At 49.8% G+C, this 57,671-nt stretch carries 42 protein-coding genes (2 of these 42 cut by a window edge); 16 read left to right on the top strand and 26 right to left on the bottom strand.

Annotated features, from left to right (window positions below; translation table 11 throughout):
• The 9 genes from GJR95_RS03520 to GJR95_RS03475 all read left to right on the top strand — a co-directional run.
• Nucleotides 1–761, top strand: the end of a protein-coding gene (locus tag GJR95_RS03520) for a SusC/RagA family TonB-linked outer membrane protein (RefSeq protein WP_162384572.1). 2,239 nt of this gene lie to the left of the window's left edge; only the last 761 of its 3,000 coding nucleotides appear in the window; its start codon lies beyond the left edge, outside the window; the stop codon is at nt 759–761.
• A 103-nt stretch (nt 762–864) separates the two neighbouring features.
• Nucleotides 865–2,313: a RagB/SusD family nutrient uptake outer membrane protein gene (locus tag GJR95_RS03515; RefSeq protein WP_162384571.1), complete on the top strand. Its 1,449-nt coding sequence runs from the start codon at nt 865–867 to the stop codon at nt 2,311–2,313.
• 91 nt (nt 2,314–2,404) lie between these two features.
• A complete protein-coding gene (locus GJR95_RS03510; RefSeq protein WP_162384570.1) occupies nt 2,405–3,742 on the top strand; it encodes an endo-1,4-beta-xylanase in 1,338 nt (445 codons plus the stop codon).
• On the top strand, nt 3,742–4,935 hold the full coding sequence (locus tag GJR95_RS03505) for an enolase C-terminal domain-like protein (protein WP_162384569.1): 1,194 nt from the start codon (nt 3,742–3,744) through the stop codon (nt 4,933–4,935). The genes GJR95_RS03510 and GJR95_RS03505 overlap by 1 nt, the downstream gene beginning before the upstream one ends.
• 38 nt (nt 4,936–4,973) lie before the next feature.
• On the top strand, nt 4,974–5,762 hold the full coding sequence (locus tag GJR95_RS03500) for an SDR family NAD(P)-dependent oxidoreductase (protein WP_162384568.1): 789 nt from the start codon (nt 4,974–4,976) through the stop codon (nt 5,760–5,762).
• Between the two features lie 12 nt (nt 5,763–5,774).
• Nucleotides 5,775–8,648, top strand: a complete 2,874-nt coding sequence (locus GJR95_RS03495) for a glycoside hydrolase family 2 protein (RefSeq protein ID WP_162384567.1) — start codon at nt 5,775–5,777, stop codon at nt 8,646–8,648.
• Nucleotides 8,648–9,904 (top strand): MFS transporter, encoded by a 1,257-nt coding sequence (locus GJR95_RS03490; RefSeq protein ID WP_162384566.1) that lies wholly within the window; start codon nt 8,648–8,650, stop codon nt 9,902–9,904. The genes GJR95_RS03495 and GJR95_RS03490 overlap by 1 nt, the downstream gene beginning before the upstream one ends.
• Nucleotides 9,901–11,556, top strand: coding sequence for an SMP-30/gluconolactonase/LRE family protein (locus GJR95_RS41765; protein WP_198424804.1), 1,656 nt, complete (start codon nt 9,901–9,903; stop codon nt 11,554–11,556). Before GJR95_RS03490 ends, GJR95_RS41765 begins: the two co-directional genes overlap by 4 nt.
• A gap of 32 nt (nt 11,557–11,588) precedes the next feature.
• Nucleotides 11,589–12,302 (top strand): RraA family protein, encoded by a 714-nt coding sequence (locus tag GJR95_RS03475; protein WP_162384565.1) that lies wholly within the window; start codon nt 11,589–11,591, stop codon nt 12,300–12,302.
• Nucleotides 12,303–12,411: 109 nt separating this feature from the next.
• On the opposite strand, the gene GJR95_RS03470 is transcribed toward GJR95_RS03475, so the two are convergent.
• The 21 genes from GJR95_RS03470 to GJR95_RS03370 form a co-directional block, all read right to left on the bottom strand.
• Nucleotides 12,412–13,389 (bottom strand): DUF4886 domain-containing protein, encoded by a 978-nt coding sequence (locus tag GJR95_RS03470; RefSeq protein ID WP_162384564.1) that lies wholly within the window; start codon nt 13,387–13,389, stop codon nt 12,412–12,414.
• Nucleotides 13,390–13,576: 187 nt separating this feature from the next.
• Nucleotides 13,577–14,596 carry a zinc-dependent alcohol dehydrogenase gene (locus GJR95_RS03465; RefSeq protein ID WP_162384563.1) on the bottom strand — a complete coding sequence of 340 codons (1,020 nt, stop codon included), beginning with the start codon at nt 14,594–14,596 and terminating at the stop codon, nt 13,577–13,579.
• Nucleotides 14,597–14,607: 11 nt separating this feature from the next.
• A complete protein-coding gene (locus GJR95_RS03460; protein ID WP_162384562.1) occupies nt 14,608–15,009 on the bottom strand; it encodes a VOC family protein in 402 nt (133 codons plus the stop codon).
• Nucleotides 15,006–17,099: a heparinase II/III domain-containing protein gene (locus GJR95_RS03455; protein ID WP_162384561.1), complete on the bottom strand. Its 2,094-nt coding sequence runs from the start codon at nt 17,097–17,099 to the stop codon at nt 15,006–15,008. The genes GJR95_RS03460 and GJR95_RS03455 overlap by 4 nt, the downstream gene beginning before the upstream one ends.
• Nucleotides 17,099–17,806, bottom strand: a complete 708-nt coding sequence (locus GJR95_RS03450) for an RraA family protein (protein ID WP_162384560.1) — start codon at nt 17,804–17,806, stop codon at nt 17,099–17,101. The genes GJR95_RS03455 and GJR95_RS03450 overlap by 1 nt, the downstream gene beginning before the upstream one ends.
• Nucleotides 17,806–18,507, bottom strand: a complete 702-nt coding sequence (locus GJR95_RS03445; protein WP_162384559.1) for an SDR family oxidoreductase — start codon at nt 18,505–18,507, stop codon at nt 17,806–17,808. The genes GJR95_RS03450 and GJR95_RS03445 overlap by 1 nt, the downstream gene beginning before the upstream one ends.
• Before the next feature lie 9 nt (nt 18,508–18,516).
• Entirely contained in the window at nt 18,517–20,220 is a 1,704-nt protein-coding gene (locus GJR95_RS03440) for a sodium:solute symporter family transporter (RefSeq protein WP_162384558.1), read from the bottom strand.
• A gap of 13 nt (nt 20,221–20,233) precedes the next feature.
• A complete protein-coding gene (locus tag GJR95_RS03435) occupies nt 20,234–21,790 on the bottom strand; it encodes a glycoside hydrolase family 28 protein (protein WP_162384557.1) in 1,557 nt (518 codons plus the stop codon).
• Nucleotides 21,791–21,961: 171 nt separating this feature from the next.
• Nucleotides 21,962–23,470, bottom strand: coding sequence for a GH39 family glycosyl hydrolase (locus GJR95_RS03430; protein ID WP_162384556.1), 1,509 nt, complete (start codon nt 23,468–23,470; stop codon nt 21,962–21,964).
• 6 nt (nt 23,471–23,476) lie between these two features.
• On the bottom strand, nt 23,477–24,628 hold the full coding sequence (locus tag GJR95_RS03425) for a hypothetical protein (RefSeq protein WP_162384555.1): 1,152 nt from the start codon (nt 24,626–24,628) through the stop codon (nt 23,477–23,479).
• A 70-nt stretch (nt 24,629–24,698) separates the two neighbouring features.
• Complete coding sequence (locus GJR95_RS03420) at nt 24,699–25,631, bottom strand: alpha/beta hydrolase (protein ID WP_162384554.1); 933 nt, start codon at nt 25,629–25,631, stop codon at nt 24,699–24,701.
• A 9-nt stretch (nt 25,632–25,640) separates the two neighbouring features.
• Nucleotides 25,641–28,439: a GH39 family glycosyl hydrolase gene (locus GJR95_RS03415; protein WP_162384553.1), complete on the bottom strand. Its 2,799-nt coding sequence runs from the start codon at nt 28,437–28,439 to the stop codon at nt 25,641–25,643.
• Nucleotides 28,436–29,137: an SGNH/GDSL hydrolase family protein gene (locus GJR95_RS03410; protein ID WP_162384552.1), complete on the bottom strand. Its 702-nt coding sequence runs from the start codon at nt 29,135–29,137 to the stop codon at nt 28,436–28,438. Before GJR95_RS03410 ends, GJR95_RS03415 begins: the two co-directional genes overlap by 4 nt.
• 5 nt (nt 29,138–29,142) lie before the next feature.
• Complete coding sequence (locus tag GJR95_RS03405; protein WP_162384551.1) at nt 29,143–30,555, bottom strand: RagB/SusD family nutrient uptake outer membrane protein; 1,413 nt, start codon at nt 30,553–30,555, stop codon at nt 29,143–29,145.
• Nucleotides 30,556–30,569: 14 nt separating this feature from the next.
• Complete coding sequence (locus GJR95_RS03400; protein WP_162384550.1) at nt 30,570–33,695, bottom strand: SusC/RagA family TonB-linked outer membrane protein; 3,126 nt, start codon at nt 33,693–33,695, stop codon at nt 30,570–30,572.
• A gap of 625 nt (nt 33,696–34,320) precedes the next feature.
• Entirely contained in the window at nt 34,321–36,093 is a 1,773-nt protein-coding gene (locus GJR95_RS03395; protein ID WP_162384549.1) for a hypothetical protein, read from the bottom strand.
• An 87-nt stretch (nt 36,094–36,180) separates the two neighbouring features.
• On the bottom strand, nt 36,181–37,800 hold the full coding sequence (locus GJR95_RS03390) for a RagB/SusD family nutrient uptake outer membrane protein (protein WP_162384548.1): 1,620 nt from the start codon (nt 37,798–37,800) through the stop codon (nt 36,181–36,183).
• Nucleotides 37,801–37,820: 20 nt separating this feature from the next.
• Nucleotides 37,821–41,234 (bottom strand): SusC/RagA family TonB-linked outer membrane protein, encoded by a 3,414-nt coding sequence (locus GJR95_RS03385; RefSeq protein WP_174260182.1) that lies wholly within the window; start codon nt 41,232–41,234, stop codon nt 37,821–37,823.
• Between the two features lie 11 nt (nt 41,235–41,245).
• Nucleotides 41,246–42,226: a FecR family protein gene (locus GJR95_RS03380; RefSeq protein ID WP_232541066.1), complete on the bottom strand. Its 981-nt coding sequence runs from the start codon at nt 42,224–42,226 to the stop codon at nt 41,246–41,248.
• A 56-nt stretch (nt 42,227–42,282) separates the two neighbouring features.
• On the bottom strand, nt 42,283–42,969 hold the full coding sequence (locus tag GJR95_RS03375; protein ID WP_162384546.1) for an RNA polymerase sigma-70 factor: 687 nt from the start codon (nt 42,967–42,969) through the stop codon (nt 42,283–42,285).
• A gap of 332 nt (nt 42,970–43,301) precedes the next feature.
• Nucleotides 43,302–44,150, bottom strand: a complete 849-nt coding sequence (locus tag GJR95_RS03370; protein WP_162384545.1) for an AraC family transcriptional regulator — start codon at nt 44,148–44,150, stop codon at nt 43,302–43,304.
• A gap of 178 nt (nt 44,151–44,328) precedes the next feature.
• On the opposite strand from GJR95_RS03370, the gene msrA reads away from it, so the two are divergent.
• From msrA to GJR95_RS03350, 4 genes are all read left to right on the top strand, one after another.
• The gene (gene msrA / locus GJR95_RS03365) at nt 44,329–44,988 is read left to right on the top strand and encodes a peptide-methionine (S)-S-oxide reductase MsrA (protein WP_162384544.1); all 660 of its coding nucleotides are present in this window, start codon (nt 44,329–44,331) and stop codon (nt 44,986–44,988) included.
• Nucleotides 44,989–45,076: 88 nt separating this feature from the next.
• Nucleotides 45,077–46,285 (top strand): MFS transporter, encoded by a 1,209-nt coding sequence (locus GJR95_RS03360; protein ID WP_162384543.1) that lies wholly within the window; start codon nt 45,077–45,079, stop codon nt 46,283–46,285.
• Between the two features lie 84 nt (nt 46,286–46,369).
• Entirely contained in the window at nt 46,370–47,032 is a 663-nt protein-coding gene (locus GJR95_RS03355; RefSeq protein WP_162384542.1) for an HAD family hydrolase, read from the top strand.
• A gap of 108 nt (nt 47,033–47,140) precedes the next feature.
• Nucleotides 47,141–47,920, top strand: coding sequence for a peptidase associated/transthyretin-like domain-containing protein (locus GJR95_RS03350; RefSeq protein WP_162384541.1), 780 nt, complete (start codon nt 47,141–47,143; stop codon nt 47,918–47,920).
• Nucleotides 47,921–47,940: 20 nt separating this feature from the next.
• Here GJR95_RS03350 and GJR95_RS03345 read toward each other — a convergent pair whose 3' ends face one another.
• Together GJR95_RS03345 and GJR95_RS03340 are read right to left on the bottom strand one after the other, a co-directional pair.
• Complete coding sequence (locus GJR95_RS03345; protein WP_162384540.1) at nt 47,941–48,426, bottom strand: MOSC domain-containing protein; 486 nt, start codon at nt 48,424–48,426, stop codon at nt 47,941–47,943.
• Between the two features lie 58 nt (nt 48,427–48,484).
• Nucleotides 48,485–49,489 (bottom strand): NAD(P)H-dependent glycerol-3-phosphate dehydrogenase, encoded by a 1,005-nt coding sequence (locus GJR95_RS03340; RefSeq protein ID WP_162384539.1) that lies wholly within the window; start codon nt 49,487–49,489, stop codon nt 48,485–48,487.
• Nucleotides 49,490–49,674: 185 nt separating this feature from the next.
• Between GJR95_RS03340 and GJR95_RS03335 the strand changes: the two genes are divergently transcribed.
• Complete coding sequence (locus tag GJR95_RS03335) at nt 49,675–52,149, top strand: DUF2339 domain-containing protein (protein WP_162384538.1); 2,475 nt, start codon at nt 49,675–49,677, stop codon at nt 52,147–52,149.
• The gene (locus tag GJR95_RS03330; protein WP_162384537.1) at nt 52,146–53,390 is read left to right on the top strand and encodes a hypothetical protein; all 1,245 of its coding nucleotides are present in this window, start codon (nt 52,146–52,148) and stop codon (nt 53,388–53,390) included. Before GJR95_RS03335 ends, GJR95_RS03330 begins: the two co-directional genes overlap by 4 nt.
• Before the next feature lie 51 nt (nt 53,391–53,441).
• Here the strand turns inward: GJR95_RS03330 and GJR95_RS03325 are convergent, their stop codons facing one another.
• The 3 genes from GJR95_RS03325 to GJR95_RS03315 form a co-directional block, all read right to left on the bottom strand.
• Nucleotides 53,442–54,074 carry a hypothetical protein gene (locus tag GJR95_RS03325; RefSeq protein WP_162384536.1) on the bottom strand — a complete coding sequence of 211 codons (633 nt, stop codon included), beginning with the start codon at nt 54,072–54,074 and terminating at the stop codon, nt 53,442–53,444.
• Between the two features lie 96 nt (nt 54,075–54,170).
• Nucleotides 54,171–55,589: an efflux RND transporter periplasmic adaptor subunit gene (locus tag GJR95_RS03320; protein WP_162384535.1), complete on the bottom strand. Its 1,419-nt coding sequence runs from the start codon at nt 55,587–55,589 to the stop codon at nt 54,171–54,173.
• 95 nt (nt 55,590–55,684) lie between these two features.
• Nucleotides 55,685–57,193: a TolC family protein gene (locus tag GJR95_RS03315; RefSeq protein ID WP_162384534.1), complete on the bottom strand. Its 1,509-nt coding sequence runs from the start codon at nt 57,191–57,193 to the stop codon at nt 55,685–55,687.
• Nucleotides 57,194–57,275: 82 nt separating this feature from the next.
• On the opposite strand from GJR95_RS03315, the gene GJR95_RS03310 reads away from it, so the two are divergent.
• Nucleotides 57,276–57,671 carry the 5' portion of an aminotransferase class IV gene (locus GJR95_RS03310; RefSeq protein WP_162384533.1) on the top strand. It continues 402 nt past the right edge of the window, so only the first 396 of its 798 coding nucleotides appear in the window; it begins with the start codon at nt 57,276–57,278; its stop codon lies beyond the right edge, outside the window.

Below are 57,671 nucleotides of genomic sequence, written 5' to 3'. Positions count from 1 at the left end.
GGTCGGTATCGGGCAATATTTCGTTCAACCGCAACAAAGTCGTCAAGCTCTACGGTGGACAGGATATTCTGGGATCGGCGATCAATACCAGCGCGGTCAACGATTATGTCAATATTCTCCGCGAAGGCCAGCCAGTCGGTCAGTTTTATGGCTACATAGAAGATGGGTATGACGATAAAGGCAAGATCAAATACAAAGATCTGGACGGCGATGGCACCATTTCAGCGAAAGACAAAACTTATATAGGCAATCCAAACCCCAAATTTATTTACGGATTCAACTCGACCATGTCGTATAAGAACTTCGATTTCACCTTCTTTTTTCAGGGATCGCAGGGTAACGACATTTTCAACATCAGCTCAATCGGCATGCTCGATTATGGTTTCGGCCTGAACATGACCAAAGATGTGTATAATAACCACTGGTCGACGACGAATCCGAACCCCAGCGCCAAATACCCGATCATTAGCCGAACGACATCGGTCAATATCTCAAACCGGTTCGTCGAAAATGGATCATACCTGCGCCTGCGTACGGTGCAGCTGGCCTACAACATTCCGTTCCAGAAACTCAATGTAAGCTGGATCAGCAACGCCCAGATTTACGTCAGTGGGCAAAACCTGCTCACCTTCACCAAATACTCGTGGTGGGACCCCGAAATTAATTCGTTGGGAGGGTCAAACTCCATTACGCTGGGTATCGATTTCTATAGTTATCCAACAGCTAAAACCGTTACCGTGGGCATTCGGGCCGGATTTTAAACTAAAGAGCGAAAGAATGAATAAGTGAAAGGGCGAAAATAAAAGCCGCTATGATCCACTCTTTCACTCATTCATTCTTTCGTCCGTTAAAACCACTAAACTCATGAAAAAGAGCCTATTCCTTTTCCCATTTCTTTGCCTGTTTGCCTGTCAGGAGGAACTCATCGAACAACCAAAATCGCTGGCCGTCGAGACCTATTACAATACCGCTGCCGAAGTTGAATCAGCCGTGAACGCTATCTATTCACCGCTACGGAACGACAACTGTCTCGGGGGGCTCTATCCAGCCCAGCTCGAAGCCTACACCGATTATAGCTATGGGCGGGGTAGTTATGGACCGCTTAGTGATTTTCAGGGACTTAACTCAACCAACATTACCCGCGTCGGACAAATATGGGATCTGCTGTATCTGGCCATTCGCAACGCCAATCTGGTAATCAGTAATGCGCCAAAGGGAAAAAGCATCAGTGCGGCCGATATTAGCCGCTACGTGGCCGAAGCCAAATTTCTGCGGGCGTTTACGTACTTCACCCTGGTCAGAAACTGGAGTGGCGTACCGATCCGGACGGAAACCAACATGACCGAACAGAACATCAAACGCAACACGGCCGCCGAAGTTTACGCACTCATCCAGACTGACTTAGCCGACGCCGAAACCAACCTGCCCGACAAGCCTGCCCAAACGGGTCGTCCGTCGAAATGGGCGGCCAAGACGTTGCTGGCCGATGTAAATTTCTATCAGGGAAAATACGCTGAAGCACGCGACAAGGCCGATGAAGTAATTAAATCGGGCAAGTATTCTTTAGTATCGGTAACGGTACCCGATGATTTCAACAAGATTTTTGGGCCTGATGTGATCACAACGACCGAGGAAATCTTCTACCTGAAATTTACCCGTCAAAATGGGCAGGGCTTCAACCTGGTGATGTTTGCGCATCATCCGGGCTCGAAGCTGATGGGTGCTGGTGGCTTCTATGCACACTTTACCGATGCGCAAACCAACAACGTGTACAAAAACTGGGATAACGCCGATTTGCGAAAAAAGGCATTCTGGTATAACTGGGATATTGGGCTGGGCGCCAACAGTTATCTCAACAAGAAATTCATCGACCCGCTGGCTCCAGGCGCATCGGGCGCTGGTAACGACGATCCCGTTTATCGCTATGCCGATATTCTGCTCCTTTATGCCGAAGCAGCCAACCGGGCTGGCAATGGGCCAACTGCCGCGGCCGTAGAAGCGCTCAATCAGGTTCACCGCCGGGCTTTTGGTAAAAATCCAACCGTAACCTCGTCGGTCGATTTCAAATTGACAGACTATACGACCCAGACATTTAATGACCTGGTTTTGCAGGAACGGGGTTACGAAACCCAGTATGAGGCCAAACGCTGGTTCGATCTAAAACGGCTGGGAGCCGACAAGCTCAAGGCCGTTATTAAAGCGGGCGTGGGTAAAGACGTGCTCGATAAAATGCTGCTCTGGCCCATTCCGGTATCCGAATTAAACTATAACATAGCGCTGGATGCGGCTAAAGACCAGAATCCCGGCTATTAACAAACTTGTAATCATAGGTTTAAATAAAATCAGTCAGGCAGTTGGCCATGCAGACTGCCTGATTCCAATCTACTCTCAATTTCATCTGATTATGCGTTGTCTCTCTCTTCTCGTTGTACTTGTCACCCTCCAGACTTTTGGGCAATCAGCCCGTTACGATTCGCTGTGGAACGACCCAGCCGTTGAAGCCCGAATTCGCGAAGGCATTGAAACCAACCGAAAAGGCGATTTCACCCTCGTGGTAACCGACCAGCAGGGAAAGCCCATTCGCAATGCCTCGGTCGAAATCCGCCAGGTAAAGCACGCGTTTTTATTTGGTGCCAATATTTTCATGCTCAATGGCTTCATAACCGCCGAGCAGAACCGCCAGTATGAAGCGGCCTTTAAAACGCTCTTCAACAGTGCCGTAATCCCTTATTACTGGAAACCCCTCGAACCACAGGAGGGCAAAATCCGATTTGCCGCGGGTAGCGAAGAAATCTATCGCAGGCCCCCGCCCGACGTGGTTCTGGATTTTTGCCAGAAGAATGGCCTGACGCCTAAAGGGCATACGCTGGTTTGGGATAACCTGACCTGGAGTTATCCAACCTGGTTTCCCAAAGATACCGCTGCGATGCAACCCCTCATTGATCGGCGTATCAGGCAAATTGCCGAACGCTATGGCCAGTCGATCAAGATCTGGGATGTGGTCAATGAGACGATCATCAACAGCCCCAGGGCTCCTTTGCCAGAAGATTATGCGCTGAAAGCGTTTAAAACGGCCGCGTCGGTCTATCCGAACGATACCCGCCTGATTCTGAACGAAGCCACCCACGTCTGGGAAAATTACCATCGGGAATACAGTCCGTTTTATATGCTCATCGAAAACCTCAAAGCCAAAGGAGCTGATATTCGTGGACTAGGGCTTCAGTTTCATTTTTTCAGCGAACCGCTCTTTGCCAAAACCCTGGCGGGTAATGCCATGACACCCGCTGAACTGTTCCGGACACTGGATCTGTATTCGCGCTTTAAGTTGCCGATCCAAATCTCAGAAATTACGATTCCGACCCTTCCCGCTGGCCCACAGGGTGAACAAATTCAGGCCAGATTAACCCGTAATTATTATCGTTTGTGGTTCAGCTACCCATCCGTCGAGGCCATTTACTGGTGGAATCTGGCCGATGGTTCGGCAGCGCCCGGTGAGGATAAGTGGGGTGGTGGCTTTTTGAAAGAAGATCTTAGCCCCAAACCCGCTTATGTTGTACTCAATGACCTCATCAATAAAGAATGGAAAACGTCGGTCAGCACATCTACCAAAGACAGTAACACATTGTCTTTCAGAGGATTTTACGGCGAATACGTCGCTAAAATTACGGTAGGCAAAAAAGTAATCGAAAAAAACTTCAACCTGATTAAGGGACAGACGAACACCCTTAAACTAGAATTGTAATGAAAATCATTGACTTACGAACCCGCTGCGTTGCCATTCCGCTCAACGCCCAATTACGCCATAATACAGGGGTACATCCTGGTTATTTCCTCCGGACGATTCTTGAAGTCATCACTGACGAAGGCATTGTCGGCCTAGGCGAAGTAGGTGGTGGTGATCAGCGGGGTGCTTTGCAAAAACTGAAGCCACGCATCATCGGCGAAGACCCCTTTCACCTGGAAGTCATCAAGATGAAAGTACTGCGTAGCATTTATTACCTCTCGAACGCCCGGCTCTACGCAGCCATCGAAATGGCGTGTCTCGACATTCAGGGTAAGGTGTTAAATCGGCCGCTGAGTGACTTGCTGGGCGGCCGGGTTCGCGATGAGGTTCCGTTTATTGCCTATCTCTTCTGGCGGTATGACCGACCAGGTGATGGAAAACAGGACGAAACCGCCGAAGACCTGGCCGACTTCTGCGAAGAGCTTCATGAAACGCTGGGCGTAAACGCAATGAAGTTGAAAGCGGGCGTCATGAAACCGAAAGAGGAAGTTCGTGTGCTGGAACTCTGCCGCGACCGGCTGGGTGATGATTTCGGCCTTCGGATCGATCCCAATGGTTTATGGTCAGTCACAACGGCAGTGCAGATGGGTCACCGGATGGAGGATCTGAACATCGAATATTTTGAAGACCCATCCTGGGGTCTGGAAGGCAATGCGTCCGTCCGGAAGCAGGTTCGTATTCCGATTGCAACGAATATGTATCCGGCCAAATTCGATGATCTCGGTCCGGCGATTCGGATGGGAGCCGTCGATATTGTGCTGACCGACATCCATTATTGGGAAGGTCCTCGGGGTGTAAAAGACCTTGTGGCTGTTTGCAACACCTTCAATATGGGCGTTGCCATGCACTCCGGGGCCGAATTTGGTATCGAGCTGGCAGCGATGATTCACACCGCTTCGACCATTCCAACTATGACCTTCGCTGGTGATGCTCACTATCATTACCTCACCGACGACATCATTGAAGGGGGCTTGATGAAGTACGAAAATGGCTGCATCAAAGTCCCAACCGGGCCGGGTCTGGGCGTAACACTCGATGAGGACAAGATGAAACATTACGAAAAGTATTACGAAGAAAAAGGGGATTACTACGCCCGCTTCCACCAGGACCCCTATCGCCCGGACTGGTATCCGACGGTTGGGGGCATGTAGGCGCAGTGCATACTGAATCATGTAAATGAGTACATCGGATGCGGTTGACAGGTAAAATAGCATTAGTAACGGGGGCATCCCGTGGAATCGGAAAAGCCATTGCGCTCCGGTTGGCTGACGAAGGCTGTGAGGTGGTTGTTCATTTTCACGAAAACCGCGAAGAAGCAGAGGCCGTCGGTACTGCGATCCGGCAACGGGGTAGTGTGGCGCATCTGCTGCAAGCTGACTTACTGGATAGTAAGCAGGCCATCCGGCTCGGTCAGCAGGCGTGGGATATAGCCGGGCGGATAGACATTCTGGTCAACAACGCGGGTGTGTCTTACAAAAAACACTTTCTGGATGTCACAGAAGCTGATTTCGAGCAATTCAACACCGTCAATTTTAAAAGCACGACGTTCCTGACCCAGGCCATTGCCCGAAACATGGTGATGCATGATCTGGAAGGTAGTATCTGGACCATTACGTCGGTCAATGGCATCCGGCCCGGTCTTGGTCTAAGCCTTTACGGAGCGACCAAAGGTGCGCTGGAAACCCTGATGAAAGGGGTTGCGATGGAGTTGGCTCCCCACCATATCCGGGTAAACACACTGGCCATTGGTGCTATTCAGACCGATATCAACCGCGCCGTGTGGGAAAACCCGGCCTTACTTCAGGACGTGAATCAGGGGATTCCTGCGGGTCGGCTGGGGCAACCTGACGAGATAGCCGCCATTCTGGTCGATCTGATCACCTCTGGCAGCTACATGACCGGCTCAACGATCACCATTGACGGGGGCTTGTTGCTGATGCGCGGCTACGGCAAACCCGGCCGATATGAAGACTCCTAATCAGGACTTACTATGAAAAAAATTACTCTTTGCCTCCTTAATGTATTAGCGTTAATCAATTCGGTTTCAGCCCAATCGGATACTACCGCCCGGAAACTCTGGCAGCCCTATCGGATCAGCCCACGAACGGGTGCACAGCATATTGATTTGTCGGGTAACGGCTGGGAGTTGTCGTATGCTGACCAACCCGTCAAAGATGTAAAGCAAGCCCGTAAGGATGCCTTCCAGACCACGGTGCCCAATTCGGTGCACTGGTCGTATTACAAAGCGGGGAAGCTGCCTCACCCCTACTATCACAAAAACTCGACGCAATACCGATGGATCGAAGAAAAAGCCTGGTATTACAAAAAGTCCGTCACCATACCAGCCTCTGCCCAGGGATCGCTCCTGTTTCTGTGCTTCGATGGGGTCGATTATTTTTCGAAAGTCTGGGTGAACGATAGTCTTGTGGGTGTTCATGAAGGCATGTTTGGCGGGCCTTCGGTAGAAATCAGTCGCTACGTAAAAGCCGGTCAGGCAAACGACATCACGGTTGAAGTGCGAGCCGGAAACTGGGGCAACAAAGCGCCCGATTACGAAAATTTGCCCAGAAATAGCAACGGTGAATTCGTGACATCGAAACGCACTGGTTTTAATCCACGCGCCAGTGGCCGAGTCATTAAGCCCTGGGTTATTTCGGGCGGTTCGGGTGGCGAAGCTTTTTTTACGGTCGGGATGTGGCAGGGCGTTCGTCTGGAAATCGTTCCGGCGTTTCACCTCGAACGACCTTATCTGATTACCCAATCCGTTACCAGTGGAAAGGCCGACCTACACCTTTCGGCTGAGGTATTTGCCAATGCGCATTCGTTGCAGCAACAATTGCACCCCTGGAACAATACCCAGATTAATCACCCGAATGAGAAGGGAACGATTTTCAAGCCTGTCGGCGAAAAACTAAGCGTTTTGGTCGAATTGATATCCGCAAAAAATACGGTTTTCTCAAAAGAATATCCACTGACCATCTACGAAGGGCGTAACTGGTTCGAACAGGATCTGGCACTTCCAAACCCTAAACTCTGGCAACCCAATGGCCTGGGTGAGCCCAATCTATATACGGTCAGGTTAACCCTAAAACGAACAGGAAAACCAACAGATGCCCTCCAGTTCGACTATGGCATTCGATCCATCGAGCGCGTCGCTACCGCCGGGCCGCGCACTGCCGATCGGTGGGAAAACTGGCAGTGCGTCGTCAATGGGCGAAAGATTTTTGTGAAGGGCATGAACTTCACCCCGCAGGATATTTTGCTCGATTTACCCAAAGAGCGCTACCGCTGGACGCTCGAAGCCGCTAAAAAAATGGGCGTACAACTGATCCGAATCTGGGGCGGTGGCCTGCTCGAATCCGATTATCTCTACGAAATCTGCGATGAACTGGGCATTATGGTCTGGCAGGATTTTCCGATTGGCAATCAGGATACGCCTGATTACCCGCAGGACATTTGGGAAGCGCAGGTAGTGCAGAACATTGTCCGATTGCGCAACCATCCATCGCTGGCGATCTGGTGCGGAGGCAATGAGTTCAATCCGTACTCGTCGGGCAACGCCAAATCCATGGGCATCCTGGAGCGTAATCTTGACATTTTTGACAAATCCGTAGCGACGGCCGCCCGGTTATTCGTTCGAACCACGCCCGACGATGGAGCCATGCATGCTTATCCGGATATGGACCCAACCTGGTATAACCGCAGCTATAAGTTTGAGCCCTGGGTATCTGAAACCGGGATGCACAGTATTCCGGAAGCGAGCCTGTTTTACGAAACCGTTGATAACAAAGAATTTACGGGGCTCGGAAAAATGTGGGAGACCAGTTTTGGGCCAGCTCACCCGGAATTTATTCATCACTTTACGGAATACGGCCCCAGTCGGGTGCCGCGTATGCTGAGTCGGGCATCACACATCAGCGACATGGCCGACCCAACCATCGAATCGATTTCGGAAGCCTCTCAGATTGGGGCTGGCGAATTTTATCAGGTTCTTTCCGAGAAGATGCAGGGCAATTATCCGGTTACCTCGGGACTGATGCCGTGGGTATTCAAACGCCACTGGCCCGTCATTGCCATTCAGATGATGGACTGGTTTGGCAATGCCGGAGCACCGTATTACTTCCTCAAACGTACCTACGAACCTACTCACATCGCCATCGACCTGCCGCGTCTGCTCTGGAAACCCGGCGAACGCATCAGCCTGCCCGTGAAGGTAACGCATGCCTTACCACAGGCTATTCCCGGAACCAGGGTGTCGGTACGCATATTCGATGATACCTTCAATCAACTCTGGCAACAGGAGCGCCCCTTGAACGTAACGGCCGGTACATCGGTGAGCGATCTCAAACTGGATGAATACACCATTCCGGCCAATTACCGCGACCGTTTTTTATTCATTCTGGCCGAACTGCGCGACGCATCGGGCAAGTTACTATCCCGCTCGTTTTATTTCCCGCGCAGCCTTTCCATGCTGGAAGACAATGCGTTTTATCAGAAATACATCAGCGAGCCCATTGCCTGGCCCGCGCTGGACAAAGGCCCCTTTCTAAAGTCAGCCGTTGGCCAAACTACCACAACGCTAACGGTAAGCACACTGGCCAACGCATCGACCGCAAAGGATCAGAGCCACCTCCGGGTTAAAGTGACCAATACCGGTAAAGTCCCCGCGTTTATGACCAACGTTGATATTGTCGGGACTAAACGGGCCATTGTTGCGTCGGACAATTACACCTGGCTGGCGCCCGGCGAAAGTCAGGAATTTACCCTCGACGTGATTTGGCGCGAACCCGAAACACGACCCAAAGCCACACTCTCGGTAGGTGCCTGGAATGCCGCTGTCACAACCGCTAAACTCTCTCTCTAATGGTTGACTCTGCCCCTTCTATTACCCGCAAACCAACCGGCTATCGCTGGGAGTTGCTGCTGCTGCTTTGGCTGGCTTTCTTCCTGAATCAGGCCGACCGGCAGATTTTCAGCGTGGTGTTGCCCCTCATCCGGGACGATCTGGGATTGACCGACGCCGAACTGGGCCTTATCGCTTCGGCATTGGTCTGGACGTATGGCTTACTGGTACCCATAGCCGGTTTCATCGGCGACCGGTTTTCGCGCCGGAATATCCTGGGCTTTTGCCTGTTATTCTGGTCATTTGCCACGCTGATGACGGGTTTCTGTTCAACCGTTTTTCAATTCATTCTGCTACGGGGTGTAGCAACCGGTGGTGGCGAAGCCTTTTATGCGCCGTCGGCCAATGCGTTGCTGGGTGAGACCTATCGGGAGAATCGATCCTTTGCCCTTTCGATTCACCAGACCGCCGTCTACTTCGGCATTATTTTAAGCGGTCTAATTGCGGGGTACATTGGGGAGCGATACGGCTGGCAAAACGCGTTCTATTTGTTCGGCAGCCTCGGCATTGTGTTGGCTGTCGTGTTTTTCAGCCGGATTCCGAAGGACATCACGACGCTCGCAACCCATTCACATCAGCCCTTATTGGCAGAGATCGGCGAAACGGCACGCATTGTGATCCGCAAACCAACGGTCATCATGCTGACGCTGGGTTTTGGCTGTATGGTCTTTGTCAATGTTGGCTATCTGACCTGGATGCCTTCATTTCTGGTCGATAAGTTCGGAATGAGCCTGACCGATGCGGGTTTTTCGGCCTTGTTCTATCATCACCTCGGGGCCTTTCTGGGCGTATTGTCAGGAGCTAAAATAGCCGATCATTACGCAAAAACGAATCCCCGCAGCCGTCTGGTCGTGCAGGCACTGGGCTTATTGCTGGGGGCGCCCTTTATCTACTGGATCAGCATGAGTCAGACCCAGATCATGACCTACATAGCCTTATTTCTGTTCGGCATTTTTCGGGGCTGGTACGATTCCAATATTGTCGCTTCGCTCTATGAAGTGGTTTCTCCGAAAATACGGTCGTCGGCTTACGGTTTGGTATTAGCCTGCGCTTTCCTGATTGGAGCCTCAGCCCCATATCTGCTGGGTGTACTGAAACCCACCCTCGGCCTGACAGCGGGTCTGGCGAGTTTATCGGGGGTTTATGTGCTGGGTAGCCTGTTCATCGGTAGCGGGGCAATCTGGTTTTTCGATAAGGACAGAGAACTCAGTATATGAACAGACGGACTTTTTTAACGAATACAACTCTACTCAGCGGTATGATGATGACCAACTCTACTGACGCGTTATCGCTTCAATCAGATCTGCGCTCAATACCCAATCTGTTGTGTCTCTGGGATTTTTCGGGGAAGCAGCCGTTACGTGCCAGCGGGAAATATGCTTATGGGTTGCAGGAGCCAACCGGTCCGGTTCCGGTTATAAAGGGCGGTGTTCTGTCTGGTTATTCGCTCGACATCAAAGAGCATGAATACCTGACCATTCCCCGCGCCGAGTGCCCCGGCCTGAACATTCGCGGCAAAAACGCACAGGTAACCATGCTGGCCTGGGTAAAACGGCAACCCAAAAGTAACGGCAGCTCCGAATGTGAAGCCATTGCTGGCCTCTGGAACGAAACTCAGAAAAAACGCCAGTACTGCCTGTTTTTAAACATTCGCCTTCATGAAAGTGGCGAACAGGTCTGTGGCCATATTTCGGGTGTAGGCGGCCCAACCCCTGGCGAAAAATGGTGCGTCGATGTGGCCATTGGCCAAACACCCGTTCTGTTCGATGAGTGGACATTTGTGGCCCTGACCTATGATGGGCAGCAGATCAAATCGTATCGCAACGGTACGTTCGACGGACGGGCTAATCGAAATCCGTATGCCTATGCCGAAGGAATTTTCGATGGAGGTGATGATGGGGCTGATTTTACCGTGGGCGCTGTTCATCGATTAGGCAGGATAGGCAACGATTTTGTTGGGCAACTCGGTGGTTTAGCCATTTTCGACCGGGCGCTATCCGATCAGGAAATTCAACAGATTCACCAGCAATATCCCCTCAAAAATCCGGGCCGACTAAGCACGCTGGCTACAGGACTAAACTTCCCCGAAGGCCCGGCCTTTGCGCCCGATGGTAGTCTGTGGGCCGTTGAGTTAAAAGGCGAAAGTCTGGTTCAGTATCACCATGGGAAACTGAAGCGCTTTCGGGTGGGTGGTGGCCCCAACGGTATTGCAATTGATAGGCAGGGGAAAATCTGGTTTTGCGATTCTGCTCAGCGAGCCATTCGCCGTTTCGACCCCAACACAGAAAAAACCGAAACCATCCTCGATCAGATCGACGGCGAGCCGCTCAATAAACCCAACGATTTAGCCTTCGATCCGGCAGGTAATCTGGTCTTTACCTGCCCCGGCGAATCGCGGCAGGAACCAACAGGCTACGTCGCTGTTCGGACGCGCGACGGAACGGCCAAAAAGATCACAACGGGCAAATACTTTCCGAATGGGCTGGCATTCAGTGCTGATGGCAAAACGCTGATTCTGGCTGAAACCTACCGACACCGGCTCTGGAAAGGAGCCTGGAAGGCTGAAACCGGCGACTGGACCGATGCAACCGTATGGGCAACCGTACAGGGACCACAGGGACCAGGCGGGCCAGACGGCATGGCCTTCGGCGAAGAGGGTAACCTCTACGTAGCCGTTTACGGGACTGGCAAAATTCATGTCATCAATAAACACGGTGCTGTTGTCCATCAGATTGATCTGCCGGGTCAGAACCCGACCAACTGTGCGTTCGATCCGTCGGGTCGCCTGGGACTGGTCATTACGGAAGCAGAAAAAGGCCAGTTAGTCGCCTATAAAACACCTTTGAAAGGTAGTCTCAAAATTCAATAAATTGATTAAGAACACACTAAACAACTGGTAGTATGGAAGTTATCACGAATTCGTATCCTATTCGGAAAGTAGAGGTAAATTATGATTGGCAAGAAATTCAGACCCGATACCTCCGATTGTATGCGGGACTCGTATCCGACGCACTCGAACATCTTGGTTATCATCAACAATGCATGGCCAGCGGCATTTACCCGCTCACCAGTGTCATGAAAGTTGCTGGTCCGGCTTTTACCGCCCACGGCATTGCCACGCCCAGCCGCGACGAGAAAGTCCATGATATTCGGCTGGGTATGTTCAAAAGTATGACGCCGGGCATTGTGCAGATACGGGATACGCAGGGAGATCTGTCATGTGGGCATTTTGGTGAAATCTCGGCTACGGCCGCGGCCGCTCATGGATGCGTGGGAGCCGTAATAGACGGATCAACCCGCGACTCTAACTACCTGATCGACATGAACTTCCCTACATTCTGCCGGTTTCGCAATCCCGTCGAAGCATTCGGCCGATTCATGGTCGTTGATTACCAGATTCCGATTTTCGTAAAAGGGATGGACGGCTTATTGAAAGTAAATCCGGGCGACTATATTTTCGGTGATAACGATGGGGTTGTCGTGGTACCTCAGGAACTGACGATACAAGTGCTGGAACTGGCCGAAGAATGGTTTGCCAGCGAATCGCAGAGCCGTCAGGCTATGGCCACCGGACGAGATCCATTTGATGTCTATAAAGAGTTTGGCCGTTTTTAACGATAATAGTTTTTCGTTCGGCCCTTGCGACTAAACCCCGTGCCACGGTTTTGAACCGTGGCACGGGGTTTAGTCGCAAGGGCCGAACGACGGGCCAATAGAATTGGCGTTAGTTTTCGACATCCGCCAGCACGTAAGCCGATGTTTTCCGTTCCTTTTTCACCGTTGACCAGGCCGTTTTTCGCAACTGCTTCGCAAAATCGGGCGCAATTCCATCAGGACAAAAGGTCAGTTTAACCGGCGATTCGTCAAATAGGAAACCGTACCAAACCAGGGCGCCCAGATAGCAACCTGCGTCATTGGCATGGTGGGAATCAAAAGCCAGTTTGTCTTTATCCCAGCGGTAGCCCATATGCAAGGAATGAGTCTGATCGGGAAGGGCGGGCGATTGCGGCTGACGATACTTAAACGTATTGTCTTTTTGGTAAGCCCATTTAGCCGTCGAATTGATCCGCCAGAACGCGTCGCCATTCGGAATGATCGGAATGCCTAATTCGTTGGCAATGGTGTGGTAAGCCGCTCTCGACTTCTCCCACATTTGCTCCGCACTCCGGGCAGAATCTCTGGCTGCGATTTGGCTAAAATCTTTTGAATCAGTCCGATACGCCCAGGTCTGATGGAAAACAACAGTAGCATTAGGCTGTAATTTTTTGACGTAATCATACAGCTTTCGCGCGTAGGGCCGATACGTTTCCACATCACCGGAAAGGATGGAAGCCTGCTGAATGGTAACGACATCCCAGACTCCTTCTGACAACAGCATCTTCAGGGATTTTCCTCCATATGGTTTGCCTTTGGGGTCATCCGGATTCTGTTCGGCGGCTTCTACATGATCCCAGTGCCTTTGCAGCGAACTACCCCCAATTTCGGCACGTCCAATGACGAGATCATGCCCCCCCTCTTTGCTTAACTGGGGCAGGTATTTTGTTGCATTCTGCGAAAAACTATTTCCGATAAGAAATAAGCGTACTGGGTGCTTTCCACTGTTGCCAGCCGATGATGTCGGCTGCGAAAAGGCCGCTTCAACCGTAAAAAGCAGGAAGAAAAGTAGTACTCGTTTCTGTCTAACGTATCTGAGATAAATCATTTTTAAAGACGGCTGACGTAAAGTTTCAGTATACCTAAATAAATGCGCAGAAAGCTATTTTCTCCCCATTACAACCAAAAACGTTTTAAAATACTGATTTATGTAGATGTTTCCAGACTTCACTATCGCCGACTAATTGTTAGCCAATAAAGCGGAAAGCAACCGATTACTGATGGACGGGAGTCCACTATAATTCAGCACATTTGAGTAAATATTTCATTCCGGCCGGATTATTGTCGATTGTTTCGAATACGCGCTGAATCTCGTCCAGGGGCGAAATTTGTGTAACAAGCTGATCGAGGGGTAATTTTCCGGATGCAGCCAGCTCAATCGCTTCGTCGAAATCTTCCGGTTCGTAGACGCGTGCTCCGATGAGTTGCAATTCCCGCCAGAAAAAGCGAAACAGATCGATCGTTTTCGGTTCACTATGAATCGCTACCATCACGATTCGCCCGCGCGCCCGAACCAGTTGTGTCATGGTTTGTACGCCAGCGGCCACGCCCGATACCTCAAAGACAACATCAGCCATTGCCCCATTGGTGAACGTTTCTACTTTCTTCGTCAGATCATCGTCCAGCGGATTAACTGCCGGAATAGCCAACGACCGGCACAACGCCAGACGGGTTGGGTTTGGCTCTGAAATCAGGATATTGGCTCCTCTATTTCGGGCCACCAGCGCAATTAGAAGACCAATTGGCCCGCCACCAATAATGATCGCATTTTCGCCGGATTTTAACTGGCTCATCCGAACATCATGACAGGCTACGGCCAGCGGTTCGGCAAGTGCTCCCAGTTGCAGCGATAAATTATCGGGCAACCGGTGAAGTGTATACGCAGGAACATTCCAATATGCCTGCATCCCACCCGACGTATCGATACCAATAAATTTCAGGTTCTTGCCGATGTGTCGCTGCCCATTGTCAGACGGGTCTTCGATGCCCGGCTGCAAAGGCCGAACCGCCACCCGATCACCAACCTTCCAGCCAGTGACCCCCGCTCCGATCTCCGCAATCTCACCCGAAACCTCATGCCCAATAACCTGAGGCATTCGTACCCGCTGGTCCATTTTGCCATGATAGATATGGACATCCGTTCCGCAAACGCCACAGTAAGCGACCTTCAGCCGAACCATACCTGGATAAAGTGGCTCGGGGGTCGTTTCCTTTACGACAAATTGTTGATTTCCGGTGTAATAAGCCGCTTTCATACGAGTAAGAGTTAATAGGATTGAATCGGTAACGGGCGTTCCAGAATTTGAAGCATGTTTCCGTCTGGGTCAAAAAAATTACGAACACGACCTCCGCCAATGGCATTCGTTAGCTCACCACCCCAGACAATGTGATGTTCATTTAAATGGGCAATGGCGCTGTCAATATTGGTTACCCGCAACGCCACATGCGACCAGCCGGGTGTCCAGGTCGTGCGCTCAGGACGGGCCGTTTGGTCTTTGGGCATAATTTCCAGAAGCGTCTGGTCGGGGGCTAAAAGCATCCAGACTGGCTTTTGATGACGAAACCAGCGTTGGTAGCCCAATACACGGCAATACCAATCGGCCAATGCCTCTACATCATTGGCGGCCACGGCAGGATGGTCTACACCCAGGAATAAGGAATCGGTCATAAGTTGGTGGTTAATTCGCAGTCTCTGATTAAATAGGTGGTTCCATTACTTTTCAGGGTGAGCGATAAGGCGTCGTCATACGTACCGGACAGATGAATGGTTAGGCCGGGCTTACTAATTTCTAAGGCTTGTTCCGTTTTCGTCACCGTCCAGTCATCGATAGTGGCCACATCATCTGCCACAATAACATGCAGGCTACTGACAGACGTTGCCTTTTGCGCAGCAGTATGGCGAAACAGCAACCCGCTTCCGGATCGTCCCTCTCCCGGCTGGGCTGGTTCGGGATGGTAGGCATCATGCAGATAGGCATACACGGGGGCCGCCAGAGTTGCTTCGCCCATATGCCACAGCTTCAAACCGGCCTGATGGCGGCCGATCGTCAGGGTATTGCCTTCGATCTGACTGACCGATTGACCATCCCGGTTATTGATCAGCCAGTTCCAGACGGTGCGGACGGGAGTGCTTGCCCGAATTCGGTCAAACACCAGCGTAACGTGTTCGCCCACCTGAATCCAGCTCCTCGTAAACTCCTGAATGGGTTTTCCGTAAGAATCGGCTACTTCCGAGATAACCAGCGATACCTCCCCTTCCCGCTGAACAGTCACCAAACGGCCTCCCCGTTCCACCGGCATGCCCAACGTTCCATCGGCATGAATGACTCGCCGGGACAATACATTTCGTTGTTCCAGCAGTTTGGTTTTTGCCAGATCTTCCTGCAAGCCCAATGTATCCTGTTCGATCAGAAACGTACAGGTGTTATGGGTCTGGCTGGCACTCTCCAGGCCATGAATCAGATTTCGGTAACAGCTATGGCCCGGATCGACCAGCAGACGTTCCTGATTGTAAGTCAGTACAAAGCTGTTTAAATCGCCCTGCAGGTGACCAGGTGCATATACGCCATCGTTATTACCAGCCTGAATGGCCAGCACTGATTTCCCATCCCAGGCATCCCGCACGAAGGTGTTGCCATTTGAATAGCTAACCGTCAGCGGCAACTTAGCCACTGAAGGAGAAAGTGGGGCACAGGCTTTTGCCAGCAAGGGCAGCGTCAGGAAACCCCAGTCGTTGAGCATACCAAATGTTGCCAGATCATGCGGTCCCTGCGTTGGGGCAGGTTCGTAATATTTCCGGAATAACCAGCGGGCAAGTCCAGCTTGTGCCGGCTCGTCATATCGGGCAGCAATATGCAGCAGCAGGTCGCCGGAAGGCCGAAACAAAGCCGCTGAATCATTGAAGTTTACGGCTCTGGCCCTTGGTTCTTCCCCCCAAAAGTATCCTGAAGCGGAGGCTTCGCTCCGGTTAGCCATTGGTTTCCGATACAGCATGCTTTGAGCCGTCCAGGCCATACCCCGCCCGTAGGCATCAATAGTCAGTTGCCGGGCATAGGCCGGATAGTTCCGAATCAGCGATTCATAGGTCAACATCAGGGCGTTGGCCAGGTAGTTTCCATACTGCAATGACTCGCCGTATGAACCATCGGGTTGAAAAGCCTGCGCCATTCGGGCCACTTCGGGCGTAAACTCCGCAATCAATTCGTCATTATCCAGAGCTGCCGATGCAACGACCGCTCCAGACGCCATAATACCCCGCCAATTGCCCAGATGGCTATTTTTCCGAAGCCAGCGACGGCATAATATCACGCCTTTTTCGTAGATATTCTCGCGAAGTTCGGCTTGTTCGCTGACCGTAAAAATGTCAGGAGCCAGGCTTACGACGGCTGACATACCCCAGCAAATGTGCGCTGTTTCCAGATGCCCCGTAAATGGTTCAGTATGATCCCGAAACCACGGCCCAACCCAGTCGGAGGTAGGTAGGCGGGCCATGTGCAGCGTCGTATTCCGAAGCCAGGTCGCCACTGTATCGGTTGGTTCAAGGGCATACTGCATCGCGGCATCCGACAAGTGTTCCGCACACGGATACCACCATCCCAAAACGGGATTTTCAGCCTGCAAACCAGTTGTGCGCAATCGCTCGGTAACCCGCAACCGCAGGGCCTCTCGAAAGGCGAGCAACACCGGGTCCTGGCTCGTTATGATAACCGCTTTTTCGGCATCCGTCAGGAACAGGCTTGATGTTTCAACGGCCTCCATCAGAAATAGCCGCCATTTTTGACCACATCCGTTGGCTTCATGCCGCTCTCGACCATTTCTTTGATGCCTGCTTCTTTAAAGACGATCTTTTCGGCCGCGACCAGCACATCGTAGGCGATGGCCTGCGGAATCGCGATAGCTCCGTCAATATCCCCAAATATCCAGTCGCCGGGCTGAATGATCACTTCGCCGATCTGGATGGGTTTCTGATAGTAATACATCCGGAACCGACCGAGCATCCCCGTACTTGTTTTGTATTTATAGAACACCGGAAAATCCAGATCCACAATCGCCTGTGTATCCCGAATGCCGTTGACCAGTGCTCCACGACAACCCGCCCGAACGGCGGCCATCGTCATCACTTCACCCCATTGCGAGGTTACGGTGTCGCCCGTACAATCCCAAACGACAACTGAATTTTCATGCAGATCTTCGAGCATTTGTGCCCGCATTTCAAATTCACCATCGGTCGTAATATCAGGGCCGCCCTTAACCGTGAAAGCCATACCCGCCATTTTCATTTTCTCCCGAAGGGGAGCATAACAGGATGGCAGGCTGGCAGAATGCATCTTGTAGTTGAACCGCAATACGTCGTTCACGGCTCCGGTGTAGAGTTGCAAATAGCGTTCCCGCATTTCCGATACTGGAATGGGGAAAGGCGGAGTGGGAAGTTGCCTGTCTATGTGGTGTTTTCCGTTCGAGTTCATTATTGTGCCAGAAATTTCATGTTATCAAAATTGATTTCCCGAATGATGATGTACTCCGGTTGGTTGAGCACAAATACAATGACGCGAGCCACGTCCTCAACCTTCAGAAACTTCTCGCGGGCCACTTTCCGGTCGCCCCAGTAGTTGCTGTCTGTTGGACCCGGATTCACGTCAGTGACCCGAATCCCCTCTTTCAATACCTGATCGGCTAAGCCACTGCTCAATCCGCGCGCGCCGAATTTTGACGCGCAATAGACGGGAGCCGTGGGGTTAGTGCGTTGGCCGCCCATAGAAATGACCGTTACAATATGGCCGGTCTGGCGCGGTTTCATCAGCTTAAGGGCTTCCCGATTACACAGAAAAACGCCCCGCACATTGATGTTCATCATTTGCTCAAAAGCATCCAGTTCCGCTACCGACAGATCTGGCGTTGTGAGGCCAATACCCGCGTTGTTAATCAGCACATCGACGGTTCCGAAGGCAGCTATGCAAGCCGCAAAGCCTGCCTGCACGTCGGCTTCCTGGCTAACATCGCCCCGAAATGACCGCAGGTTTTCATGGCTGATTTCGTCGGCCAGTTGATGGGTCCGGCTAAAGTCAAACACCTTCGCCCCCTCTTCGAGCAGCGCCAGAGCCGTCGCTTTACCAATGCCCCCCGATGCGCCGGTTATGAAAATAATTTTATCCTGAAGGTTGTTCATAGCTGGATTTTAGTTTTCAATAATTTGCTTGGTTTTGTTGAATTCAACGGGTTCAGAAACGGGTGGCATTTTCCGGGTTCGATACCACATTAATCCAGAAAGTAAAAGGCAAAGAAGTCCGGCACCTAAAGCCACCCGGCCACTGGTTTCATCAATGGAGGGCAAGCTCATCACCATGAATAATGCCCCCGTCACAACCAGTGCCACCGCATACAATCGATTCATAATCTGCATGAATACGGGATTTTCGGCGGGTTTCTCGGCTTCGGTTAATGGCGTACTTAACCGCCGGAAGAATGTTTCGACCCGTTGACGGTACCCTTCTGTTGGGGAGATCAGCGCCCCCGAAAGCAGGAAAACGAGCACACAGGCAATGATTTCAATAAGGGTCGCCCACTCCCACGATACCTGGGGCATGGTGTTTAAAATCAGGCCCAAACCCATGCCAACCAGCAACGTAGCCAAAGCCCCCCAGGGTTGCGGGCGCTTCAGAACAATCCCCAGCACCAGCGGTAGCGTCATTGGAATGGCAAACAGCCCGGTAAACAGTTTATTGGCTTCAAAGGCCCCGCCAAAACCGCCTACATACAACGCCCCGATCGTTACCAGTGCACCCAATACCAGGGTCATCAACCGACCCACCCAAAGCATTTCTTTGTCGGCCGCATTCGCGTTAAACAGTCGCTGGTAAATATCGCGGGTCAAAACGCCCGCCGTTACGTTGTATTCGCCACTCAGCACAGACATCGTAGCCGCAAACATGGCCGCCACCATCAAGCCCATAATCCCTTCCGGCAACAGCTTCAGACAAACGCTAACGTAAGCCATTTCCGGGTTTTCCAGATTGGGGATCAGGGCTTTGGCGGCAATGGATGGGAATAGAAAAATGATTGGAAACAAAAAGAAGAAAACAGCGGTCAACAGGCCTTGTTTCTGGCTCGCGCGCTCATCGCGAACGCTGTAAAAGCGCTGGATAAACGTCCAGTTGCCGCTGTATTTGACCAGAATCATCAGATAATACACCATCAGATACAGCGGCATGCCTTTCGGTCCGTTGAACCAGGTAAAGTGCTCGGGAATGGTCGCGATCATCCGGGGTAATCCACCAGCGGCCTGAATGGTTAGCGGCACCAGAATCAGTGTAGCAACGATCAGGATAATGAACTGAACCACATCGGTAACCACAACCGCCCATAAACCACCTACTACGGTGTATAAAGCGACAATAATTCCACAGGCCAGAATGGAGGCTTCCAGCGAAAGACCCGTTGCGGCTTTTACGAACAGACCGAGCGCATACAACCGCACCATGTTGTCCAGAATTTTGAAGAGTACGCCCATCCAGGAAAACGTCTGGCGTACCGGCGCGTTGAAACGGGTTTCCAGAAATTCCATGGGGGTCATAATGCCCGCCCGGCGCCAGCGTTTGGCAAAAATGGCTACACCCAGCAGTGCAGGCAGCACCGTACTCCAGATGAGGGTTAAGGCGACAAAACCGTGCTGGTACGCAATGCCGGCATAGGCGACGAAGATGAACGTACTGAACTTGGTCATAAAGTTGCTGATCGCTCCCGACACCCATGGGATGGCATTGCCCCCTTTGAAATAATCGCCGATATTCTTGACAAACTTGCCCAGAAACAGCCCGATGCCCGCCATCAGCAGCATATAAATGGCAATGGCCCAGTAGTCTAATTGTTGAAGGGTTTGCACGAGTCAGTTGAGTTTAATTTTTCACAAAAACTGGAATATCAGTGGATGGCCGACTGTTGGTAATCAGTTGATTTCTGGTATTTACCATCCGAATCAACGCCGGGGTTTTCGTACTGCTTTGCGCGGTAAAATGGTCAATTACAACCTGGTCGGCATCATCAAATACCATGGCAGGGCGCTGGTCCTCTCTGGCAAATCGCAATTGAACCTGATCGAACGTAATGTTTTTGACGTGACGAACGTAAAATCCGTAAGCGGGTAAAATCGGGCCAAACATCGTGCCGACCGGATAGGCATCTGTTTTTTCAGGTACAGGACTGGTTGATTCTGTTTCGCTGATGCCCCCATCAAAATTTAAATTGATATTGCGTAACAACAGATTTTCCAGTGGATAGTCAGCAAGACCGGTGATGGAGCAGCCAGTAGATGAAATCCGGGTTCCCTGAATATTTTCGATGACAATATCCCGTAGGCCGGGTTTATTGATCACCTTGTTTTTACCGTACAGCTTGTTTCGGGTATTTAGCCGGATAAACAGCGCTACCCGTTTTATATTCCGTAAGGTGATATTCGAGATGTTGACCCGTTCAATCTGGGCGCCATCCGCAGTCATAATACCGATACCCTCCCCGCGCGTGTCGAACACCGTACAGTTCTGGATCGTGATGTCCTCAAACCGACCGGCGGTTTCCGTCCCGATTTTTATACCGGATGCGTTGGCGCTCACCACGCAATTGGTAATAGTAATATCCCGACTGGCCCGGTCTGGCGAAAAACTCTTGATGCAAATGGCATCGTCACCGCTGTTAATGTAGCAATTTGACACACGAACAAGCTCACAATCAATCAGATCCAGACCATCGTTATTGCGATGACGAGCTGTTGTTTCCCGAGGCTTTTCAATGTCTTTATTTTCCCGGCTATCGACCGTAATACCATCAATAACCAGATTCTTACACGCCTGATACGTCTGAACCCAGGACGCTGAATTTTGCAGCGTTATATGGTTGATGTGCACATTCTCGCAGCCCCGCAAATGAATGATCCGCGGACGGTACTTAAATGACGGTCTGAGGTAAGGATCGTTAAGCCCTCGTTTGTCGATCTCGCTTCCTCGCCCATCAATGGTGCCCCGCCCTTCAATCGTTACGTTCCGGGCATTTTCAGCGTAAATAAAGGCCTTGCTCGTGAGTGGATCTTCATCGTAGGTAGGATACTCCGATGCCTGATCCGGATAATCGGCAGCCCGATCACTGCCGAGTAACGTGGCTCCGGCTTCAACTTCCAGCGTTACGTGACTTTTCAGATAAATTGTCCCGGACAAAAACGTACCGTTGTGCAAATAGACTTTCCCACCACCCGCTCCGTGGCATCGATCAATGGCCGTTTGTATCGCTTTGGTATCCATCGTTTTACCATCCCCCTTCGCTCCAAAGGCAAATACATCCCAAACGCCGGTGTTTTTTTGGGCGAAGACACTGGTTATCAAAAGCAGCCAGGCGAAAAGAATAGTGAGCAAGCGATTCATTTTAGTCGATTTGGATTTACTCTTGGTGTGTTCGGGCTTCATTGAACGCAGATTTTTATGATGGTTATGATTCTAGTATTAGGACTTTCGCCTGGAGCCATGCCACGGTTAGTATGAACGGCATTAGTAACCGTGGCATGGCTCCAGGCGAAAGCCCTAAGTATGTCGGGCAGAAAAATCATAACCAGCTTAGTAATCAGCACCTTATTGCGATCATACCACTTTACTCTTTTCCATAATCAGCATCGGATAATCGTGTAGCGGCAGTTGACGAAAAATCTGGGCTTCGGCACCAACCCGCCATTTGTCGTCGTCGAACATCTTTTGCTGGTCTGATAATTCAAGAATTTCGCCGGATAGCAAATCGATTAGCACAGGCTCTGCAAAGCCACGGGCCTCCCAGTCCCAGAGAAATAGATGAACGCTGTCGGCCGGTGGATTATCGGATGCCTTTTGATCTGACCAGTAGGCAAGAACAGGACCATTATCGGTGTTCAGTGTGGCCGTACAGATACCCTCAAGGCTCTTTTTTGTCCCATTCCCAAACGCCTGATACTCCTTCTCAGTGGCAGGTTCCTTCCCGGCCAGCGCGTGAACAATAGCGCTACGCGTATGCACATCGCCATGAACCAGACTACCCAGATGTTGCAGAGCCTTGTAAGCGATCTTGGGTTTTATTTCGGGTTTCTGCCGCAGGATGCCTTTGTAATTCCTATTGCCGGACCCTTTCGGATAATCATGCAGATCGACGATCAGAAACCACAACGTCATTGGCAGATTCAGCGAACAATCAGTCAGCAACCGACGCAGCATGACTTTGGCCTGAATGGTTTCTGTCCACGGGCCTTCACCCGAAAAACCAGTGCTGTTCGGATCAGACGGAAATCCATTTTCGCCCTGCCAGATTTTGATTTTCGGGTTATAACGATCAATCAGTTGCCGCAGTCCTTTCGTACGTTCGGTGTAGGCTTCGGGGAGGGTCGTATATGGGTGGAAAGAAAAAATATCAATCAAATCCCCTAATCCCTCTTTAAACAATTCCTGAATGTATAGAATTGGCATTCGCGAAACCACGCCCCCCACGATGAGCGCATCGGGATTGTTTTTCCGGATTAACGGAGCGGTTTCCCGCACCAGCTGAACGTATTTTTTAGGGTCCGGCTTATCCGGTTTCCAGAAGCCAGACAGATTAGGTTCGTTCCAGATTTCGTAGTGCTGAACCTTACCTTTGTAGCGTTTGGCTACGGCCGTTACGAATTTCTGCCAGGCGTCATTAGCCACCGGATTACTCATTGATGGATAAAAGCCTACCTCTCCTTCCTGATAATTTGTATTGCCGTATCCAACATTGAAAAAAGGCTTTACGCCCCGGCTCACCAGCCCATCCACGCTTTCGTCCAGCCAGGCCCAGTCGTATTTTCCTTTTTGCCGTTCGACCCGCGCCCAGCCCGTTTGCAACCGCCCCCACTTTACGGGCAGGTTATCAATCCAGGGATACACTTCTTTGGGTTTCCACAAGTCGCGGTCGAGCGTTTCGCACCCAATGCCGAAGGGCGAACTTTTGATTTCAGTCGGCTTTTTCATGCGTACTGAACCAATTTTTTTCAACTCAATAGGGGGCGAAACGATCGGTACGGGCAAATCCGGTTCCAAAGGGTTCAGCGAAGCCGATAGTGGTAGTATCGACAGGGTTTTCAGGAAGTTTCGGCGATTGTTTTCCATAGTTGATTAATAGCTGGCCAGCGGCTCATTGAAAACGTTACAGACGTGCAGCGAATGGCTGTTGAAATGATAAGGCCCTTCATAACCTGTATCGCCAAGTAAATGACTGACCAGGGCAATCGAGAGTGGGTAGAACCAGGAGCCGAGCATGATGTGTGTTCGGTTGGGGTCTTCATCGCGGAGTTCGGCATTGGCGGTTGTTTCGCCTTCTTTCCAAATCCAGTGTGGGCGCGGCACCCAATCGGTGGGTTGGCTATCCCGGCGGTGCAGCAACCAACCCACGCCATCAGCGCTTTCGTGCTGAAGGGCATGAGCCAGATACCGGCGGCAGGCTTTCTCTACATCCTCCCGACGGTAATCGGTCAGGGTGGCCAGATTAGCTAATTGATAGGCTCCATCGAAGTCGGGGCAATCGGAACCACCGGGCCAGAATGAGCCATCGGCTAACTGACAGGCCAGCGTAGAGTCAATAGACCGCTCCAGGTGGCGGAGGGGCCAGCCTAACGCAAAATAGATGGGGACAACGTGAATTGTACCGAAAAGTCCATTGGGTAAATCAGCCCCGAATTGTGTACCCCAGAAACCCGTTTTGGCATCCTGCAATTCTTCCAGGGCCGGATAAATAGTCTTTTCCATCAGGGCGTCTACTTCAGATGCCCCAAACCAGTCCCGCAGGGCGAACAGGGCCGTAGCTGCCGCCAGCACCTGATTACCAGCCGACCATGCATTGCGCCAGTCGTAATGTTTCACCCAACGATAGAGCTGGTCGGCATGAAGCAGTGGCTCCAGAAAACGCAGTTCACGTTCGGGTCGGCGGTTGAGCATTCGTAATGCCCAGATGTTTCCCCGTGTGTAATGCCAGACAGGCTCCAGTTCGTCGATCGTGCGGATGCGCCCAAACTCCGAGGATTTTCCAGAAAAATAACCCTGCTCGGTTTGTCGACGCTGGAACTGTTCGGCCCAGATATCCAGATCAGCCGCCGGGCGATTTTGCAGTTCGCCAAATAGATCCAGAACGTGGGCAGCATGATAGGAACCGTAAAAACTCTCTCCTTCGCCCGGTTCTTTGCGATAAACGCCCGGCTTATCGCCAATTTTCATGGCGTCTACAAAGTTCAGCGATGTCTGTTTAATGCGTTGATAACCGATAGTTTCCATTGACTTATCGTTTGTGCGTTGGGTATAATTTGTTTCCGTCTTTGTCTTTATTTTTTTTCCTACGGCTCGTTCAGGATCGGTTTAGAAAGCCGCGATTACGTAGCCAGATTTCGAGCTGGCTCATCCACGAATCGGTTATTTCGGGTTTGATACCAAAGCCGTGGCCGCCTTTTTCGTACAGGTGTAATTCGGCCAGTACGCCCACCTTTTTCAGTCTCTGATAAAACTGGATGCTGTTGGCAAACGATACTGTAGGATCATCGCCCGCATGCACCAGAAATGTGGGCGGTGTTGTGGCCGTAACCTGCTCATCGGGCGAATAATCAGCCAGTTGTTGCTCTGTCGGATGCTCACCCAGTAGGTTTTTCACCGAACCCTGGTGAGCTATTCCCGGCCGAAAACTGATAACGGGCCAGGCCAGCACCAGAAAGTCGGGGCGTAATCCGGTTGTGTCTTTTCCGGGTTCGAATGCCTTCGTGAAATGGGTTGCCGCCATAGCCGCCAGATGGCCACCCGCCGAAGAACCCCACAAACCGATTCGATCCGGACGTATTCCCCACTCGGCCGCCCGTTGTCGAACCGACCGGAACGCTTGCTGGGCATCCTGCATACCACCTGTTGTCTGATCCTGCATCAGCCCATCGGCGGGTAGCCGATACACCAGCACGAACGCAGTGACGCCCCACTGGTTCAGTCGTTGGGCAATGAACCGGACGTTTTCGATATTCAGATTTTTATAGCCTCCACCCGGACAGATAATCAGGCCGGTTCCATTCGGGACCGCCGGGCGAAATACCAGAAGTCTCGGAATAATGATCGTCGATAAGGCGGTTAATTTTCCCGATGCGTCATACGTACGGCGCTCCGGCAACGAACTGGCTACAGCATTTGGAACGCCATTGGGATATAAGGGCACTTCCAGCTCTGGCTGAGCCAGAACAGACTGACCTAGCAGGAAGTTAGTCATCATCAGACCGATCATCGGTGCCCATTTTGTGCTCATCGTCTCGCGTTATTGATTGGCTGAAAGCGTTATGATCGATCGGTCGGCAATCAGGATGGGCGAATCATACAGCGGAATTTGTCGAAACAGATGTTCTTTCTGGAGCCAATTTTCCTTCGGAATTTCATATACGGCCCCGGCGATCAAATCGACCCAGACCGGGTTTTTAAACCGGGCATTGGCAAATGTAAAATCACACAGAATCTGGTCGTTGTTATCGGAAGGGACATTATCTTTTAGCCAGACCGTTACGGCCTGAAGCTGGCTGGATTTATCCGCATAGGCATACAACGACAGCGTGTTGGCATCTGTTTTTTTTGCCGAATAAGGATAGGTATCCAGACGCTCCAGGCGGTCGTCAAACACCGAAATCAGGTTCTGAAAAGCATAATAGGCTGGTTTGGCATACGCTACGGTCTGATCTTCATTCGCTTTCAATAATCCCTTATGATTCCACTCCTGGGTGGTTTTGGCATCCATGATGGTAAAGCAGCACGACTCTTTATCATGCCCCAGATCGGTCAACAATCGGCGAAGAATGTGCTTCGATTGTGTTAGTTCTGTCCAGGGGTATTTGTTCAGTGCGAAATTGTTGCTCCACTCCGACGGACAGCCTGCTTCGCCCTGACGAATCCGAATTTTACTGTTGTATTTGGCAACCACTTTTTCCAGTTCTTCCTCTGCCGAACGGTTATCGGGATTCGGAATATGCCGGTGATGGGTGATTTCGTCGATCAAGCCAAGTTTGCCTTTCTCCTGAATGAGTTTCAAGGCACTGTCGGCAAATTTGTAATCGACACCACTTCCCAACGCAAAGGCAATGATCCGGGCTTCCGGCTGGACCGATTTAATAGTTTCGGCACTGGTAATGAAGAAGTTCACATAATCGGGAATAGAAATTTTATAATTCGGCTCATTCCAGATTTCCCATTCGGTTACCTTATCGCCATAGCGCGCAACAATGGCCGACACGTATTTTTTCCAGCCTTCCAGCGCTTCGCCCGAATAGGGAAGAGCCGCATTCAAGGTTGTACCGCCACCACCCGAATAAACAGGATTACCGTATGACAGGTTGACCCAGGGAGTGACTCCCTGTTTCTTCATATCAACAATAATCTCATCCAGCCAGGCAAAGTCATACTGTCCTTTTACTTTCTCGCACTTGGCCCAACCGGATTGAATCCGGGCTTTTTTGACACCAAGTTTACCCAGATAGTCTTTCCAGTTGGCATAGGTTGTCCAGTCCCGATCCATGTATTCGGCACCGACCGACCAATTTGAGGAGCGAATATCCCTGGACTGTTTCGGCGCGATTTTACCCAGGTATTTGAAGGATGGATTGGCCGATTGACCCGTGGGTGTCAGTAAATGCAGGGCGGCTTTTTCGGCGATCACTACCGGATAATCCGGCACTGGAATCGCAGTAAATGTGTAGCCAGTACCTGACTTTTTCCACTGGCTTTTCGGAATCTCATACACCTTCCCCGAAATCAGATCCACAAAAACCGGCTGGGTAAATTTACCTTCGATGGTTACGTCGGTTGGTTTCGGATCGTAGGTTTCGGCGGGTCGCGCTTCGCCACTCCAGAGCGTCACCAGTTGGCCTCCGTTCTGTCGATGACGGTACTGAAAGGCCGCAACGGTCGTCTGGCTGGCCGTTGGTTTGGCTTTGTCGAGTAATTCGATCTGATCATCGAACGTGGCAAATACATGCTGGGCAGCTTTGTAGGCCAGTTTAGGCCGATCAATGGTTTTGTCGGGATTGGTTTTCAGCAAGCCTTTCGTATTGACGCCCGTCATGTGATCGCCAGCCGCGTAGTGAATATCGCTGATGGTGAACAGATTGGTAGCGATACCACGTCCGTGATCGCCGAGCATCCGCCGTAAATCCCATTTGGCCTGGCTCAATTCGGTCCAATCGTACTGCCGCAATGCGCCGATGGTCACAGCACTGGGTGTAGACGGAGCGCCGTTTTCGCCCTGCATGAACGTGATTTTCGGATTATAACTCCAGACCAGTTGCCGCATCTCCTCAATCTTCGGATAAGACGTATCGGGGTTGGGCGCATAGCCGTGGTAAGTCAGAATATCGATCAGATCGAGCGCATTTTCTTTTTTCAGGTGATCAAGAAAAGGACGCATGAACCCGGCGGCCGGTACCCCGGCGACACCGAGCGCAATGAGTCTGGCCTTCGGCTGAATAGACCGTACCAGTTTCGCGGTTCGGATGTAGAAAACGCCCACTTCCTCGCCCGTATTCAACTTATTGAGGTCAGGTTCATTCCAGATTTCCCATTCAGTGACCTGATTTTTGTACCGGTTCACCATAGCCCGAACCCAGTTGTCCCAGGCGGCCAACCCTTCTTCCGACGTTGGAATCCGGCCACCTAGTTTGGGTTCGCCACCACCTGAATAAATTGGGTTGCCATACGACAATTCAACCCAGGGCGCTACACCCCGCGAATACGCATCGGGGATGACCGCATCCAGCCAGGCAAAATCATACTGCCCTTTTACCTTCTCGCATTTGGCCCACCCCCCCTGCAACCGAATCCGTTTGGCACCTAACGGCCCCAGTAGCCCTCTATACGATTGATAATCCGTATAATCCCGATCGAGGGTTTCGCCCCCAATAGACCAGGTAGACGCCTTGATTTCTTTGGCTGAACGCGGACGCAATTGCCCGACTTCCCGGAAACCCCTTGGTTCGACAACGGTTTGGCTGACCGATACCGTTTGGCCCAGGGCAGTAGCAATGCTGATGCCAAGCAGACTGAATGACCGAAAAGAATGGAGGAATACGCTCATTTACTTTTTTGAATTAAGGGAATTTGGTCCTGTAAATACCCGGCTATATAGGCTGCCTGCAACTGCATGGCGGGGTCGTCGTAATGGACATGATCGACAAAATGCTTGCTGCCCAGACTCCGGGTAAACGTATACAGATCGATGATTGGAACACCATGCCTGTGCATTACCTCATCGGCAATGGCATTATACGCATCCAGATCACGGGCATACCGCTTGAAAGCTTTCGAGCGACTGTTGTGCCGTTCGTCTTCCACGGCAGTCGTTCGCATCCAGATCAGCCGGATAGATCGTTTGTGCACCAGTTGGTAAATCGCTTCCAGGTTTTTCCGGTAGCTGACCGAATCAACCTGAATGGCATTTGTTTCCGGCAGCCGTTTGATATCATGCAGGCCGCAATTCAGCAGCAATACATCCGGCTGAAACGACTTATCGGGCGCCTTTAACTTCAGGTATTCGAGCACCATGCGCGAATCGCCCCCATTGGCACCGACGGGTACATCCAGATTTTTAGCCGCCTGTCCGTCATCACTTTTCCGGTCGTACTGCCAGACACCCTGCACGTATTTTTCCAGAAACGGACCATAGCGCATCGAAATACTGTCACCAATGACGTACAGCTTCGGCAACGACGGAGCCGCACTGATCAGCACAAAAGCCGTCAGCAGCAGTAGTAAAGCGGAGGTCGTTTTTTTCATAGTGCTCAATAGCCTGGGTTCTGAACCAGATTCTTATTTAAACTGATTTCCCGCTGCGGAATGAGGTACAGAATATTGAAGGCTTTAACGTTCAATCCTTTCGCATTCATAACCGTGACATAACGACCCGTCCGGACCAGATCGAACCAGCGTTGGTTCTCAAAGGCAAATTCCACCCGGCGTTCCTGTTCAATGGCTAGTCGGAAACTATTTTGATCAGTAGCTTTTGTGGCCGCAAGTCCTGCCCGTGTTCGCACCTGGTTAAGGGCTTTCACCGCTTCGGAATCGAACCCGACTTCATTCAGCGCTTCGGCGTACATCAGGAGCACATCGGCATACCGAAGCACGGGAAAGTCGATGTCTGAATCGCCGGAAAGGGCCCCATATTGCACATATTTACTCACATAGCGCTGGTTGATAGCTTGCCCGTTGGCATCGATATACGACGATTTCATGGAAAAACTCTTCCGAAGGTCGCCGGGCTCGTAGGCAGCATCCATATCGGCGGTAGGGTACCGCATGCTGCCCCCTGTAATTCTGGCTCCTTCGCTTGCCTGCACCGGACCAAAACCGCTACCCTGGCCGGTATTGCCCGATTTGTACTGAACATTAAACAGAATCTCTGCATTTGTCGGTGTAGCAAAACTGAACGCATCAGCGTATTTGGGCAGCAATTGAAATTTGCCCGAGGTGATCACTTCTTTCAGTTTAGTGGCCGCTTTATCCCACTCTTTCCGGGTTAAATAGACCTTCCCGAGCAACGCTTTGGCCGCGCCCTGTAGCACACGCCCAGCATCGGTTGTACCATACGAAACGGGAAGGCTCTGCTCAGCACCCTGCAAGTCACTGATAATTAATTGATAAACGGCATCAGCAGGTGTTCGGATCAGGCTGTTGGCCCCATCGGCGGTGGTTATTTCTGAAGTTACCAAAGGCACATCGCCAAACATTCGAACGAGATCAAAGTAAAATAAGGCTCGTAAAAACTGGGCTTCGCCTTTGTACTGCATCTTCAGGTTATCGGTAATACCAGCCGTTTCGATTCGGGTCAGGATGGCATTTGCGCGGCTAATCCCAATATAGTGATCCCGCCAGGACGCATAAATAATGTCGTTGAGCGAGGTATAGGTATGATCGACAAACTGGAAGTTATCGACGTTGACTGCCTGCCGGGTCGTTACACCAAAATCAGTGTTGTCGGTCGATACCTCGCCCATCCAGTACAGTGACGTATTGTACACGCCCGACAGTTTGAGTGCCGCATACGTCCCAACTACAGCATTGTTAAAATCGGCCGCTGTTTTATAAAAATTCAGCGTGTTTCGGTCGGTTTGGGGCGAAAGTCCCAGAAAATCGTCCTGACAACTGGCCAGAACAAGGAGACCCAGCAGAGAAAGGAAAATACGTTTAGCTTTCATGAGGAGTAGTCTGATCAGAAGGTTAAACTTAAACCAAGGGTGTAGGAACGGGCAGGCGGATACCCCAGATAATCGATGCCAGCAGCCAGCATATTGTCGCCGGAGTTGCTGATTTCGGGATCATAACCGGGGTATTTCGTAAACGTGTAGAGGTTATTGCTGGTCAGGTAAATCCGTCCACCCTGCATACCAAGCCGTTTGGCCAGTTTCTGAGACAAATTGTAGTTCAGTGTCACATTACGAACGCGCAGATACGAACCGTCGAAGTTGAAGAATGAACTGTACCGCAGGTTGTTGTTCAGCGCCCCCCGAATGATCCGGGGAGACTGGCCATCGCCTGGCTGCGAGGGTGATTTGTAGTAATTCCCGATTACCTCGGCCAGATTATTCTGTACGCCATGATAACCGCGCACAAACACGGCTCCTGCCCAGAACACATCGCGTCCCTGTACGCCGTTAAGCAGGATGTTTAACGACCAGTTTTTATACGTAAAGGTGTTGTTGAAGCCATAATACGCTTTTGCCTGCGGATTACCCAGAATCGTTCGGTCAGCATCGGAGATGACGCCATTGCCATCCACATCTTTATACATGAAATCGCCCAGTTTGGCCCCCGTCTGGGTAGCATGTGTAGCCAGTTGCTCCTGTGTCGTGAAAATTCCCTCGACGAGATGCCCGTAGAAACTCCCGATGGGTTGCCCTACCTGGGTGATGCTCACATCCCCGCGACCTCCGTCGGAGAATAGCTGCTCGCCCTCCGAACCAAGCCGCAGTACTTTATTGCGGTTGAAGGTAATATTGAAACTGCTTGTCCATTGCAAATTGCTCGTAGCCAGCGGCTTGCCTGAAAGGGCCAGTTCTATTCCTTTGTTTTCGAGTTCACCGATGTTTACCCAGGCCGAGGTGTAACCCGTTACAGATGGAATGGCTTTGTTCAGCAACATATCCGTATTCCGGCGGTTGTAGTAGTCGCCCGTGAATTGCAGTCGTCCATTGAAGAACGCCAGATCCAGCCCAATATCGACCTGCTTGCTGGTTTCCCATCCCAAATTATTGTTGGTAAAACTGCCTTGCGAAAGTCCCGGAACCTGGGTGTTACCCAACACGTAATTAGTCGCCGAAAGAAGCCCTAAATAGCGATAATTGCCAATGGCATTGTTCCCCGAAAGTCCATACCCAGCCCGGATTTTGAAGTCATCGAACAGGTTAAGATTTTTGAAGAAAGGCTCCTCCGACAATCGCCAGCCAGCCGAGAACGACGGAAACGTACCCCAGCGATTGGCCGACCCGAAGCGCGACGAGCCATCTGTCCGAATGGTAGCCGTGAACAGATAACGGTCATTGTAGGCGTAATTGACCCGACCCAGATAAGACAGTAAAGACCATTGTCCGACTGTATAGCTCCCGCCCGTAATTTGCCCACCGTTGATATTTTCAAGCAGATCATCCGCAAAATTAGTCGCCGAGGTTGTGGTCGAAGTTGTTGTTGATTTCTGAATGGTAAACCCAGCCAGGGCGTCAATCGAATGGGCATTGACTGTACGTCGGTAATTCAATGTATTCTCATTCAACCAGTTAATGTCCGACGTATTGTTGATGCTGGACGTAGCAGGCGACACCGAAGCGCTTGTCGACAGTGTAGAGGGTTTGAAGGTGTTGGTGTTGTAATAGTTGATATCGCTACCGACACTCACTTTTAACTTCAGACCATTTAGCAGCTCGTATTCGCCGAACAGATTACCCAGCATCCGGAACTGCGCATTCGTACTCTTATATTCATTAGCAACCTTAACTGGATTCGGAATGGCACCCATACCAAGATTCGTTAAGTCGAACGTATTGCCGTATGAACCGTCGGGGTTATACACCGGAATCATGGGAGGCATGGACAGGGCTCCGGCAACGATATTGTAATCGCCATAATGCCCTGTTGAGGGTACGTTGTCGGTGCTGGTGTAGGTTGGAGCCAGATTCATGCTCACCTTCAGTCGTTTGGTAAGCTGACCATCGAGGTTCAGCCGGGCAGAAAACCGCTCAAAGCCCGAACTGATGAGGATTCCTTTCTGATTAAAATAACCGCCCGAAAGTGCATACCTCATTTTTTCATTACCCCCTACGGCACTAACCTGGTAATTTTGAATGGGCGCCGTACGGAAAATTACCTTTTGCCAGTCGGTGTCGACCTTTGGCAGATTATTCAGATCCTGCCAGGCCTCCGGAATCCTATAGGATGTAGAACGAACACTGTTTGGGTCCGTAATTTTGGCATTGGGACCGCCGTTGTCGAGCCAGCCGTTATTGTGCCCTTCAATGACGAATTCGGCGAACTGCCGGGTGTTCATCATCTTCAGGAGTCGGGCGGGCTCCTGAATGCCGGTATACGCATCAACCGTAATCTGAGCCTGACCGGATTTGCCCCGTTTGGTGGTTACAATAATTACTCCGTTGGAACCCCGAGAGCCATAGATAGCCGTAGCCGATGCATCTTTCAGGACTTCAATGGATTCAATGTCGCCGGGGTTGATCATATTCAGCGGATTACCAACACCAGCGTTATTAACCGGAAATCCATCAATGACAAACAAAGGATCATTCCCGCCGGAAACCGAGCCAATACCCCGAACGAGGATGTTTGTATTGCCGCCCGGTGCGCCGGACGTAGACGAAATCTGTAAGCCTGACACCTGGCCCTGCAACGCCTGATCCAGCCCGGATACCGGCAGGCGTTGAATGTCTTTTGATGAAACGGATGCCACAGCACCGGTCAAATCGCGTTTTTGCTGCGTACCGTAACCAACGACAACCACTTCATTCAGGGCTTTATTATCAAGAGCTAACCGAATGTCGATCACTGAGCGTTTATTGATGCTGATCTCCTGGCTTGCATAACCTACATAAGAAACAATCAATACATCGTTGCCCATCGGAACCGACAGGCGATACGCACCTTTAGCATCCGTCGTAGTGCCATTACTGGTATTTTTAACCAATACCGTAACACCAGGTAACGGCTGGCCCGTTTCGTCGGCTATTTGCCCAGTAATCAAATTAGTAGACTGAGCTACTAATTGACTCATTGTCAATAGCCATACCCATCCCAATAGCCAGGCCCTGCTTCGATAGAGTGAAAGGTTATCCATAAGAGTTTAGTGATTTTATTTATCATAGATAAATTATAATTCAACATTACAATACTATAGGGTTAAACATAAATTGTCAAATTTTTTCACTTATTAATTTTTTTATAGAACTATTTCAATTTCAGCTTCTAGTTAAAAAATTATAAAAAATCGTATCTCATTAACTCTTAGCCTCTTTCGATCTAAAAAAAGTACAAATGATGATTGTCTATAAAATGGCACTTCTCGTAATTTTATCCTGATACAGTAGTCTTAATCATACTATAACATCGTGATAGTATGGCACTGACTTACTCCTTCGACTTATTATGTAAATCGAAAAGGTATGAAGGATTGTAACCGAGCGATTGGAATACGACAAGCCGGTGCTATGTTCAGGCTTTAGTAAGAAATAAGATGCAAGGAGACAGCAAAGTCGTTGGGGATTCTAAACGTTTGATTTAGATCATCGCTCAGGATCTGGCTGTTGAGCAATATCACAAAGCGAAACAAGCGCCTGTAAAACAGGCGCTTGAGATAGTCAAATAATATAATACTAAAGGAATTATATGTTGTAGCTGTTAATCACGGGCACTAGATAGGTACTGTATCGACACGTTCATATGACTACAGATATACGCTGATTTTACCCTACAACAATCGTATGCGAAAACGGCGTAACGCCAGTCAGGAAAACATGCATACCGTCTGTTCGCAAACTTCCGAAATGAGAGCTGTACATTTCACCTTCAAGTCCGCTAAGATTGGCGTGGTTGAAGACTCCCGGCCCGAATTTTATCGAATCGTTACCGTAGCGATATTCGCCGGAGCCGCTTTCCAGCGAATAATTATCTGAGCTTCCTTCTATTTTTTTTAGTCCGGTCAGCGTTCCGCCTTCTTTAAAGCAAAATTCAATTACTACATGCACGCCCTCTGTGCCTTTTACGCTGAAATTCAGTTCATTCGATCCGTTTTTTTCTTCGACACTGATCGTAGTTTCCAAGGTATTTATATTGCTCTGCGGCCTGTGCTGAAAATCCATCTTATTCCAGAATCGGCCATCCGTACTTTGCGAATGGGTATAATTGCCGTCTGCCCGTTTAAATTTATCCGGTAAGGGCTGATAATAAGGTGCTTCTATTTTTTGATGTAACACATACTTTCCCGCCGTATGAACAATTCCCTGACTATGGAAATAGCCAGTATTGAAAAAATCAGTTGAAAAGCGCATGTATTTCAGAATAGCCTCCCCTTTTCTGAACGCAAAAAAATTAGGACTATTTGCCCGGCCAGAAGCAATAATAATCGGGAAATCGGTTCCGCCAAAAATAGTGGTAGTGGTGTCGTTCCGCCTGATTCGGACCAGGCTTGTCTCTTTAAAAAACTTTTCAAAAGAAGCCGGAGGTGCTTTCGGCGCAGGGAGCGTTTTTTTATAGAGCGGTTCTTCTAAAAAATAAACCAGCAAATCCGTTAGAACTCTGTCGTTGAACCCGTTAAGTGTCTCGATGTACTTTGCAATGGCCGAAAATTCGGGGTTATTATCTCTGATAGCCAGATAGTAGAAGTCATGATAGAAATTCAGAATACTTACGGATGAGAACTGATCCTGTCTTCGTGAATCGTTCGTTACTAAATCGCCGTTGGGTTCTGCATGAAAGTAAACCAGGCCAAGGTTTTTACGAACGGGCTCAAATAAGGCAGGCAGGGGAAGCAATCGTCCAATCGTAATCAACGATCGATCGATCACGGCCGAATAATTCATGCTTCGTTCCAGAAAATTTCCGTCGCTATCACAATAAACGCCTTCTGAAAGCCATTCGTGAATCCGTTTTACATAGCCTGGATTTGGAAATAGGGCATTTATTTTTGCCAGTGCCGCCGACACTACCCAACGATGGTTGGGCGTATGCAAGCCACCTGTCCGGAGGGCTTCTCCGGCTTTCACAATAAATTCTCTGAGCAGCCCTTTTACCTCGTTTAACGCAGCCGTATTGTTCGATTTCAGAATTGTGGCTGCCGCACAAAGGGGCTCTAAAATAAAAGCCGTATCGGGCGGTGACGCTAAATTTCCAAAATCCAGCGTTCCGTCGGCATGCTGGGCTTTCAGTAAAGCGCGAGCCATCTTTGTCAGGAAGGGAATCAACTCCGCCGACTGGTAGTATTGCGATGTTGGTTCACAAAAAGCAGCCGTTACGTTTGCCAGATCATACCCCAATCGTCGTCTGACCTGCGTAATATCGGTCGCCAGCATTTGTACCACTCGGGCAACCTCTTTAGCATTGGCAAGAACGATCTTCCGATAGAAATCGTCATCCATTCTTTTTTCGCTCCACGCCTGTGCTGCGAGCGGAGAAAAACTAATGGCTGTACCAAACCATAGACATTGCTGTAAAAATGATTTTCTTGAAATAGCTTCCATTTTATTGAGTCTATATTAGCCAAATTGCGGACTAGTTGACTGAGCAGAAGTGCCCGGTCAACTAGTCCGCAATTAATTTCTCACCTACTAATACCCCGGATTTTGGGTCAGGGCCGGGTTCACGGTGAAAGCAGAAGTTGGGATTGGGAAAATGCGGTGGTTGACATCGGCATCCGTTTTGAAGCCCCATTTCCCTTCATATTTCCCAAAGCGAATCATATCGTTACGGTGCCAGCTTTCCCAGGCAAATTCGCGGCACCGTTCAGCATAGATACCTTCCAGTGTTATGCTCGACAAAGCAGCCGATGTAGTGCGATTAGCTCGTAACTGGTTGACCAGCGAAAGAGCGGTTTGGCCCTGGGTCGGTGTGCCCCCGCGAAGAATCGCTTCGGCTTTCATCAGGATAATATCCGAATAGCGAAAAACCGGAACGTCGTTATTCTGATTACGCGATGTGGACGAAGCATCGGGGTAGAACTTAATGTTGCGATAGCCCATATTCCAGGCGATTTCGTCATTGCCACAATCATACGTCGCTACGTCCTGCCGAAGCACGATATCGGGCGTCAGATTCACCTGATAGGTGTACGCAGCAGCCCCATCAGCACCTGTATACGTCTGGTCGTACCCTTTTTTGGTCGTGGTAACGGTTACGGGCGTAACGCCATCGTTCATGAATTGCAAACCCGTGAGCCACTGCCCATTTCGTATATCGTTGGCATCATTGAAGTTCACGTAATATTCGGGCAATGTGCTTTCGGGCGCGCTGGGCGTAAAAGGCAGATTGAATTTCTTTGTCTCCGACCGAGGCACATCATAGCGGGAGTGATACATCATGCCATTGGTACCTGCCATTGCCCCGGCTGCCGGATCATAAGGAATAGCAAATATAAATTCCTTCATCTGCGGGCCGTTATTCGGATAAAACATCTGGAGGTATGACGTTCTGGGTTCCAGCGCGTACAGACCCGAACTGATCACACTATCGCAGGCAACGATGGCATCATTATAGCGTTGAGTGCCCGTATAGTATTCGGCGTTCAGGTACATTTTGGCCAGCAAACTAAAGCCCGTGAATTTATTCGCCCGTCCATAAGTCGCCTGACCGGAAACGCGGCTCAAATAAGGCATTGCTGCTTTTACTTCCTTTTCAATAAAGCTGAATACCTGCGCACGCGGCACATTCGGGTGCGGTGTAAAATCACCGTAAGTCGTGTCGATGGGAACATTGCCATACAGGTCCATCATCATGAAATAAGCCAGCGCCCGTACCATTTTCAACTCAGCCAGGTTCGTCGGTTTCGATGCGGTAGCCGCTGGTATGGTTTGATTCAAAATAGACAAAGCCTGATTAGACGTACCAATCACAGTCGATAACCAACTCCAGGCACCATTGGTCCAGCCGTGGTCTTTGGTCCAGTTGTGGTAATGCAGCATCCGATAGTTCTGGTTGTCGAACCAGTTTCCGCCACGGGCGGGCAGGATAGCTTCATCGCTACTGAGCGATTGCATGAACCAATAATCCAGTGCAAAATTACCCCGCAGAGCCGCATAGGGCGGGCCCGATGCCTGAATAAACTGCGACGAATTCTGAGGGAAAATATCGGGTGTCAGCTCTGTATCGACAGGAACATTTATATCGTGACAGGCCGTAGTCAGGTAAACAAGCAGTACCAGAAACGCGCCGGAAGTGAGTAGCTTTTTCATTGTTTTTGTCTGCTATGATGTTAGAATGACGCGTTTAGGCCCACCAGAATGGTGCGGGTTTTTGGGTAGAAGTTATTGGCGTCTACGCCCGGCGCAATGCCTCCCTGATTGATTTCAGGGTCAATTCCTTTATAGCCGGTTATGACGAACGCATTATTGACCGATGCATAGACCCGAATGGTTTTTACATACTGGCCCAGTTTTTTGAAATTATAGCCCAGCGTCGCGTTGTCCAGACGCACGTAGCTACCATCTTCAATAAACCGGCTGGAGTACTTGAATGAGTTGACATCAGTGGCTTTTTCGTCCGCTACGTCGACCAGAATATTGGTAAACTGCGCCGTGCTGGGCCGGAACAGATCGGCACGGGTAGCGTTGAAAATTTTATTCCCGAAAACACCCCGGAAAAACACGTTAAAATCGAAGTTGCCGTAACGAAGTGTGTTCGTCCAGCCTACGAGAAGTTTCGGCTGCGGGCTTCCCAGGTATTTATAATCGGTGCCGATCGTCGGCGTTGTGGTGAGGTCACCTTTCTGACTCACATACTGCGAAACACCTTTGTCATTTTTTCCCGCGTACTGAAGCGTGAAGAATTGGCCCAACGGCATTCCTGCCTTTAATATCTGCAGGGTGCTGCCCGTTTGTCCATTGCCTTCAGGCTGGGTGGTTCGAACGGAATCGCCACCCACAAAAAGTGGATTGGTCAGGCTGGTGATTTTATTGGTGTTATGCGCCAGATTGATGCCCGTTGTCCAGCTGAATTTAGACGTGCTGACTGGAGTAGCGCTTAAACTAAACTCGACCCCTTTGTTGCTCATGCTTCCCCCGTTGGCAATAATGCTACCGACTGGAACCAGAATGGGATCAACGCGATACGAATAGATCATACCGGTCGTATTCTTGTCGTACCATTCGAGCGTACCGCTCAGTTTCCCTTTCAGGACCGTAAAGTCGAGACCAATATTGGTTGTAGCCGTTTTCTCCCACTGCAAATTGGGGTTGGCAGCCTGAGTTGGACCGTAGGCAGCCGTTTGAACACCGTTGTAATAATACGTACCGAGGCTACCCGATATGAATTGAGCAGTGTAAGCATTGAACCCCGACGAATTCCCCGTAACACCATAGCTGGCCCGTAATTTCAGGTCATTAAACAGGTTCTGGTTTTGCATAAATCCTTCCTGATTAATGCGCCAGGCAGCACCGACCGCAGGGAAGTAACCCCACTGATTGTTGGCCCCAAATACCGAGCTACCATCGCGCCGAATCGACCCCTGCACCAGATACCGGTCTTTGTAATTGTAGTTCAGGCGGGCAAAGTCAGAAATTAACCGGGTTTCCTGATAAATACCGTCGGCCCCAAAATTCACCCGATACGATGACACCGCATAGGGGTTACTGAGGGCGAAATTATTGTAGCCGATATTATCGACAGGGAAGTTGGTACTCGATGTCTGAAAGCCATCGCCCGAAACGTTACCCTGCCACGAATAGCCCAATACGGCGTTTATCGAGTGATCACCGAATTCTTTGTTCCAGGTAAAAAAGGTTTCCAGCACCTTGCGCGTGGTTTGGTAGGTGTTTCTGAGCGCCGACCCATTCGTCCCGAAATTCAGCAGGCTGTGGACCAGTGGAGGATCAGGATTGTTGTAGAAGTTGGCACTGTTGTACTGGGTAAAATAACTGTCGTAGGATTCGCCATGCAGGGATGTCGAATTCTGGTACGATAGATTCAGATCATACGAGAATCCTAACGGAAGCTGTACATGGGTTGTTAATGACCCCACCAGATTATTGAATTTCGTATTGTCCTTCGCATGATTAATCATAGCCGCCGGATTGAAATAGCCCGTATTCTGAAAATTTTCAAAATAGCTGCCATCCGGGTTTGTAATGGGTGATACGGGCAAGTGATTGATCATCTGCAACAGCACATTATTACGCAAGGGCGTGTTGTTGGCATTGCTGTTCGAATTGGTCACGTTCAGACCAAATTTCACTTTATCGTTAAAGGCATACTGCTCAACCGCCAGGCGGGCAATAACCCGGTTCAGCGAGCTACCCTGCAAAATTCCCTGCTTATCGAGGTAGTTGATACTGGCACTGTAGGTACTATGATCGGTGCCGCCACTAATTGAAACGTTATGGTTTTGCGAAATGGCCGAACTCCGCTCAACGGCATCCTGCCAGTTTGTATTCGCTCCTTTATCGTCGGCCGGTGAAAACGATTGCCCATTTTGCGTCAGAAAGGCCCGCAGCTGATCGGCATTCATCATGTTCAGTTTGCTGGATACCTTTTCAATGCCTACATAACCACTGTAGGTGATCTGCGCCTGGCCTTTTTTACCCCGTTTCGTCGTGACCATAATCACCCCATTGGCCGCCCGGTTTCCGTAAATGGCAGTGGCAGCCGCATCTTTCAGCACATCGATTGAGGCAATATCATCGGGCGCAATGATCGAAATATCGGCACCGGGCACGCCATCAATGACATAGAACGGCCCCTGCGAACTGTTAATCGTCGATGCGCCCCGCAAGACAACCGCAGCCGGACTGTTCGGATCACCATTGGCCGAAATATTCAGGCCCGGAACTTTACCCTGCAACAATTGCCCTACATCACTGATGGCTCCCCGGTTCAGTTCTTCGGGTTTAATGGTGCTGATAGCGCTAGTGAGGTTTTTGCGGGATTGCGTACCATAACCGACAACCACAACTTCATTCAATGATTTGTTATCCGGCAGCAGTTTGATATCCACCGTAGTACGGCTACCTACAACAACCTCCTGGGTAGCATAACCCACAAAACTGAAAACCAGGGTCGTTTCGCCATTGGGAACGCTCAGTTGATACCGCCCTTCGGCATCTGTATTGGTGCCGCGAACAGCGCCCTTGATCACGACATTGACACCGGGCAACCCATCCCCGTTTTCGCCAATTACACGACCACTTACACGGATGTCGGCAACTGCCGCGATGGGTAATGTGGCCCCAAGAGTCTGTATGGTCGAAACTCCACCTTCTATAGACGGTCTAAGAGCAGCTTCGGCCTGGCTGGTACTCCCTGACGAGCGACTGTCTTTGGTTGGCGTTTTGATAATGTAATACGCCTGATCGTTGATTTTTTTGACAGTTAAGCCATACGGTTTCAAAAGGGCCTGGAGCTGTTTGGCTAACGTACCCGAGCGAAGCTGTGCATCGGCCGGAATCGTGATTCCCTGCACGGTCGTTTCTTCAAACAAAATACTAACCTGATGCTGGCGGCTCAGGGTCGTAAGCACTTCTTTCAGCTTTTGGCTCTCTGCGGGTAATACCTGAAGTGTATGTACGGTTTTACTTTGCTGATGGGCCAGAGCGACCGATTGCGCTAAAGCTAATTGCTGGTAGAGTAAACCGAATAAGACCAGCCCTATTTTGGGTATATGTAAATACGACATGATTCGTTTGGTCAGTTAAGTGTTCTTAATTCAATATGACGCCGGGTTCTCACTACGTCCAGATTCAGTAATTCCGACAAAATCTGCAGCAAATCATCAGCCTTTTCGGCCTTGAAATTGCCCGCAATACGCCGTTGGGCGAGTTCAGGATCAGCAATAACCACATCCACACCGAACCGCTCCTGAATTTGCCTGGCAATCTCGGCCAGTGTTGTATTGTCGAAATAAAACCAATGATCTTTCCAGGCCAGATAATGACGTGCGGGTGATGATTGCGTTAGCTGGTAGCGTCCCGAATTAGCCACTGTCACGACGTTGCCGGGTTTCATATAAAGCTGTTGTCCCTGAGGTAACTGGAGTTTAACCTTACCCTTGTTGAGAAAAACACGCTCTCCCCGTTTTCGGGCGTAAACAACGAATTCGGTGCCTAACACTTCTACCCGAAGGTTAGCCGGTGTTTGAACAATAAAGCGCTGATTCGTTATGGTATGTGTAACCTTGAACTCGCCCTCGCCTTCCAGCAATACCCGACGTGTATCACTTCCAAAGCCAAACCGGGGCACCGTCAGCCTGGAATTGGCATTCAGCATAACCCGTGTACCATCCGATAATTGAAACGTAGCCGTCTGGCCATAGGCTGTCTGGTAAGACTTGTTCAATAATTCGGAACGGAACAGAAAAGCACCCAGAAGGCTCACAAGCAGCAATGAAGCTGCGATACTCCACTTTAGCCAATGTTGTGTCCAGGCTGTCGGGTCAGGTTTTAAGATTCGCTGCGGAAAGGCAGGGGGATGGGTATCCTGTAAAATCTGCTGATACGAATCCAGCGCTTTATCGGCATCCAGGGCAAATTGAGGCCGCTGACTTTCCCACTCATCGAGATACTGATAGTATGTTTCCTGGTTAGCTTCTTCGGCCAGCCAGGCTTCGATGTATTTTCGTTGGATAGCCGTGGCTTTTCCATCAAAAAAATCAAAAACTATATTTTTCATAAGCGAAGGTTCCATAGCTCATTTCTGATTTCCCAGTTAGACAAGTTGTGTACGCATTACCTCACCCACCCTAAAGCACAGCCAACAGAAAGCCACATGAGCAGCGAAATAAACCACTCGGTTTTCAGCTCCTGGCGGAGTTTGCTGAGGGCCCGGATGAGCAGCTTTTCAACGGCGCTGCTACTGATCTGCATATCCTGCGCTATTTCAGCGTATTTCTTACCCTCAATGCGGCTCAACAGAAAAGCCCGCTGGCATTGGGGAGGCAGGGATTGAATAACCGAGTCGATTTTCTGGTGAAGCTCGCTGTAATGCAGCACCTGATCGGGTTGCAGCGATGCGGGAATAGATTGATCGTCAGCCAATTCCAACGAATCTGATTTGCGTAATTCCCAGCGGAGGTAATTGTAAGCCTTATGCCGAACGGCTTTGTAGAGATAGGCCCGGTACGATGTAGTAATGTGTTCAAAAATCCGGTCCTGCCAGAATAATGTGAAGACTTCGGCTACTAAATCTTCGGCTACCTCCTTTGAATAGACGAAACGAACAGCATGATTGACCAGATTCGTATAATACCGCCTAAACAGAAACGCACAGCCTTTCTTTGCATCCTGTGCAAATAATTGCCGAAGAATTAATTCATCATCCGTCACTTTGGTTGTGATTTCGGATTGATAGCTAACCAACAGAGGAAGTATGCTGTCGGATTGGTGCTTGTCATTAACTAAAGGTACTGACTGCATACAAACTTGTCTAGGTTAAGCGGGTAGTACTTAACATAGACAAGTTTGGACTTGCTTACCTCACATAGATAATAAAATATTTTTATAGGTCTACTTTCTTACAGCAAATCTCTTAAAATGGGCAGCAGCATTTCTTGCTAAATCCTTAACTATCAACACGCTATATATTCCAGTAATTTTATAGACAATATTGTTAGCCTTCCGTCTGGAGCCTGAAGCCGTACCACGGTTTGTTTGCGCATTACGAGTAACCGTGGCACGGCTTCAGGCTCCAGACGGAAGCGCAATTACCGGATTACAGTACTCACGGCGAATAGTCTATTTTTCTGATTCTATCCGATCAGTGCCTTCCGGTAAGCACTCGGTGTCTGGCCAGTTACGGCGCGAAACGTTTTGTTGAAATGGGACAGGTTATTGAACCCGACGGCAAAGCCTACATCAGCCACCGTACGGGATGACTGAAGCATCCGGCGAGCCTGATTGACACGGTATTCGTTTACAAAATCGGTGAAGGTCAGATGCGTCATTCGCTTAAAATAACGACAAAAGGCCGGAACTGTAAGGCTCGCAAGGTCTGCAACCTCCCGAACATCAACGGGTTGGGCATAATGTTGCTCAACGTACTGACATACTCGATTAATCCGCTCCTGCTCTTTGGGGTTCAGATCAAACCGAACACCGTCGGCATGGAGTGGCTCGACATCCGACGCATCGGCCAGTTGCTGTAACACCCGTAAGAGGGTCAGTAATCGCTCAAATGGTGACTGGTCGGGCAGTTGAGCCAGCCAGGGACCTACCTTTTGCTTGGTATTACCACCAAACGTAAGTCCTCTGTGTGCCCGCTCAAACAGGCGCTGAACGCCTTTTAATTCGGGCTTTTGCAGGAATGTTTCGCCCAGAAAGTCATCACGCATCTGCACCACAATTTCCTCGAACTGACCCTCTTTTCCATAGCTAAAATTCAGGTGGGGCAGGTTTGGCCCAATAAATACCAGTTCTCCCCCTTCATAGCGCGACACGTTGGTGCCAACCCGTCGCTGTCCATCACCACTGGGAATGAAAACAATCTCATATTCAGGATGATAATGCCAGTATACCCGGCAGGTTTCCGGCTCTGTACTATGCACAACCCGGAACGAACTACCCGCTTCCGGCTCAATTTTTTCGAATTGGAGTTTCATATTGGAGGAAACGTGTAATGAAGGCCAAGAGACGTTGAGCGCCGATTTCTTTCCCTTTAGGTGCTCAGCTTTCTTTCTTCTTCAATTTAACATATTTTGTCTTCCAGGCGACACATAAAAGAAACCGCAATCCGTTTTCAAACGTTTATTAACCAACAAAATGCTAACCATAAACAGCATGAAACGAATTCATTTATTGGCGCTCAATATACTCTTACTGGCGGGTTGCGCCCAAGGCCAGTCTAAAGATTACACACCGGCTAAACTGCCCACGCCCAAAACGGGTGAAGCGGTGGCGACATTCGCTGGCGGCTGCTTCTGGGCTTTGGATGAAGGCATGAACCAACTTAAAGGTGTAAACGAGGTAATCTCCGGTTACGCCGGTGGCACCGTCAAAAATCCGACTTACGAACAGGTTTCTACTGATGAAACGGGGCACGCTGAATCCGTACAGGTTTATTACGACCCTAAAGTCATTACGTATTCACAGTTGCTCGATGCGTTTTTTGCGGGTCATGACCCCACCACGCTCAATCGTCAGGGACCAGACGTAGGCCGCGATTACCGGTCGATGGTTTTCTACCGGACACCCGCCGAAAAAGCCGAAATCGATGCCGCCATCAAGCGGGTTAACGAATCAAAACATTACAGTGGTAAAGTCGTGACGGAGGTTGAACCGTTTAAGGTTTTCTATCCGGCCGAAAATTACCACCAGAATTATTTTTCCCTGCATCCCGACCAGCCTTACATCCAGGGAGTTTCGTTACCAAAGGTCGAAAAGCTACGTAAAGCGATGGCAGGCCACCTTAAAAATAATACCGGGTTGACAATGAATTAACCCTTTTCGAACTGAAACAGGTAATGTACCATCAGTTACGGATAATAGATTAATAAAATAGCCAGCAATCGCTGGCTATTTTTGCAGTATGAATACAACGATTTCTATCGATAAGCCGCACCGGAATCCATTCGTCCGCAACCTGTTGACGTTTTTTCTGAACCGGCATGCCCTGGCAATTGGACTGGTCTTTGCTTCCGACAGTATTCTGTTCGGCAGCTGGGTCGCTCATATACCGCACGTAAAAGAAAAATTACACCTTTCTGACTCTGAACTGGGCTTAACGCTCTTTGCCATGCCAGTTGGGTTACTGATTATGAATCCTCTGACCGGTTGGGTTATTTCCAGGTTAGGCGAAGCGAAAGCATGTTTCTGGTCGGCGGTGGGTTTGACAGTAGCGGTTCTGATTCCGCTTAATGCGCCGAATCCGGCTGTTCTGGCTATCGGCCTGTTTCTGATGGGCCTTAATGCAGCCCTGATCAATGTGGCCATGAACACCAGTGCAACCAACCTCGAACGATCGCAGGGCATTGTCATCATGTCGTCCTGTCATGGTATGTGGAGCCTGGGTGGCCTGCTCGGCTCGGGCATTGCCGGGGCCGTTATTGCCCTGCACGTGTCGCCTGCGGTACACGTAGCGATCATGTCGGGCCTGATCCTTATCCTGACATTTGCGCTTCAGCCGTTGCTGGCTCAGATTCCGTCGAGCAGCCGGACCGAAACCGGCGAAAAAACGGGATCATCCTTCGTACGGCCCAATCTGGATCTGCTCCTGATGATTCTGATCGGTCTGGCAGTGGCAATGGGCGAGGGTGCCGCCTTCGACTGGAGCGCGGTGTATCTGCGCGAAACCCTTGGGGCCAGCAGTCAGATTGCGGCTCTGGGCTTTGGAAGCTTTTCATTGATGATGACAAGTTTGCGGTTTCTGGGCGATGCCATAATCCCTAAAATCGGCTCTAAACGCTGGCTGCAAATTGGCGGTTTATTAGCGGCATTTGGCCTTTTCTTTGCCATCGCACTCCCCTATCCGGCCACGGCGCTCATTGGCTTTGCCATACTGGGGGCAGGTTGCTCACTCGGAGCACCCATTTTGTATGCTGCCTCCATGCGCGTACCGGGTATTCCACCCGCTGCCGGTTTAGCTACCTTTGCTACCTTTAGCTTCATCGGATTTCTGGCTGGACCACCCGTCATCGGCTTCGTCGCCGAAGCGTTTGGGCTGTACTATGGCTTAGGCTTTGTAGCCGTCGTGCTCCTCATTTCAGCAGGTCTGGCACGTATTGTAAACTTATTTTAACCGACAAACACCGGGCAGTGATTTTCAGAGCGAAATCATCGCTGTATTGGCTGTCAAAACGTTCCCGGTGTTCACTATCAAAGTATGAAAGCAGTAATTTTTGACATGGACGGTGTGATCGTGGATACGAATCCACACCACCGAATTGCCTGGCGGGAGTATTATCAGCGCTATGGCAAAACATTGAGTGACAGCGATTTTATTCAATACGTTTCGGGAAAACACAATACCGATATTGTCGCTCATTTATTCGCGGACCGTACGCTTACCGCAGCGGAATCACTCCAGTTAGCTTACGAAAAGGAAGCATTATTTCGGGAACTGTATGAACCGGTTATCACGCCTGTAGCGGGATTTGTCGACTTTCTGAAAGCGTTAAAGGCGGCTGGTATTCGCACAGCGGTGGCTACGTCGGCTCCCGTCGAAAACCTCGACTTTATTATCGATGCGCTGAATCTTCGTCCTTATTTCGATGCCCTGCTGAACGAAAGTATGGTCAGTCACCCCAAACCTGACCCGGAAATTTACCAGAAAGCAATGGCCCAATTAGGTGTCGATCCGGCAGATAGCGTTGTCTTTGAAGATTCGATGCCGGGCATTCAGGCCGGTAAAGCAGCGGGCGCTTTTGTCGTTGGGGTCGCCACAACCCTAACCCCGGATGAGCTTCGGCCGTTTGTCGATGATGTCATTCGGGATTTTACGGAAACGTCTCTCGAACGGGTACAGCAACTGGTTAACGTTTTTTAACGCGGTAGTTCACCTTGGCGAAACCAAAAAAAACGTAACTTTACGTACTGACTGTGTAAAACCTGTGCCATTGCGCTGAGCAGTGGCACAGGTTGTTTTATAAGCCCTATGCGTCAACTCATCGTTCTACTCCTGCTTATTCTGACCGCGCTGGTCGCTGAACCGGGTACTGCATGGGCACAAGGCAAATATGTTATTGGCACGGTGGTTGACCAGACCAGCCAAAAAGGGGTTGACAAAGTTACAGTCATTAACCAGCGGACTCGTCAGCGAGCCAGAACCAACTCAACCGGCCGTTTTTTCCTGACGGTTTTACCCGGCGATTCGCTCATTCTCACGAGCCAGTTGTATAACCGCACGGGCATTCGCTACGACGGTTCCGACAACCCAACCATCACGGCCCTTGCCCTACCTCCCATGCCTTACCGCGTTGTGGAGCTGGCGGAGGTTACGGTTACAGGAAAACGGTATGAAGAAGTCAAGCGGGAGATTCAGCAGCTTTTGGATGAACCCGTAGCCTCAAAAAAAGTGACGGGTGAACAGGCTTTTGACCGGCTGGCCGATGGGGCTGGCGTTACATTGCTCTATGAATTGTTTGCCAAACGGCCCAAATCTGACCGGAAGGCGTATTACATCATGCAGCAGGACCGACGTCATGCGTTGGCTCTCGAACGATTCCGATTACTGGTCGAACAGTCGACCAACCTCAAAGCCGATGAAATCGACCGCTTCTTTGATTTCTGCGATCTGGATGATGAGTTTCTGCTCAAATCGCAGGACTACGATCTCATCAATACCATCCAGCAACTGCGCAATCGCTACCGGGACGGCTTCAACCGACCCAGCAAACTCTCTTCTGATCCGGACAAAGCACCTAAACAGCGCTAGTTTAGAATTACTGATATCAATCAGGTCGGTTTAGTTACGACGACGGTATCCCCAACTCGTATTGTTCCACCCCGAATCACCTTCGCAGTCATGCCTCCGTGTCCACGCATGGCATTGTAACCGCCAGGCCCAAGCGCCGTTTCCATTTTGGAGCAGGGATGGCACTGCCCGGTAACCTGAAGTACGACCTCACCAATCTCAATCTGCTGCTCTTTGAGGGCCAGTAGATTAATCCCAGAAATGACAAGATTTCGGCGAACGATGCCCGGATCAAGTTCGTCGCGACCAGTCAGCGCAGCTACGACCGGCAAATGCTCGGCCTGAATGAGGGTAATATGACGATTTCCGCTCTGCCCGCTGTAATGATCACCAATCAGCCCCTTCTTCTCCGACACCTCGACCGATTGCACAACGTCTACGGGGTTCCGCCGTTCTGGCCGAATGCCAATCCACTCTACCCGGCCCGGACGTGGAAATACGTTGAATAAGTCTTTTATATTCTCCATTCAATACGACAACAGCGCTAATACCTGGCAACGATCACTTTCATCCGGCTTAGCTCTATTACGTTAATAACTCTTTCAAGGCATTCATTTCTGCAGTTGGCGCGGCTTTTTCGTAAAGAATAGTATAAACCGCGTCGACAATCGGCATTTTGACGTTGAATCGTCGGTTGATTTCGTAGATACTCTTGACCGCGTAATAACCCTCGGCGATCATGTTCATTTCTGCCTGTGCCGATTGAATGGTATACCCACGACCGATCAGCGTTCCGAAGGTTCGGTTTCGGCTGAATGGCGAATAGGCCGTTACGAGTAAATCACCGAGGTAAGCCGAGCCGCTCAGGTCACGATGTTTAGGATAAATAGCATCAACAAATCGCTTAATTTCCTGCATGGCGTTGGATACCAACACTGCCTGAAAATTGTCGCCATAACCCAGTCCGCGGGTAATGCCACAAGCCAGTGCGATGATATTTTTCATAACGGCGCTGTACTCAATGCCATAAATATCATCAACGGGTGTGGTCTGTACGAACCGGCACCGGAGCAGGTTCGACACATTCTCAGCACAGGCCGGATCGGGCGAGGCAATGGTCAGATAGGAATATTTTTCAAGAGCTACTTCTTCGGCATGGCAGGGACCGGCAATCACCGACATTCGCTCTGACGGAACGCCATACTGCTCGCTAACCCAATCGGTTACCAGCTGATTGGCACCCGGAATCATGCCTTTAATAGCCGATATGACGCACTTGCCGGTGAAATGGTCGGGCTTTATCCCGGTTAACGCATCGGCCACAAAAGCAGCCGGGACCGCCAATACAACATACTCACTATCTCGAAATGCCTCCCGAATTTTTGTACAGACTTTCACCTTTCGGGTATTGATCTGCACATCGCTCAGATAGCTGGGATTATGGCCAAACTTTTTAATGTGTTCCGCATCAGATGTTTTGCGAAGCCACCATTTTATACTGACGTTATTTTCGGAAAGGATTTTGACGAGCGCAGTCGCCCAACTTCCCCCACCTACCATTGTCAGCCGAACGGGTTGCGATACTTTCATGGGGTAAAGAACGGAAGAAAGCCAATGCCTGACAAGTTTGCCAGTCAGGCTTTTCCGTACCAATCGACCGATGACTAAGTTGTCTTACCTATTAGAAAGTTAGGTGTAATAGGGCGTTCTATTTTTTGCATATTTGTCTGTCTATACCTCCGTAACACCACTCTAAATCTGCCTTTTACCTCAAAATGGAAGCCTTTTTACTCTTTGTTCTGATTGTACTGGTCATTGTTGCCAACAGTCGGTTTAGTGCCGTCAAACAGTTGCTCGAAAATCAACATACCGATCTGACTAATCTACGCAATGATCTGCTTAAATTTCGGAATGAGATCGTCAATAATGCCGGGCCTGCTCCAGCTCCCGAACTAATCCCTGAGCGTGCCGTCGAGCAGCCACCTGTCGTGGCAATTCCTCCCATAGAAGCTCCTCCGGTAGTTGTACCGGAACCTGAGCTTGTGTTGCCGCTGGCAACTGTACCTGACATTAAGCCTGAACCAACACCGGAAATACCCTCTCTCCGGCCCATTCCTCAACCCATTATTCCAGCGGAGCCAACGCCTTCGTTTTTCCAGCGTTTTCTCGCTGAAAATCCCGATCTGGAAAAATTCATCGGCGAAAATCTAATCAACAAGATTGGTATTGCAATTCTGGTTGCGGGGATTGGATACTTTGTGAAATTCGCCATCGACCAGCAGTGGATCAACGAAATTGGCCGGGTTTTGATCGGCATTCTGGCCGGTGGACTATTGTTGGGCGTAGCACACCGCATGCGCAATTCGTTCGTAGCCTTTAGTTCCGTACTGGTCGCGGGTGGCTTATCGGTTCTTTATTTCACCATTGCCATCGCCTTTTCGGACTATAAGATTTTTAGCCAGACAGTGGCTTTCGTGTTGATGGTCGTCATTACCGGCTTCTCTGTCCTGTTAGCCATTGCTTACAATCGCCCTGCTTTGGCCATCATGTCACTCATTGGCGGATTTGCCACTCCCTTTATGGCTAGTTCGGGCCAGGGAAACTACATCGTTTTTTTCACCTACCTACTTGTTCTAGATTGTGGGATGCTGGTGTTAGCCTATTTCAAAAAGTGGAATATCGTCCATTTTGTGGCTTATGGTTTCACGGTGCTTCTTTATAGTCTGTGGCTTAGCGGTGAAGTCAATGGCGTAAAGAACGCTCCTTACCTGGGAGCCCTGATCTTCGCCACGTTATTTTACCTGGTGTTTATGGCGATGAATCTGATTTATAACCTGAAGGAACGCAAGAAATTTTCGGCGGTAGAAATCAGCCTGCTTATGAGCAATACGGCGTTTTACTACGGCGCGGGGATGTTTATTTTAAGTTCTATTAATCAGGGTGCCTACCAGGGTCTGTTTACAGCAGGGCTGGCGGTTATAAACGCGGGTATTGCCCTGCTTTTATACCGGCGTGAATTCGTTGATCGTACCCTCATTTACCTGCTCATCGGGCTTATTATTACATTCGCCAGCCTGACAATACCCGTGCAGTTGGATGGCAATTTTATCACTATGTTCTGGGCACTGGAAGCTGTATTGTTATTATGGCTGGCCCAGCGTTCCGGAATTACGCTGATAGCGACGGGGGCTATCGTTGTGATGGGTTTGATGCTCATCAGCCTGAGCATGGACTGGGCCAATCTTTACGGCGTTGCGTCTATCCCTCCCCTACCAATCATAGTGAATAAAGCATTCATTACCAGCATCGTTTCCATCATTGGTCTGGTGATTACCAGCCGTCTGCTTCGCAATCAGACATCGCCTTTTCAGTTGTGGCTGGGTCAGTTGAGCGTACCGGCTTATTCCCGGATCATACGATACCTCACGCTTATTACAATTTATTTAAGTGGTGCGTTCGAAGTAAATTATCAGCTCATAACGGCCTTTGGTTTCGGACCTAACCGCACGATTTTGCTGGGTACATATCATCTTTCGTTTGCATTTGTGCTCTTGCTGATAGCCCGACGCTATCCGGTTCGTAGCTGGCTGCTGCAAACGTCGGCACTTGGTCTACTAGGTCTGATCCTGTTCATAACGCTATTCAGCCCTGCCGTTCTGGAGCTATTAGGTACGTATTATCGAGGGGATGAACCGAGCTTAATTGGCTATCCGTTCCATTATCTCAGCCTGGCTGCGGTAGTTGGCATTCTGGTTTTAGGAAGCCAGGTCAAGGCACTTCTGGAGCCTATACCACCACTACTTACTAAAATCTGGCCCTGGTTTCTAGGGTTTGTCGTGGTTTATATCGCGAGCTATGAATTAGTTGCCCATGTTCTTTACTTCAACTTTTCGGAAGCCGATATTGCCCGCCAACCCGCTCAGAAAATTGTTGTCGATGACCGCTATTACGCTCTGCTCGTGCAAACCAATAAAGTAGGGCTGCCAATTATTTGGGGTGTATGCGCCTTTGCCTTCATGTATCTGGGCCTCACCCGCCGAAACCGGGTATTCCGGATTATGTCGCTTAGCTTATTTGCGCTGACCCTATTGAAATTATTCTTTTACGATCTTCAGGGCATTTCCGAAGGAGGACGCATTGCTGCCTTTATCTCGTTAGGTGCGTTATTGCTCATCATATCGTTCATGTATCAGCGAATCAAACAGTTAATACTAGCCAACGATACGACACCACCGACGGCTGAACAATGAACCACTTCATTTATCTAACCATAGTCAGCCTCTTTGTAACGATAACAAGCCAGGCGCAATCGTTTCGTCTGGAGGCTCCTGTCAAAGCGGTTCATCAACCAGGCTATCATCGTATTAAATTACCCCCCGATGTGGTTGGGCAACTCAATACGGGCCTGACTGACATCCGGCTGTATGACCATCAAAAGCATGAGATTCCTTATCTATTGATTCGTCAGCAACCAAGTCAGGTAGCCCGATTTATCGATTATGAGGTCGTGAGCCGAAAAGCGTTACCGCATGTGGCCACAACGGTGATCCTACGGAATCGGGCTAAAAATCGGATTAACTCACTCGGCCTTCTTATTAAAAATACGAATGTGGGTAAAAAGGCCAGGCTTAGTGGTAGTTCAGACGCCCAAAACTGGTATGCAATCGATGACAATTTGTGGCTGGAACCCACTCAGACCAACGTTAGCACGACCGAAACGAAACGACTGGACTTTCCCTTAAGCGATTACGAGTATTACCGGCTCGACATTAACGACTCGTTAAGCACCCCATTAAATATTCTACGAATTGGCTACTATCAGACAGCCGCCAAAGCAGGTGATTTTTCGCTGATTCCTGACGTCACGATTTCGCAGAGAGACAGTAGTGATAAACAAACCTACGTCCACCTTAGCCGAACCAGTGATGCCCGCTTCGATAAACTTAGTATCCGTTTCAGGGCGTCTGCACCATTTAGACGGCAGGCCGTCGTTGGTCAATTTCGAACGCGCAAAAAAAAACGGGGCCGCCTGGAACAGTGGTTTGACGTTGTTCGAACGATCGAATTAAGCTCAACAGACAGTAGTGTGATCTACCTGCCGGGCCTGAAAGCGAAGGATTTATACGTGATCATCGCCAACGACGACAATCAACCGCTGGTTGTCAGCGATGTTCGGGCGTATCAGCATGCCACATTTCTGTTGGCGAACCTGACGGCTGATTCATCCTATCTACTCCGTTTCTGTGCAGAAACTGTTGCCGCTCCAGCTTACGATCTGGCCTATTTCAAAAATAATCTTCCGGCCAATCCGCCTATTGTTCAGGTCGGAAGCATTCGTTCCATTAGCTCCCACAGGACCGAAACTACGTCTCTTTTCAGTGATCGTCGGATCATCTGGCCTGCACTAGGGCTGGTATTGGCGATACTGGGAGTTCTGTCGTATCGGATGTTGCGGGAAATGGGAAAATCGAGCCCTAAACCAGACCTATAAGGCCGAAAGACCTATAAGGTTTTTGAAACCTTATAGGTCTAAAAGAATGAATTAATCGCCAAATTCCCAGTCTTCATCCGTAGGGATGATACAATTCTGTTCATGAAAGGCGAGGTAAGGTTCAACACCGCCAAACCAATCGAGTACAGCATTCCGCTCCAGGCGCGTTGATTTACTGCTACTAATCGAATGGAGAGAAGAGTAGACCCAATCATTTACGTTTTGGCAAAATCCATGATGTATAGGATTGCGATGAATGTAGACCATTAACGTCGTAAAATAAGCTTCCGTTTCCACTGGTTTCCGGCGCAAATAGTCAAGAAACAAGGCTCCTTTTCGGTCGAATCTACGATTGAACGCCTTTGCATAGCTATTAAAGAAATTGCTAAACTGTTGCATCACAAATGAAGATACATCCAGCAGGGAATCCTTTTGTTCTGATGGGCGTTTTTTTAGCTGCCGATTGTGATTTATCAGCTCCGCTTCTTCCCGAATTTGAACCAGCAGGTGAAAATGATTCGGCATCAGACAGTAGGCATAAGTGCGGGCTATGGGGAAAATATAACTCCGGTAACGATCTAAGAAAAACTGGTAGTTCGCAGGTTGTCGAAATAGATTTTCGTTACCAACAGCGTGATTATAAAGATGATAGTATTGTCCCGGCAATAAAGGATTGCTATACATTGGTTTCGGTTTCCCAATAAGACGTGATAGCTGCCTTAACGTATCAGCGAAAACCGAAAGACCTATAAGGTTTCAAAAACCTTATAGGTCTGCATATTACTCGTCCTTATCTTCTTTCTTCTTATTTTTATTCGGATCACGCTTCGTGATCAGTTCACCATCTTTGAGCTTCTTCGATACAGCGATAAATGGCCCGGAGATAATCTGTTCGCCCGGTTTCAGACCCGACAGGATTTCGATGTTCTCAAAGTCGCTGATGCCCGTTTTTACCTCGCGCTGGGTGGCTTTCCCGCCAACATTGACGAACACAATTTCTTTGGGTTTATCTTTCTTTTCGGGCTGATCGGCTGGTGGTTGAACGGCGTTATTGTCGTCATCATCCGACTTTTCTTTCTGCCCGGTAGCGTCAATGCCAACTCCGCGTGTTGTTACGGCGGCAATCGGAACAGCCACTACACCTGATTTCCGGTCGGTGATGATCTCAACAGAAGCGGTCATTCCCGGCTTAAATGGATAGCCCTTTTTGTCTTTCTGCGCCAACAGATCAGCATACGAATTATTGAGGATTTTTACTTTTACCTCAAACTCCGTAACAGCATCAGCCGAAACCGTAGCCGCAGCGGCTGCCCCTGACGAACTCGTCAGGCCATTGGCGGTATTGGCAATCTCATACACAACACCTTTGAATTTACGGCCAGCGGTGGTATATGAATCGACTTCAATGTCGGCCGTATCGCCCAAATTAGCGCGAACAATATCGTTCTCGTTCACATTGACGCGCACCTCCATATTTTGGAGATTGGCAATGCGCATGATCTCGGTTCCGGCCATCTGCGATGTACCAACTACCCGCTCTCCCAATTCAATGTTCAGCTTCGACACCGTTCCATTTACAGGCGAGTAAATGGTGGTTTTACGCAGGTTCTCACTGGCATCACGCTGGCTGGCTTCCGCACTCTGAATATTAAACTGGGCAGCCCGAACATTGGCATTCGCGGCTTCAACTTCCTGCTTCGCTACATTAAAGTTAGCTTCACTGGTTTCCAGATCAGCCGATGATACAACTTTATCCGTAAAGAGTTTACGGGTTCGGTCATAATCGGCTTTCGCCCGAATCAGACGAGCGTTCGACTGGGCTACCGATGCCTTCGACTGTTCAAGCTGTGCCCTGCTCTGGTTGACCGTTGCTTTGGCACGAGCCATCATCGATTCGTAGTTATCAGGCCGGATACGACACAACAACTGGCCTGCTTTAACCGGGTCGCCTTCATTAACGTAGAGACCAATAATTTCACCGGATACATCAGGGCTGATTTTTACTTCAACCTGGGGTTGAACACGCCCGGATGCGCTAACCCGCTCGGTAATATTGGTCCGCTTAACGGTGGCAAAATCTACTTCTGTCGATTTAGGTTTGCCAATCATGCCTGTTTGTTTGGCAGCGACTAATCCGCCAACAAGCAGAACAATTATTCCCCCTAATATCCACCAAATCCTGTTTGACTTCTTTCTCATAATGGTTGAATTGTGAACGAGCGAATTTATGAATAGTTTGACGAGAAATCATCCTCGTGAACGCCAGTCCGGTCATTCAACAATTCACACATTCGCTAATTGAAGGCGAGTGGTTTGTTTTGGTAATAGTCTAAAATCTTGGTACGGAAAACGTAATCGTATTTAGCCTGCACCAGGCTAGCTCTGGCACGGTCGAGATTTGTTTTGGCAATGCTGTAATCTGTTGCATTGATAGCCCCGGCGTTTAACCGGCTCTCAGCAACCTGAAACGCTTTTTCGAGCGATGATACCTGCACTTGTGTCGCCCGGAATTTGTTGGCGGCAGCTCGCATACCCGTGTAGGCCGTTTCAATCTGTTGCCGAAGTGTCAGGCGCGTATTCTGGGCCGTTAGTTCAGCATTCTGCTGCTGAATTTTGGCCGTAGTGATTCTATTTCGTGACAGATTTCCCTGAAAGATTGGGACCCGCAGAAATAAAGATGCCGACCGGTTAAAGTTATTTTGTAGCTGATCAATATAAGTAACATCGCTAACATTAAAATTAGGTACCGTAGAATAAACAGGCTGTTGTGCCCCATTGGCATCCATAAAAAAGCCCGTAATCTGTTGCGATGTTGTACCGGTTGCTATTGACTGTTTATTAGCCGCACTGGAATAAATACTACTCAAGTTACCGTTTAGCGACAGGACCGGATAAAGGGCTCCTTTAGCCACTTGCACACCCAAAGCCGCACTCTTAACACGCATATCGGCTCCCTTCACTTCGGGTAAATTTGTCGCGGCTATGTCAAAGAGTTGCTGAACAGTAGCCGTATAAGGATCTAAACCGGGATCTGGCACATTTATCGGCTCCACTTCAAATGCCTGATTAATTGGTACATTCATAGCCTGAAGCAGCGCAACTTTAGCCAGATCGAGCGTATTTTGGGCCGTTACGATATCGACTTCATTACTGGCCAGGGTTGCCCGAAGTTCAAACAGATTTGCTTCCGGAGCCGATCCGGCATTGACCAGTCGTTGGGTCCGGTCCAATTGGGCTCTTGTCACTTCAGACTGACGTTGTGCAATAGATAATTGCTCTGTGCCCGTTAGCACATTTAAATAATTTTGCGCAACAGTCAGTGATATGTTGTTTTGGGTTGCTTTTAACTCGTGCTGGCTGGCCTGAAGGATCAGGTCATTTTGCTTGATCGTATTCCGCAATACCAGCCCATTATACAGGGTTACTGCCCCGTTTAATTGATAACTACCCGACACAATTGACTGCTGGACAAATCCATTGGATTGTGGGTTAATACTCCGTCCTCCATTCAGGCCCTGATTGGCTTGAAAATTCGTTGTCGGCAATAAGTTCAGGCGTGACTGGTGCAACAGTAAATCATTGTTGGCGACAGTAAGTTGTCCTTGTCGAACAGTGATATTGTTTTGCTGAGCAATCTCGATGCACTGCAATAAATTTAGCCGGGCGGGTGCACCAGCCGCTAAAGCTGCAGTAACGTCACCGGTCGACGCTGTAGTGGGCGTACTCTGGGCATACGTTCCTGATAAACTCGTTGTGAATAGCAGAGCAACAACGGCCCCGACTTGTTTCCACGCCACTTGCATGTTCGCTGGATTTTGATGGTTCAATGTTACAAACTTACCTTCGGGGCAACTATTATTTTGGGATAAACGGCGCAAACTAAGCATGTTTCTGGTTTATAATTCGGATATACTTACGGAAGATGAGTTTCGGCTGCCAGTCGACGACCGGGCCTTCCAATATGGAGATGGCCTTTTTGAAACCATCCGTTACGAAAACAACCACCTTTGGTTCTGGCCTGACCATATGACCCGGCTCACAACCGGGATGGCGGCTCTCCGTTTACAATTACCTGTACATTTTACTGAATCATCGGTTCAGCAGCTCATTCTTCAGCTGCTTTCGGCCAATGATTTACTGACTCAACCGGCTCGCATTAAACTCCAGATCTGGCGCAAACCCGGTGGCCTGTATACGCCTACCAGCCACGAAATCAATTACTTGATCACTGCTCGCCCAGGCGTACCGTTTCATATCACCGAACAGACAAAAATAGGAATT

This window comes from Spirosoma endbachense, assembly GCF_010233585.1.
In the GTDB taxonomy this organism is placed as follows: Bacteria; Bacteroidota; Bacteroidia; order Cytophagales; family Spirosomataceae; genus Spirosoma; species Spirosoma endbachense.
The sequence above is the reverse complement of the archived record's forward strand: the minus strand, read 5'-3'. Positions and strand labels throughout refer to the sequence as shown.

What these genes read in the sequence shown, in the direction of transcription:
- GJR95_RS03450 (WP_162384560.1), bottom strand. Translation starts at nt 17,806, where the DNA reads ATGAACTCGAACGGAAAACACCACATAGACAGGCAACTTCCCACTCCG.
- GJR95_RS03455 (WP_162384561.1), bottom strand. Translation starts at nt 17,099, where the DNA reads ATGGAGGCCGTTGAAACATCAAGCCTGTTCCTGACGGATGCCGAAAAA.
- GJR95_RS03335 (WP_162384538.1), top strand. Translation starts at nt 49,675, where the DNA reads ATGGAAGCCTTTTTACTCTTTGTTCTGATTGTACTGGTCATTGTTGCC.
- GJR95_RS03465 (WP_162384563.1), bottom strand. Translation starts at nt 14,596, where the DNA reads ATGAAAGCGGCTTATTACACCGGAAATCAACAATTTGTCGTAAAGGAA.
- GJR95_RS03415 (WP_162384553.1), bottom strand. Translation starts at nt 28,439, where the DNA reads ATGAGCGTATTCCTCCATTCTTTTCGGTCATTCAGTCTGCTTGGCATC.
- GJR95_RS03470 (WP_162384564.1), bottom strand. Translation starts at nt 13,389, where the DNA reads ATGATTTATCTCAGATACGTTAGACAGAAACGAGTACTACTTTTCTTC.
- GJR95_RS03375 (WP_162384546.1), bottom strand. Translation starts at nt 42,969, where the DNA reads ATGCAGTCAGTACCTTTAGTTAATGACAAGCACCAATCCGACAGCATA.
- GJR95_RS03510 (WP_162384570.1), top strand. Translation starts at nt 2,405, where the DNA reads ATGCGTTGTCTCTCTCTTCTCGTTGTACTTGTCACCCTCCAGACTTTT.
- GJR95_RS03390 (WP_162384548.1), bottom strand. Translation starts at nt 37,800, where the DNA reads ATGAAAAAGCTACTCACTTCCGGCGCGTTTCTGGTACTGCTTGTTTAC.
- GJR95_RS41765 (WP_198424804.1), top strand. Translation starts at nt 9,901, where the DNA reads ATGAACAGACGGACTTTTTTAACGAATACAACTCTACTCAGCGGTATG.
- GJR95_RS03370 (WP_162384545.1), bottom strand. Translation starts at nt 44,150, where the DNA reads ATGAAACTCCAATTCGAAAAAATTGAGCCGGAAGCGGGTAGTTCGTTC.
- GJR95_RS03500 (WP_162384568.1), top strand. Translation starts at nt 4,974, where the DNA reads ATGCGGTTGACAGGTAAAATAGCATTAGTAACGGGGGCATCCCGTGGA.
- GJR95_RS03355 (WP_162384542.1), top strand. Translation starts at nt 46,370, where the DNA reads ATGAAAGCAGTAATTTTTGACATGGACGGTGTGATCGTGGATACGAAT.
- GJR95_RS03445 (WP_162384559.1), bottom strand. Translation starts at nt 18,507, where the DNA reads ATGAACAACCTTCAGGATAAAATTATTTTCATAACCGGCGCATCGGGG.
- GJR95_RS03405 (WP_162384551.1), bottom strand. Translation starts at nt 30,555, where the DNA reads ATGAAAGCTAAACGTATTTTCCTTTCTCTGCTGGGTCTCCTTGTTCTG.
- GJR95_RS03400 (WP_162384550.1), bottom strand. Translation starts at nt 33,695, where the DNA reads ATGGATAACCTTTCACTCTATCGAAGCAGGGCCTGGCTATTGGGATGG.
- GJR95_RS03435 (WP_162384557.1), bottom strand. Translation starts at nt 21,790, where the DNA reads ATGAAGCCCGAACACACCAAGAGTAAATCCAAATCGACTAAAATGAAT.
- GJR95_RS03320 (WP_162384535.1), bottom strand. Translation starts at nt 55,589, where the DNA reads ATGAGAAAGAAGTCAAACAGGATTTGGTGGATATTAGGGGGAATAATT.
- GJR95_RS03460 (WP_162384562.1), bottom strand. Translation starts at nt 15,009, where the DNA reads ATGACCGATTCCTTATTCCTGGGTGTAGACCATCCTGCCGTGGCCGCC.
- GJR95_RS03475 (WP_162384565.1), top strand. Translation starts at nt 11,589, where the DNA reads ATGGAAGTTATCACGAATTCGTATCCTATTCGGAAAGTAGAGGTAAAT.
- GJR95_RS03395 (WP_162384549.1), bottom strand. Translation starts at nt 36,093, where the DNA reads ATGGAAGCTATTTCAAGAAAATCATTTTTACAGCAATGTCTATGGTTT.
- GJR95_RS03350 (WP_162384541.1), top strand. Translation starts at nt 47,141, where the DNA reads ATGCGTCAACTCATCGTTCTACTCCTGCTTATTCTGACCGCGCTGGTC.
- GJR95_RS03425 (WP_162384555.1), bottom strand. Translation starts at nt 24,628, where the DNA reads ATGGAAACTATCGGTTATCAACGCATTAAACAGACATCGCTGAACTTT.
- GJR95_RS03420 (WP_162384554.1), bottom strand. Translation starts at nt 25,631, where the DNA reads ATGAGCACAAAATGGGCACCGATGATCGGTCTGATGATGACTAACTTC.
- GJR95_RS03315 (WP_162384534.1), bottom strand. Translation starts at nt 57,193, where the DNA reads ATGCAAGTGGCGTGGAAACAAGTCGGGGCCGTTGTTGCTCTGCTATTC.
- msrA (WP_162384544.1), top strand. Translation starts at nt 44,329, where the DNA reads ATGAAACGAATTCATTTATTGGCGCTCAATATACTCTTACTGGCGGGT.
- GJR95_RS03330 (WP_162384537.1), top strand. Translation starts at nt 52,146, where the DNA reads ATGAACCACTTCATTTATCTAACCATAGTCAGCCTCTTTGTAACGATA.
- GJR95_RS03380 (WP_232541066.1), bottom strand. Translation starts at nt 42,226, where the DNA reads ATGAAAAATATAGTTTTTGATTTTTTTGATGGAAAAGCCACGGCTATC.
- GJR95_RS03340 (WP_162384539.1), bottom strand. Translation starts at nt 49,489, where the DNA reads ATGAAAGTATCGCAACCCGTTCGGCTGACAATGGTAGGTGGGGGAAGT.
- GJR95_RS03385 (WP_174260182.1), bottom strand. Translation starts at nt 41,234, where the DNA reads ATGTCGTATTTACATATACCCAAAATAGGGCTGGTCTTATTCGGTTTA.
- GJR95_RS03495 (WP_162384567.1), top strand. Translation starts at nt 5,775, where the DNA reads ATGAAAAAAATTACTCTTTGCCTCCTTAATGTATTAGCGTTAATCAAT.
- GJR95_RS03430 (WP_162384556.1), bottom strand. Translation starts at nt 23,470, where the DNA reads ATGGAAAACAATCGCCGAAACTTCCTGAAAACCCTGTCGATACTACCA.
- GJR95_RS03360 (WP_162384543.1), top strand. Translation starts at nt 45,077, where the DNA reads ATGAATACAACGATTTCTATCGATAAGCCGCACCGGAATCCATTCGTC.
- GJR95_RS03515 (WP_162384571.1), top strand. Translation starts at nt 865, where the DNA reads ATGAAAAAGAGCCTATTCCTTTTCCCATTTCTTTGCCTGTTTGCCTGT.
- GJR95_RS03505 (WP_162384569.1), top strand. Translation starts at nt 3,742, where the DNA reads ATGAAAATCATTGACTTACGAACCCGCTGCGTTGCCATTCCGCTCAAC.
- GJR95_RS03325 (WP_162384536.1), bottom strand. Translation starts at nt 54,074, where the DNA reads ATGTATAGCAATCCTTTATTGCCGGGACAATACTATCATCTTTATAAT.
- GJR95_RS03345 (WP_162384540.1), bottom strand. Translation starts at nt 48,426, where the DNA reads ATGGAGAATATAAAAGACTTATTCAACGTATTTCCACGTCCGGGCCGG.
- GJR95_RS03410 (WP_162384552.1), bottom strand. Translation starts at nt 29,137, where the DNA reads ATGAAAAAAACGACCTCCGCTTTACTACTGCTGCTGACGGCTTTTGTG.
- GJR95_RS03490 (WP_162384566.1), top strand. Translation starts at nt 8,648, where the DNA reads ATGGTTGACTCTGCCCCTTCTATTACCCGCAAACCAACCGGCTATCGC.